Consider the following 56,284-nt stretch of genomic DNA (forward strand, 5'->3'; position numbering starts at 1 on the left):
AGCTCCACACAACACCCGGAGGTCCTCTTTATCGCGTTACTCCCAGCCCCGTGTCATCAACCTGCCGGGACAATACATCTAGACTTCCCACACAGCCACCGATCCCACCAAGCCACTTCTCTCGACAGCTACCCCTCGACAAAGGAGCACCAATGCCAGAACGTACAGCCACCATCGCAAGCCGCGTCGGCCTCCATGCCCGCCCGGCCGCCATCTTCGCCGAAGCCGCCGGCGACCTTGATCTCGACATCACCATTGCCCGCCAGGGCGAGCCGGCCGACGACGCCATGGACGCTGCCAGCATCCTTTCCCTCATGAGCCTGGGTGCCGCACACGGTGACGTTGTGGTGCTGCGCGCCGAAGGCGAAGGCGCGGATGCAGCCCTGGACAGCCTGGTGAAGATCCTCGAAACGGACCACGACGCCTAGCAGGGACACGCAAACTCCTTAGGGACGCAGAAAGAGCCTGGTGCCACCCGAATATGGGTGGCGCCAGGCTCTTTACGTGTCCTTACGGACCGGCCAGCTCGTCGAGGTGGCGTGCGAGCATGCTGAGCATCGGACTCGCATCCGGCAGTTCCCCGCTCCACAGGCCATGCATCGCGATTCCGTCCAAGAGTGCGCGCAGCCGCTGTGCTTCATACTGGGGGTCGCGTCCCCTGGAGAACTGACCCGCTTCGGTCAGGATCTGAATGGCAGCGCCACATGCGCGATCGACTGCGTCGCTAAGCCTGATGGCAGCAGGGCGAAGCTCGCTGTCGGTCAGCGAAAGGACCCCGAGCTGGACTTGCGCCACCAATTCCATGCGCCGTTCCTTGTCGAGAGGGAGCAACTGCAGCAGCAGCTCATCAACCAGTGCCCGGCCGGTCAGCTCGAGGGCGGCCACCCTGGCAGTGACTCGGTCCTCAATGAGTTGCAGGCAGTACTCCCGAAGGGCATGCTGCGTGGCAAACGCACGGCGCAACGAAGCAGCGGCAATGCCGGCTTCCGCTGCAACCCCGCGCACGGACAGGCCCGCGAGCCCATCACGTTCCAGAACACGTAAAGACGCCTCCGCAATCGCTTCCGTGCGTGCCTCTGCGTCGATTCTCCGCGGCATGGATTCAGCGCGAAGGGGTTGTAGCCGGCATGGCGCGGGCGGGTTTCTTGGGCCAAATCGTGTAGCTCACGGCCCACAGGAAGTCGATTGCGAAGATGATGCCCAGGATGCGAAAGAATCCCGCGAGGGCCGAGGTTCGTTCCGCGTCGTTGACCAGGAGGATGATTGCCCCCAGGGTCGCAGCGGCGATGGCCACCGCCAGCGCTGTAAGAAGTACATCCCGCCAGCACTTGACCGTATAGCGGGTTCCCGTGAGTCGTTCCGGTGCAGGTCCGCCGGCGAATCGGTGCTGGAAGTGCGCATCGGCCCATGCCACCATACGTTTGCCGTAGGCGATGGAGACGCCAATGTAGATCGCCGCCAGCCCGTGCTGCCATGAGGCAGTTCCCCCACCGAGCAGGTCGACGGCCACCAAGGCAAGCAAGACAGCATCGATCACTGGGGCAAGGATCAGGAGAGCTCCACCCAAACGGGGGCGCCGCAACAAATACCGTGCCGCAAGCCCGGCAAGAATCGCCACCCAGAACGCAACTTCACACACCACGATTGCGAACAGAATCATTTACGGCCCCCAGAAGCTATGCCCCGCCAATCCTTATTAGTACGAGTGTACTCATAAAATTCCCGGGAGAGGCTCGAGGCACCTGGTCTACTTCGGCGCTTCGCCGTTCAAGTAGGCAGCAATCGACGCTTCCGTTGGCTTGACGTCCCTAAGCTCTTCCGACAGGTAGCCTTCAATGACCCTTGGATCCACATAGGACGAGCGCGCCACCGAGGGCGTATTGCCCAAGAGGTCCGAGGTCTCCTTGATGGCGCGCACAATGGCCTGCCGGGGAGTGCCCTTATGGCCTGACTTGATGAGGCTCATGGCCGCTGCCGCCGTCCCCTTCCACGTACGGAAATCCTTGGAGGTGTACGCCTCTCCTGCGATGCCGCGCAGGTATTCGTTGATCATGGACGCATCCACCGATACCCAGGTCCCATTGGCCTGGTAAGCCAACAGCCGCTCCTTGCCCGGCCGTTCCGCGAGGGGCTCGAGGAAGGCCGCCAACGCGGGGTCATGAATGGAGGTGTCCCACAGCTGGCCGCTTTTACCGGGGAACTTGAGGAAGACGTCCGGCCCCTCCACGCGCGCGTGGCGGCAGCGGAGGGTGGTGAGCCCATAGGAGCCGTTCTGCTTCATGTAGATCTCGGAACCCACGCGGAGCGCGCCGAGGTCCATGAAGCGCACTGCAGCGGCGAGGGTCTGCTGCCGCGGGTCTGCAGCGTCCTGGAGGTGGACCGTCACGTTGCGGCGAACCGTTGGCAGCACCAAGCCCAGTTTGGCCGCGCGAATGAACTTCTCAGTGTCCTTCCGCTCCCGCCATCCGGGGTGGTAGATGTATTGGCTCCGCCCTGCGGCATCGACGCCGGTGGCCAGGATGTGCCCATGCTCGAATGGGCTGATCCATACATCGGTCCATGCAGGCGGGATCGCCAGCGCATTGATGCGCTGGCGATCCTCCTTGCTGACCAGGCTTCCGTCCGGGTGGCGGTAGCTGAAGCCCTTCCCTGCCTTGCGGCGGACAATGCCGGGCTTATTTAGGTCGCTTCGCTTCAGCCGGGGCACAGTTTCTTCGCCCTTTTTCGATCCGCGGAGTCCCGGTGACCGGCTAAGCCTCGTCCGGATCGGTTACGGCTGCACCGGCGTTCATGATCTCTGCGTTGATCATCCAGACCAGCTGCTCAAGGCGGGCGATAAACGCGTGCAGCAGGTCCGCCGTCGTGGGATCTTCCTCATCCACCTCGTCATGGACGTCGCGCATGGTCTGGACAGCGCGTTCCACGCGGTCGGTGACCAGCTTGACGGCGTTCTTGGTGTTGACCAGGCCCGCGGGGAATTCCTCCAAACGGGTGCCCTTGGCGATGGTTGCGCTCCGGCCGTCAGGCAGGGCGTGGAGGGCACGCATGCGCTCGGCGGTGTCGTCAGCGAACTGTCGGGTGGCCAGGACAAGCTCGTCCAGCTGGAGGTGAAGGTCGCGGAAATTGGGCCCCACGATGTTCCAGTGGGCCTGCTTCCCCTGAAGCTGAAGCTCGATAAGGTCTGTCAGGACAATCTGAAGGTTGTCTGCAAGCTGCTGTGACGCTTTCATGTGTTCCTCTCTTGGACGTTCATTTGAGCAAATAACGTATCGCCGAATATCCCGGCAACTGCCCAATCATCAAGTGACGACTTCAACAAGCCTTTCATAAGGGTGCTTAGTAGTACAATGAGGAGTGTCCGTGTTCACGACTGGCGAACTTCGCAACAGAGCGAAGGCCGGAGCGTGATAACGGCAAAGGCACTTTGAGGCCTCGCCGGCCTCAAAGTACTGGCATAACTAAATCGAAGTAAATCGGAATGCATAGTTGGGAATCTGCGATTCACCCAAGATTCCCCCAGAAAGGAATGTGCTGACCATGAATACGCTTCTGATCATTGCTGGTGTAGTAGCAATTGTTCTCCTTCTTGTGGGCGGTTTCTCGCAGGCCCTGAACTGGTTGCTGTGGGTAGGCGTCATCCTCCTCGTTATCGCAGCCATCGGCTGGCTGCTGAGCTTCATGTCTGGTCGCAGGGGACACACGGTATAAAGCGAGATAGAGCCGGCGCCCCACCCCTCAGAGGTAATCCTCCGGTGTCGGAGATCAGCCGCCGTCCGCAGCGCTGCCTGTAGCTGAGGGCGGCGGCGCCGCATCAGGATCCTTGGGCGTGGGGAACTCGTCGTCAGGCGCTTCAGGGACTCCCTGCGCGGGCCGCTCAGCTGTTTCGCGCTCGTCACCCTGACCAGGCATTTCTTGCTCTGGTGTAGGCGTACCGTAGCCGCCGGGCTCGCTCTCCGGGTCCACGCGGTGCTCATCCTGGCTCATGTTGTTCCTCCTTGGAAATCCGTTGAAGCCCCGACCAAAAGTTCGAGGAATGCTGACAGTCCGACCGTAGTCCGGCGCACCGTCGGCGTCCACCAATCGCTAGCGGAGGTGCGTGAATGGTCGAGCCGGAGCAGGCTCCACGAATCGGCAGGAACGAATCCACTGAAGAGCGGATGGACCGCAATTGGATGGAACTGATCCAGGAGTTGCGGGTACTTCAGACGGGCGTCCAGATTCTGGGCGGATTCCTGTTGACGCTGCCGTTCCAGGAACGATTCGAAAACCTGGACGACTGGCAACGGAACTTGTATCTCTTCAACGTGATGGTGGCCGCCCTCACTACCGTGCTCATTGTGCTCCCGGTCAGCGTCCACCGGCGACTCTTCCGCCGCGGGCTCAAGACCACCCTCGTATCCAGCGCTGATGTTGTCACCAAGTGGGCACTCGGTGGCGTCGCGTTGCTGATCACAGGCTCAGCCACGCTGGTCTTCGACTTTACGGCCGGGAGGACGGCGGGCCTCGTGGCCGGCGGTTTCATTGTCCTGGTCCTGCTCTTGCTGGTGGTAGGCACGCCCCTGTGGCTGCAAAGGCGGGCAGTGCGGATCAACGGACAATCCAAGGAAGGGTAAGCCATGCTGCGCCCCATCAAGGACCACCAAGCCGCCGGGAAGAACAGCGAGCCGAAACGCCACTGGGTCAAGGACCACGGTCTCCTCCTGGTGAACGTTGGCCTGTTCCTTGTGTTCCTGGGCGGAATGATCATCTCCGGTGCGGCCAGCTACAGCGAGGAGCAGCAAACCCACGGCGGGCCACCACTGGGCATCCTGCAGTACCTGGCCACGGGCCACTTCGTGGAAGCCGTCTTTGAGAACTGGGAATCGGAATTCCTGCAGATGGCCATGTACGTGGTCCTGACGGTGTTCCTCTTCCAACGAGGCTCCTCGGAGTCCAAACCGGTTGACAAGGACGCTCCCCAGGACGAAGACCCGCGCGATGCCAAAAAGACAGCCAAAACTCCTTGGCCCGTGAGGCGTGGCGGATGGGTCCTGAAGGTCTACGAACATTCGCTGTCGGGACTCCTTGCCCTGCTGTTCCTCGCGTCCTTCACCATGCACGCCATCGGTGGCACAGCTGCCTTTAACGAAGAACAACTCAGCCACGGCCTGCCGGAGGTCTCGACCTGGGAGTACGTAGCCTCCAGCCAGTTCTGGTTCGAGTCGTTCCAGAACTGGCAGAGTGAATTCCTGGCCGTAGCCGTCCTGGTGGGAGCCTCCGTCTACCTCCGGGAACGGGGTTCGCCGGAGTCCAAACCCGTCGCTGAACCGCATTACGAGACAGGCGCATAGCCAGCGAAGAAAGGAAGATGAACCTTGCCGGAAAAGAAAAACCCCAGCATCAAGGACCCTGGACTGTATGAAGAACTGCGCGACGACGGCGCCTCCAAGGAAAAGGCCGCCCGCATCTCAAACGCCGCCGCTGCCCGTGGAAGAAAAGAAGTAGGCCGCAAAGGCGGAAAGTCCGGGGATTACGACGATTGGACCGTGGACAAACTGAAAGCCCGCGCCAAGGAACTTGGTTTGAAGGGCTATTCGGGCAAGAAGAAAACCGAACTCATCTCCATGCTGCGAAACCACTAGCAATCCACGACGCCGGGTCACGCCTTTTTCTTGGCCCGCGCCTTAGGCTTGCTGGCAGTTTTGCTGGCGGCAGCGTCGTCGTCGGACGCCTTTTCCTTGCCGCGCTTCTTGTCGAGGCTGCGCTTGAGCGCTTCCATAAGGTCGATGACGTCGCCGCCTTCGCCCTCGCCTTCGACCACGCCGAACGTGGCCTCCGTGTCCAAGGCCTCGCCCTTCTCCAGCTTGGCCTCGATGAGGGTTTTCAACTGCGCCTGGTAATCGTCGGTGTATTCGTCGGGATCAAAATCATGCGCCATCGATTCCACCAGGGCCGAGGACATTTCGAGTTCCTTGTCTGAAATCTTGATGTCCGTCTCCAAAGACGGGAACTTGGCCTCACGGACTTCGTCGCCCCACAGGAGCGCCTGCAGCAGCAGCACATCGCCGCGCACGCGCAATGCCCCCAGCCGGGTCTTCTGGCGCAGCGCGTACTGGACAATGGCAATCCTGTCCGTGTCCTCCAGCGTCTGGCGCAGCAGCATGTAGGCCTTGGGGGATTTGGAATCAGGCTCCAGGAAATAGCTGCGCTCGTACATGATGGGGTCCAACTGCTCGGCGGGGATAAACTCCACCACCTCGATTTCTCGGCTGTTCTCCTCCGGCAGGGACTTCAATTCAGCCGCAGTCAGGACCACAGTCCGGCCCTCTTCCTCGTAGGCCTTGTCGATATCCTCGTAAGCCACCACTTCACTGCAAATTTCGCACTTACGCTGATACCTGATGCGCCCGCCGTCCTTATTGTGGACTTGGTGCAGGCCAATATCGTGATCCTCCGTGGCACTGTAGAGCTTCACTGGTACGTTGACCAGACCGAACGCGATAGATCCCTTCCATATGGCCCTCATGCACCCAGTCAACAGCACAAGCCAGCAGAGGAGAAGAGGTGGCAGGCAAGCAACAGGAGCGGGTGAACGTGGAAGGCCACGAACTCACCCTCACCAATCTGGGCAAAATCATCTACCCGGAAACCGGCACCACCAAAGCCGAAGTGCTGGAGTACTACGCCGCAGTGGCACCGTTCCTCATTCCTGCTGCGGCCAACAGACCCGTCACCCGCAAGCGCTGGGTCAACGGCGTAGGCACGGCTGAGCACCCCGGCCAGGTGTTCTTCCAAAAGAACCTGGAAGACTCCGCACCCAAGTGGATACCGCGTGCCACCATCCACCACTCTGACCACACCAACGACTACCCCATGGTCAACAACCTGGCCACGCTCACGTGGATGGCCCAGATCGCGTCCCTGGAGATCCACGTTCCGCAGTGGCAGGTGGACGCGTCCGGGAAACCCCTCAGGCCCGACCGTTTTGTGCTGGACCTCGATCCCGGTCCCGGCGCGGGCCTCCCCGAATGCGTCGAAGTTGCCACCCTGGCCCGCTCCATCCTGCAGGACATGGGCATGGATCCGGTCCCCGTCACCAGCGGCAGCAAAGGCATCCACCTTTACACAGGGCTGGATGGGACCCTGAAATCCGAGCAGGTTTCCGCCTTTGCACACGAACTGGCCCGCGCCCTGGAGTCCGACCATCCGGAGCTGGTGGTCAGCGACATGAAGAAATCCCTCCGCAAAGGCAAGGTCCTGGTGGACTGGAGCCAGAACAGCGGGAACAAGACCACCATCGTGCCGTACTCCCTGCGAGGCCGAGCCTTCCCTACCGTTGCCGCGCCCCGAACCTGGCGGGAACTCGGTTCCCCATCACTGGACCACCTCGACTACACAGCGGTGATGAAACGTGTTGCCACCGGAAAGGACCACTTCGCGTCCATTTCCGACCGTCACCTTCCGCCACACGGCGAGGATGCGGATGACGACGGCGGCGGTTCGGGCAGCCTCGGCGGCGCCTCCCGGGAGCGGCTGGTGACGGTGGAGAACCGTCTCGCCAAGTACGTCGGGATGCGCGATCCGGACAAGACCCCGGAGCCGTTTCCGTCGTCGTCGGCTGCTTCCGGCACCACAACCGGCATAGCGCCGTCCGGAAAATCGTCCACGGACCAGCCGAAGCCGGGTGACCCTCCGCCACCCGGCGGCATCTTCGTGATCCAGGAGCACCACGCCCGCCGGTACCACTTGGACTTCCGGCTGGAGCACGAGGGCGTGCTGGTTTCCTGGGCACTGCCGCGAGGGGTCCCGGAAACGCCGGACCGGAACAATTTGGCCGTGCACACCGAGGACCACCCCATGGACTATGCGAACTTCGCGGGAGTCATTCCCAAGGGCGAGTACGGTGCGGGGACCATCAGCATCTGGGACCGCGGCGAGTTCACCTGCGAGAAGTGGCGCGACGGCAAGGAAGTGATCGCCACGCTCACGGGCGAGCCCGGTGGTGGACTGGGCGGCACCAAACGCTTTGCGCTGATCAACACCGGGGATCGCTGGCTCATTCACCTGATGAAGGAGCAACCGGGTGGGAAGCGGACTGCCAAGGCCGCCCCAGCCAAGCCCCCGCCCTTGGAGCCCTCACCCCAGCCCATGCGCGACTACGCTCCCATGCTTGCCACGTCTGGATCGATCTCCGACTTGCACGGCGACGACTGGCTGTACGAGCTGAAGTGGGACGGCATCCGGGCAATCATCACGGGCACGGAGGGCAAGATCCGGTTGATGAGCCGCAACGGCAACGACCTCACGGCTACCTATCCCGAGCTCACCGACCGCAGTTGTTGGCCGGAGGGCGACTTCGTGGCCGACGGCGAAATCGTGGCACTCGGCAAGGGCTCCCGGCCAGACTTTGGGCGGCTGCAACTCCGGATGAACTTGGTAAAAACCGCGGACATCGAGCGTGCGCGGGCATCCGTCCCGGTGCAGCTCATGTTGTTCGACCTCCTGCACCACGACGGCGCGGACCTGAGTGGCCTGCCGTTCAGCGAGCGCCGCGAGAGGCTGACGGGGTTCGCGGGGCGATTGCGCGCGGGATGCCCACTTCACCTTTCAGCAGTCTTGGACCACGATGTGGAGGACCTCATGGCCAGCGCTGCCGAGCTTGGGCTGGAAGGCGTGATGGCGAAGAAGGCCGACAGCCGTTATGTGGCGGGTCGGCGCAGCAGGTCCTGGATCAAGCTGAAGTTGGAGCGGAGCCAGGAAGTGGTGGTGGGTGGTTGGCGGCCGGGTGCGGGTGCCCGGAGCGGGACGTTTGGCGCGTTGCTGCTGGGCATCCCCGAGGGCGACAAGCTGCATTACGTGGGCAGGGTTGGCAGCGGATTCAAGGATTGGCAGCTGCGGGACATCATGGAAGAACTGGAGCCCCGGGTTGTGCCTGACTCTCCTTTCGCCGATATCCCCCGTGAGGACGCTGCGGGTGCCACGTGGGTGAGCCCTGATCTTGTGGCGGAGGTGACGTTCGGCGAATGGACCGGCCCTGGCCGGCTAAGGCATCCCGTCTGGCGTGGTTGGCGTCCGGACAAGTCCGCTGCGGACGTGAGCCAGCCCAACTGACTGGCATTAGTGGTTGTTCTGAGCGCTCAAAACAACCACAAGTGCTAGTCAGTTGGGCTGGCTGCGTTAGCCGAGGCGACTACGAGGAATGCGGCATTTGTGGACGGCTGGTCCTGTGGATCGCCGTCACAGCTGCTCCTTGGCCCATGCGGCCGTGGGCTTGGTCGCGTTCCTTCAGGTGGCGGCGTTTGCCGCTACCGTCCGGCCACTGCCTGCCCTGGTCCGCTCCCAGTGCAACAGCAATGGTGGCCGGTTCGGGCATGGGAGCCATACCCATGGACTCCACCAAGTGGCTTGCTACCTCGGGGTTGATGTTCTCTGCTGAGTTGTTGGCAGTCATGGTTCTTCCTTTCCGCAATGAAACGAAGGGATTTCAATACTAGGTGCGCCGGAGACCGTTGTCTGCAGGATTTACCTGGACCCAGGATTTACCAGCGGACCTTCTTCTCCGTCTTGGCTTGCTTGCCGCTGGCGGACGTGGGCTTATGGCCCTTGCCCGTGCTTTGCCAGCCGGCCGGAGCGCCGCCCCCGGATTTGCTGGCGAGCATCGCCCGCTGGGCGTCAGTCAGTTTGGACTTGATGCCACCGGAAGCCGGAGCTTTGGAGGTGCTCTCCGGCGCAGTGTTCTCCGGAGTGTTGTTGTTGGAAGGGTTGGCAGTCATACGTGGACTCCTAAAGGTGTGAGTCCTGAAGAGACACTTGTCCCATGACGTTTGCGGTGCGAAAAAAGGCGTCGACAACGGGAACGGCATGGAGGCATGGCCTCAACAGGCGTGGATTTTTGTCAGGTCAAACGGGCAGCATGCTCAATGGCACACGCCGGTCTACTCAAAAATCAGTGTTCCCATGAGTCATACCCTAACCAAGATCCAGCGGATTTGTGAACCCCTTGGCTAGCATGGCAACCGTGACCCGGAGAATGTCCATCGCCACCACCCTCCGAGCTGCCGGCTGTGTATTCGCCGACGACGAAGCCAGGATCCTGATGGACGCCGCCCGGACTCCAGAGGAGCTGGCCCGCATGGTGGACCGGCGAATCGATGGGCTACCCCTCGAACACATTGTGGGATGGGTGGACTTCTGCGGGAGTCGCATGGTGGTGGAACCGGGCGTTTTCGTTCCAAGGCGCCGCACGGAGTTCCTGGTGCGACTGGCAGCGACACTCGCCAAGCCAGGCGCCGTCGTCGTCGATCTCTGCTGTGGTTCGGGAGCGATCGGTGCGGCGCTTAGCGAACTGCTGGGAAGTGCCGAGTTGCATGCTGCGGACATCGATCCGGCCGCGGTCCAGTGCGCCCGCCGCAACGTTGAGCCCCGCGGGGGTCGTGTCCATCACGGTGATCTTTACGAGGCACTGCCGCTCCACCTCAGGGGGCGCGTGGACGTCCTCCTCGCCAACGCACCCTATGTACCCACAGGGTCCATCGGGTTGATGCCGCCGGAGGCGCGGCTGCATGAGCCGGTGATGGCGCTCGACGGCGGCGTTGACGGTTTGGACGTTCAGCGTCGGGTTGCGCTGGGGGCGGCTCAGTGGCTGGCGCCGGGTGGGTGGCTGTTGATTGAAACCTCGGAGTCGCAGGCACCGGAGACCGCCGACATCATGGCGGTGGCCGGGCTCCTGGCGAGGGTGGTCTCGGAGGAGGCGCTGGACGCCACGGTGGTGCTCGGATCGATCCGCGGCACCGGGTAATCCATCAGTTTTTGACCCCGTTTTGGCCCTGTTAAGTGGGCTTGGCTAAACAATTTGGTAACAACGTGCTTTAAGGGGGCAAAACAGGTCAGCATCCGCGTCATTGCGGGGCAAAAGCGGGCAATGAGATGCAACACAGCTAGGCAATTTGCACCCTCAAAGGACCCAAAAATACGATCTCAACTCGGGTTTTCGGTCCAAAACGCGTAAAATTGAAACCCTGCCCAGAGCGGGGCAGCAGAAGTCGCAAGCAAATGACCTCCCTAGGAGAAGCCCAAATGCCCACAGACCAAAGCAACACCGTCTCTCCGGATGGCGCAAGGAACGCCACCGGGAATCAGGTATTGGCAGGCCACACCCCGGCCGCCACGAACGCAGCAAACGCAGTTAAGAACGCCAAGAAAACGAAGCTTCGCCCGAAGCGCCGGCTCAAAGAGTCCGACGTCAACGTGGTGAACAAGCCGATGCTGCGCAAAGCACTCGGCGGCACCATCGTCGGCAACACCATGGAATGGTACGACGTCGGTGTTTTCGGCTACCTCATCACCACCATGGGCCCTGTCTTCCTGCCAGAAGCAGACAAGTCCGTTCAGACACTCTTCCTTCTGGGCACCTTTGCCGCAACCTTCATCGCGCGCCCCCTCGGCGGCGTCGTGTTCGGTTGGCTCGGCGACAAGGTAGGCCGCCAGAAGGTGCTCGCAGCAACCCTGATGCTGATGGCGGCAAGTACGTTCGCCGTCGGACTCCTTCCCGGCTACGCGCAGATCGGCATCTGGGCCGCCGCGTTGCTGGTGATTCTGAAGCTCATTCAGGGCTTCTCCACCGGTGGCGAGTACGCCGGTGCCACAACCTTCGTCAGCGAGTACGCCCCGGATAAGCGCCGCGGTTACTTCGCCAGCTTCCTTGATATGGGCAGCTACATCGGCTTCGCCCTCGGTGCAGCCCTGGTTTCCGTCCTGCAGCTCACGCTGGGACAGGCAGCCATGGAGGAATGGGGTTGGAGGATTCCGTTCCTGATCGCCGGCCCGTTGGGCCTCATCGCGGTGTACTTCCGTAGCAAGATCGAGGAATCTCCCCAGTTCCAGGCCACCCTGGACGCCCAGGAAGCTTCCGCCAAGGATGCCGCATCCCAGGATGCCGCCGTCGCCAAGGGACCCATCGGCATCATCAAGGCCTACTGGCGCCAGATTGTGCTGGCCATGATCCTGGCAGCCGCAGCCAACACCGTTGGTTACGCACTGACCTCGTACATGCCCACGTACCTCACGGACTCCAAGGGCTACGATCCCGTCCACGGCACCTTGCTGACCATCCCGGTCCTGGTGATCATGGCCGTATGCATCCCGCTGACGGGTAAGTTGTCCGACCGCATCGGGCGCCGTCCGGTTCTGTGGATCGGCGCAGGCAGCACCATCGTCTTCGCAGTCCCGGCCTTCCTGCTGATCGGCATCGGTGAAATCTGGTCCACACTGGCCGGTCTCGCACTGATCGCTTTCCCGGTGACGTTCTACATCGCCAACCTGGCTTCGGCCCTCCCGGCATTGTTCCCGACGTCCAGCCGTTACGGCGGAATGGGCATCGCTTACAACTTCTCGGTTGCGATCTTCGGCGGAACCACGCCGTTCATCGTGCAGGGTCTCATCGAAGGCACCGGCGATGACATGATGCCGGCGTACTACCTGATGGCCACGTCCATTGTGGGCGCCATTGCCATCTACTTCCTGCGTGAATCCGCCCAGCGCCCGCTGCCGGGCTCCATGCCCAGCGTGGACACCCAGGCTGAGGCACGCGAGCTTGTTGCCACGCAGGACACCAACCCGCTCATCAACCTGGACGAGATGCCGTTCGACGGCCAGCCCATTGATGACGCCGTGTTCGGCAAGAGCAACAAGGACTTGACCCCCGCTTAGGAACTCTTTGCCTGCAACTTCTGCGCAGTAACGACTACTGCAAGCGACACGGATAGTTCGCGGCACCTCGCCGCCAACCGCAGCCACCGCCCTCAAGGCGCTCTCCTTGATGGTGGTGGCTGCGGCCGTTAAGTCCCCATGAGGGATCGCACTGCCTCGCCAATGATCCGCGCACCTTCCGGGAAGGCGCCGGGGTTGGGGCCGGCATAGTTGAGCCTGATGTACGGGCCTTCGGGTTCCGCCGGGAACCACTCCGTTCCGGCAGCTATGAGCACCCCGGCCGATTCGCAATCCCTGGTGAGTTGCTCCACGTCGAACCCGTCCGGCATCCGCAGCCACAAGTTCAAGCCACCCTTGGGCAGGTGGCTGAGGTGCGCCTGCGGAACGTGTTCGCGCAGGCTGGTAACCAGGAGGTCGCGTCGCGACTGCAATTGGTGGCTGAGTCCGCGAAGGTGCGTTTGCCACCCTGGCTGTGTGACGACGTCGAGCGCTGCTGCCTGCAGCAGGCCGCTGACGTACATCGATTCTGCGGCCTGCGCACCCATGATCCGTTCCCGGGCCGGACCGCGTGCGATGATCGCCGCGACGCGGATGGATGGGGAGACGCTCTTGGTCAGCGAGCGGATGTACACCACATGGCCGGAGTCGTCCTTGGCGGCAATCGGGACCGATGGGGCGGTGATGCCGAAGTCGTGCGCCCAGTCGTCCTCCACAAGGAAGGCTCCGTGGCGCTGGACGATCCGGAGGACTTCCTCGCCGCGCTCGGCAGACCATTGGGCGCCCGTCGGATTCGCGAAGTTGGGTTGCGCATAGAAGAGACGCGCACCGGATTCTTCGAAGGCCCTGTCCAGTTCGTCCGGATCGGGGCCGTCCGGGCCGCTGGGCACAGGAATGACATTCACCCCCGCCTGGCCGGCGGCCAGCAGCGCGCCCCAGTAACTGGGCGACTCCACCAGCAGCGGCTGTCCGTGCCCCACCAACCCGCGGAAGATGGAGCTCAGTCCGCTTTGGCTCCCGGGAAGTACGACGACGTCGCTCGGCTGGGGTGGCGTGACGCCAACGGGCGTTGAGGTGCTGAGCTCCTGCGCGAACCAGGATTGCAGTTCCGGAAGGCCTTGCGCCGGCGGTCGTGACAGGGCGGCATCTCCCCTGGCTGCGCGTGTCAGTGCGGCGCGGACCAGCCTTTCCGGCAGAAGCTCACGGGCTGGATAGCCGGAATGGAACGCGATGAGGTCGTTGGAGGCGCTGCGCATGGCAGCCGAGTTAAGTGGTCGGGCAACTTGGGCTGCCCGCAAGGCTGCCGTCTGCCAGCCGTAGTCCGACGGCCTGGCCGTGCGATAAGCCCGGACGAAGGTACCAACACCGGGTCGACTCTCGATCAGGCCCTGTGCGGTAAGGGTCCTCAGCGCCTTTTGGACCGTGACCGGGCTTGCTTGGTATTCGGCCACGAGTTGGCGGGTAGATGGCAGTTTCGCCCCCGGAGCGGCTCCAGCGATCCATTCTTTTACTCGCGAGACGATCCGGGAACTGCTATCGTTATTCATGAGTCCTAATAGTAGCGCTACTATGCTTTCGCGGCCAGTGATATCCACCAAGACATCGACCGGTATCTGGTGGGGGCTCCTGGGCGTCTTCGCTTTCTCATTCACCGTGCCGCTCACCCGGGTGGCTGTAGAGGGCATGTCGCCATTGTTCATCGGCGCCGGCCGGGCAGTGGTTGCCGCTATCCTTGCAGCGCTTGCCCTCGGCTTGACCCGGCAACGGTTTCCCCGCGGCCGACAGTGGTTCCGCTTGGCAGTGGTAGCAGGTGGGATTGTTGCCGGATTCCCGCTGCTCACCACCTTCGCCCTCACCAGCACCTCCGCGAGCCACGGTGCCGTGGTGATCGCACTACTGCCCGCAGCCACGGCAACGGTAGCGGTAATCCGAGGCCGGGAAAGCCCCCGTCCCTTGTTCTGGGTCCTGACCGTTGTGGGCGTCGTGGCCGCCTTGGTGTTTGCGCTGGTCCAGTCCGGCGGCTTCGGTTCGCTCCACTGGGCAGACTTGCTGTTGCTCGGTGCTGTCCTGGCTGCCGCCCTTGGCTACGCGGAGGGTGGGCTGCTGGCCCGGGAACTGGGGGCGTGGCAGACCATCTCCTGGGCATTGATTGTCGCGGCTCCCGTGATGATCCTGTTGACCGCGGTTTCGCTTGGTTCGGGAATGCCTTCGGCAACACCCATCCAGTGGTTGTCCTTCGCCTACCTGGGCGTGGTGAGCATGTTCCTCGGCTTCTTCGCCTGGTACCGGGGTTTGGCCATCGGGCCCATGGCACAGGTCAGCCAGATCCAACTGGTCCAGCCCGTCATGACCATCGCATGGGCCGGCCTGCTGCTTGGCGAGTCGATGACATGGACCACCGTGGTGGGTGGCTTGGCGGTGATTCTCTGCGCAGGCGCCGCTGTCCGTGTGAGGCTCAACCCGCCGTCGAAATCCTGACGCACCAGCCCGTTCCGAACGCACCTGAGAGGAAGAAATCCCATGTACACACCCGCACACTTTGCCGCCTCCGATGAAGCCGTAGACGCGCTGCTCACTACGTCCGGCGCCGCCAACCTCGTCACCATGACTCCCCAGGGATTGCTCGCCACTCTGCTGCCCTTCGTTTACGAGCCCTCGATTGGTGAACACGGAGCCCTGCATGCCCACATGGCCCGCAACAATACGCAGTGGTCCTCGCCCGTCACCGGTGAAGCCCTGATGATTGTGCAGGGTTCGGATGCCTACATTTCGCCCTCCTGGTACGCCTCGAAAGCGGAGCACGGACGCGTCGTCCCCACCTGGAACTACTCCACGGCCCACGTATACGGCGAGCTGGTCATTCACGACGACGCCGAGTGGCTGGGCAACCATGTGCGGCGCCTGTCCAACCAGCATGAGGCCGACATGCCGCGGCCTTGGACCGTCGATGAAGCACCCGAGCGGTTCATCGCCGGGCAGCTGAGGGCAATTGTCGGCGTCGAACTCTTGATCTCCCGGGTGGAGGCGAAGACAAAACTCAGCCAGAACCGCGCTCCAGCGGATGTTGACGGCGTCATCACCGGGCTCCGTGCCGTGGGCGACTCGGCGAGCGCAGCCGATGTGGAACGGGCGCGGACCTCGTAGACTCGGCGCATGCGCGACGTTCCGGTAGGGTCCATCCGCCATCTTGAGATCTGGGTGCCGCACCTTGATCGGGCACGGGAGGAATGGGGATGGCTGCTGGGCGAGCTTGGCTATGAGCCGTTCCAGGACTGGCCCACGGGGTGCAGCTGGAAGCTCGGTGGTACCTACGTGGTGGTGGAAAGTTCAGACGCCATCACTGGAACTGCGCACCGCCGCACTGATCCGGGGGTCAACCACGTTGCCTTCCACGCCGGGACGCGGGAGAACGTGGACCGGATCCGAGCACTCGGCGCGGACGCAGGCTGGTACGAGATGTTCGAGTCCAAGTACCCCCACGCCGGTGGCCCGGACCACTACGCCGCGTACCTGGTCAACACGGACAGCTACGAGGTTGAGCTGGTGGCCGAGTAGTTACTTCGGCGGGACAACTGGACGCCACATGGCCACGCGCGGCCAGCGGGTCAGGCCCAACTCAGCCTCGTGCTCCATCAGGCGGGCCAGCTCAGGGCCCCAAGTGCCGGCGTCGAGCACTTCGAAGCCAAGGCGACGATAGTACGGAGCGTTCCACGGCACGTCCCTGAACGTGCTCAAGGTCTGCCGTTGCATCCCATGCCCACGCGCCCACACACGGGCGGCATGCAGCAGCTCGCGGCCCAGGCCTTGGTGTGCGTAGTCGGGATGGACGCTGACCTGCTCCACATGCCCGTTGCCGTCAACGACGTCCGCCAGCAAGTACGCCACCGGGTAATCGAGCCCGTCCACGTAGACCCACGCCCGGCCACCTGACACATAGGCGCTTAGTTCCCCGACTGAAAAGGGCTCGTCGTCGGCAACGGAGTCCATGCCCAACGACCTGAAGGCTTCGCCCGCGGCACGCTCGATGTCCTGCAGGATCAGCAGATCGTCCGCATGCGCGAGCCTGATCATTGCCGGGTGTCCAGGGCTGGAGGAGCCTGAGCCACCAGGAACTCGTTGCGCTTCTCGATCAGGTTTTGCAGGTACCGTGCCAGGATCAGCTTCTCAGCCAACCGCCCCAACGGGCCGAAGGGGGCAGCAAACTCCACAGTGTCCACCATGAGGGTCCCGCTGCCGTCCGACCGGAACTCGTGCGTGTGGCGGAGGTACTTGAAGGGGCCCTTCACCTGTTCATCAGTGAACGACGCCGGAGCGTCCATGCGCGTGATGCGGCTGGTCATGCGGAACCTGGCTCCGAGGTGCCACGCCTGCCACGTAACAGTCTCGCCTTCAGAGATGAGCCCGCTGGTGACACCGGCGATGGCCTTTTCCCGGCTCTTTGTCATGGAGCCCACGTGGGCATCGATGTTCCGCGAGAGATCGAACAGCTCCCGCGGCGGCATGGAGGAGCGGGTGCGGCAAACGAAGGCGACGGGCATACCTCGATCTTCCCAGACCTTTCCTGCTCCGTGTGCCCCAGCTCGCTACGGCTTGTGACCGGGCTAATGGCGGCCGTATCGCGGTCCTGATAATTTTCTAGGACAACCCTGAACGATTGGTGGTGTTCCCCCGTGCCCGCACTTATGGCGCATGCCCGCGAACTCCACCGCCTTGGTCCAGCCAACAACGATCGCCTTTCGGCCGTCCGGGTTGCCCTGAGCGTCGCGGCGCCTGGTCTGTTGCTCATTCTCATCGGCCGTCCGGACCTCATGATGTACGCCGTCTTCGGAGCCTTGACCGGAATGTACGGCCGCAACGAAACGCACCAACTCCGGCTCAAGCACCAAGCCCAAGCCGCGCTGATCCTGGTGGGTGGGCTGACCATTGGCGTGTTCCTGTCGGTTAACCACATCCATTCCTGGTGGCTGGTGCTGGTGGCCGCCCTGTTCGCCGGCGCGGGATCCCTGTACGCCGACGCCGTGCGCCTCAAGCCGATCGGCCCGTTCTTCGGCATCCTCGCGTTGGGCGCCTGCGCTTCCGTGCCCACCGATGTTCCCTTCGCGACGGCGGTACTCATCGGTGCGGCCTCGGCTGCCTTTTCCCTTGTGGTTGGCTTTGTGGGCTGGTTCCGCCACCGCACGTGGGTGGCCGGGGCAGTCCGCGACGTTCCGGTCCTCCGCGGTCCCCTCCGCCAGGCCGCTCTGGTCCATGCTGCGCGATACTCCCTGGCCGTGAGTGTGGCCGGAGCTGTTGGTGTGCTGAGCGGCAGCGGCCACCCGCACTGGGCCATGGCCGCAGCCGCGGTGCCCCTTGCCGGAGCCGACCTGCCAAGCCGCGTCCACCGCGGGATCCACCGCATCGTGGGGACGTTCCTCGGGTTGGCGGTGGTCGCCGTCGTACTTTTCCCCAGTCCGTTGTCACCGCTGCAGTACTTCCCGGGCCAAACCGCAGTGGTCCTTGCCGTACTGGTGGTCCTGTGCCAGTTCCCCACCGAGCTGTTCATGGCACGGCACTACGGGTGGGCCATGGTGTTTTTCACGCCGGTGATCCTGCTGATCGCGCAACTTGCGGCTCCCATGGATCCTGGCGTGCTGGTGATGGAGCGTGCTGTTGAGACGTTCATTGGTGCAGTGGTGGGCATCGCAGTCGCGGTGTTGGTGCGGGCACCGCGAGCGGCCGGGATGCAGTCCGCCCCGGTGCGCGCTCCCGGAGATCAGGGCGCCTAAGACATACTGGTTCAATGCAGGCGACGACTGTCTTGGTCGAAGGCGAGAGCGACCGGCTGGCGGTCGAGACGCTCGCCCTTCGTTGCGGCCATGACCTGCAAGCGGAGCATGTGTCGGTAGTGCCCATGGGAGGCGCCACCAGCATCGTCCGCTTCCTCGATATTTACGGTCCGGCCGGCGCAAACCACCGGCTCCTCGGACTGTGCGACGAGGGCGAGTCCCGTGGCGTTGCCCGCGCGCTGGGCCGGGCCGGACTGGGCTCCTTGGACGAACTCGGATTCCAGGTTTGCCGTGCTGATCTTGAGGACGAACTCATCCGCTGCCTCGGCATTGATGCCGTGCTTGGTGTCATCGACGCCCAAGGTGAGCTGGCGTCGTTCCGGCTGCTCCAGCGCCAGCCTTCGCAACGAGGACAGCCGGTTCCGGCGCAACTACGCCGGTTCTTTGGTGGACGCAGCGGGAACAAGATCCGCTACGCGCCCCTGTTGGTGGCAGCCCTGCCGCCGGGCCAAGCTCCGGAGCCACTCGCGCGGCTTGTCGAGGCATTGGCGACCGGGAGTTAGGGCTCCAGCGGCCGGCGCGGCGGGCCGGAGGTCAGTTTCGCCGGAAGAACGCGAGCGAAGAAGCTGACCACTTTGTACCGTTTGGTGGGGATGGAAACGCCCTTCCCCTTGGCGTTGTCCTCCAAGCCTTCCCGCACCACACGTTCGGCGGTGAGCCACAGGAAGCGGGGGGCCACCGATTTGTCCATGCCCATGCGGTCGTGGAATTCGGTGTGGGTGAAACCCGGGCAGACGGCGGTGACCAGCACCCCGGACTTGGCATAGGTGGTGTTGGCCCAACGGCTGAACGTCACCTGCCATGCCTTGGCGGCGGAATAGGTACCCCGGTTGGCGAAGGCGGCAACACTGGCTACATTGATGATCCGGCCCTTGCCACGGGGCAGCATCACTTCCAGCGCAGCATGGCACAGTTCCATGGGCGTTTGGACGTGCAGCCTCAAATGGCGGCGTTCCTCGGCCAATTCGTTGTCCTCGAACGACTTCAGTAGGCCCACTCCGGCGTTGTTGACCAGCACGTCCACCGGCCTGGCTGCGTCCCGGAGGCGGTCCGCCACAGCCGAAACGCCGACGTCGGTGGTCAGGTCCGCGGGGAGCACCTCTGCCGAGATGCTGAAGTCGCGTTCAAGCTCCGCGGCTTTTTCCTTCAACCGCTGCCCGTCCCTTGCCACCAGGACCAGGTGGTGTCCCGACTCGGCGAGCTGGCGGGCGAACTCGGCACCGAGCCCGGCAGTTGCTCCAGTAACAAGTGCGGTGAGTTCATTGGCTCGATTGGTCATGCGCCCAGACTAGTCTCCGCTTGAGCCCTCGCCGAGAGGGCACTTGATGACAATGCCCGCGAGTGGGATTGCCACTATCTGTCATCTCGGTGCGTAGGATGGGTTTTGAAACGATGCAACGCCGCAAAGGATTCCCATGGACAACCACGCCCCATCCCCGCAAGAGCCACTAGTCCTCAACAACAATGGGGCTTGGTGCTGGTTCCAGGATGAGCGGGCTCTGATCGATCCCACCAACAACACCCTGCTGCTCGGGTCAGTCGCTTCCCCGGAGGGACCGGGAGGGCTGGACCGCGGGGGGAACATCGAGATCACGGTCCTGGACCTGACAACGGGCGAGCGAAAAATCAACGTTCTCCATGAACGCCTGGAGCCGGATGACCACAACGCCCCGGCACTCCTGATCCGTCCGGACGGGCGATATGTGGCCATGTACGCCAAGCACAAAACGGACAATTACTCACGGTGGCGGATTTCCGTTCGCCCGCACGATGCTTCCGAGTGGGAGCCTGAGCAGCAGTTCGATTGGACAGAGCTGGCCAATGGCCGCGGCGCGACGTACTCCAACCTTCACGCTCTAACGGCGGAGAATCGGGTCTACAACTTTGTCCGCGCCATCAACGACGACCCCACCCTGATGGTCTCCGACGACGACGGCTGCACCTGGAACTACGGCGGTAAACTCTTCACGCGCCCCAAGATTGGCTACGTCAACGGGTACACGCGGTACGTCTCCAATGGCATTGATCGTATCGACCTCATCACCACGGACCACCACCCGCGCGACTTCAACAACAGCATTTACCACGGCTACATCCAAAGCGATGCGCTCCACGACACCGAAGGCAACGTGGTCAGCAAACCCGTGATCGGAGCGGCCGGCATCAACCAGACCTCCCTCACCACCGTTTTCGAGGCCGGGTCAACGCTCGACGGCGATACCCTCACCCACGGCTGGACTACTGACCTTCGCAGGCAGGGCACGGAACTCGCCGCGATCGTCACTTGCCGGGCCAACGACGTGAACGGTCCGCTGCAGCGGGAGCAAATGCTCGACGTCGACGATCACCGCCTGCTGTACGCGCGCTTTGATGGCGCGGGCTGGAAGCTGCATCCACTCGCCGTCGCCGGTCCCGGCTTGTTGCCGCACGAGCAGGACTACACAGGGCTGGGCGCCGTGGATCCCAACAACCTGGACAGCGTGTACATCTCCACACCCGTGGATCCGCGGACAGGCTCGGCCACACCGCATTACGAGATCTACCGGGGCACCACGACTGATTCAGGGGCCAGCTGGCGGTGGAAGGCAATCACCGAAGGGTCCATCGTGGACAACCTCAGGCCCATGGTGGTGCCCGGTGATCCGGCGGTGCATGCGGTGTGTTGGTTCCGAGGATCAATGAAGTCCTCGCAGGCGTACGAAACAGAGGTTGTTGTCCGCCGAGGTGACACTTAATACCAATGTCTGCGACCACGATTGGCATTAACTGTCACCTCGGCCGGACCTGACTACGCGAACTTGGCCAAGGGGTTGGCCAAGCGGCCAGCCATTTGCAGACCTCCGGAGGGGTCCGAAATGTCGAGCATCTGCTGGTTGTTCCGGAGCTGGAGACGGTTGAGGCAGGACAGCTCGAAGTCCGCCGCGAACAGGTCATGCATGGCGAACTGGTCTGCAAGCTCCGGATGGCGCTGCTGGTATTCGCGCAGCACAGCAGCGGCGGTCCCCCAGAACTCGTCCTCGCGCAGCGTCCCGTCCTCCACAAGGATTGCTCCGAGGAAACGGAAGATGCAGTCGAACACGTCGGTGAAGATGGCCAGAACCATTTCCTCGGCGGGGATCTCTGCCTTGACCCGGGAGACTTCCTCCGGCAGTTCCAGCCGGTCCCCCATGACAACGATTTCCTCGGCGATGTCCTTCATGATCGCCCGGACCGGCACGCCGTTTTCGAGGATCAGGATCACGTTCTCCCCGTGCGGCATGAAGGCGAGCTCGTACTCGTAGAGGCAGTGGACCAACGGCACCAAGTAGGCCTCAAAGTAGCGGCGGAGCCACTCGGTGGGCGCCAGGCCGGACCGGGAAATCAGGGCCGACACCACGGACTCGCCGGACGAATCCACATGCAGCAATGACGCCATGGTGGCCAGCTGCTGCCCGTCCTCAAGCAACGGCAGCGGACTTTCCCTCCACAGGGCCGAGAGCATCTTCCGGTAGGGCGAACCCTTGGCAGAAGCCGCCTCGTAGTAGTGGTTGTGATAACCGATGGCCGCAGTTTCCCGGATCATGGCCAGGCCCCGGCTCTGGAGCTCCTGGTCGTTGTCGATCAGTTCCTGCAGCCAGTCATTGATAGCTGGGGTCGCCTTCATGTACTGCGGAGACAGGCCACGCATGAAGCCCATGTTCAGCACGGACATGGCCGTCTTCACGTACGCCTTCTCCGGTGAGGTGGTGTTGAAGAACGTACGGATGGACTGTTGCGCCTGGTAGTTGTCCTCCCCCGTACCCAGGTTTACGATGTGCCGTTGGGCGATTTCCGCCGCGAACGTCACGGTGAGCTTGTTGTCCCACTGCCACGGGTGGACCGGCATAAGGAGATAGTCCTCTGGATCCAGGCCGGATGCCGACAACTCCGCATTGAACCAAGCCAAGGTGGCCGGCCCGAGTTCGGCGTCGAAGTGGGTACGGTAATCCAGCCCCACGCTCGAGGTGAAAACGGCCTTGCTGCGGTGCACTGCGATCCACTGCAGTTTCACCGTCGCACCGGTCTCCGGCGCGAAGGCGTGGTAGTCGGCAATACCGAAGCCCAAGCGCCCGTTGTTGGCCACGAAGCACGGGTGACCTTCGGTCATGCTGTGTTCAATGGCCTGGAAATCCGCGGCGCGATCAGTACCACCGGTCACGCCCGCAGCCAACTGGGCCGAGCTGAAGGGCTTGCCCTGCTTGTAGGCGTGGCTGGCCAGCGTGCTGCTGATTTCCTCAAGGTACACCGGCAACATTTCCATTCGGATGGCCAATGCCTCGTGGAACTCTGCGATGAAGTCCAAGGCGTCAATAGGCAATTCCTCGCCATCGCGCAGGCGCTCTATGGAGTCGGCGAAGACAGACCAATGTTCAAGCTGGAGCACCCGGGCACGGAAACGGTATTCGGTTGCGTCATCGTCGCTCAGAACCTTATAAAGCCCAATGCCGGCTCCCTCATCGCGGATCAGCTCCGGCACCAGGATGCGTTCGTGCGAGAACTCGGCGATCGCTTTGCGCACCAGATGGCGGTTGGCTGCTGCCCAGCGCTCGGGGGTCAGGTGCGACACGGAATCAACGGTGGTGGTAGTCGCGTTGTCGGCCGTGGTGGTCACAGGGATTCTCCTCTGGTCGCCGCGGCAGGCGCGGCCAGAATCGGGGTCAGGGTGGCGAGGAAGTCCTCGCGGGTGCAGAAGCTCAGAAGCCCCTGCTTATGGTCTTCGGCAGGATCGACGGCGGGAAGGGTCACCACGCCGTGCGGGCGGAAGCCCACTTTCTCGTTGAGGACATGGATCTTGTGGTTGCGGGCGTCAGGCTCGACGACGACACGCTCGGTTGCTGGGTCGTCGAAGAGTTCCGTCATGACGGACTGCATGACGGCGGTGGTGAAGCCCGGTTGCGGGGCACCGCTGGGTGGTGACACCAAGAGGTGCATGCCCACGTCACCAGGCTGGACCTCGTAGACGTCCGCCAGCGGCGAGGACTCCGGATGGTACCGCTCCATCAGGAAGGCGGGGACACCGTCGTCGAGTCCCAGGAACGCTTGGTGGTGTCCTGAGGCGGCGATCTTTGAGTATTCCTCCACAACGTCCTGCTCAGTGGCAGAAACCATGCCCCAGAACCGGGCATACTCCTGACTCACCCAACTGTGGAGGACAGGTGCGTCGGCCACGGGGTCTACTGCGCGGAAGGTGAAGCTCATACGGTCGCTCCAGCAGCTGCCGGAACAGGAACGGATACGGCAGCGGGGGCGCCAAACTGCTGGAAGGCGATGCTGCGCTCGATCGGATAGACCTCGCGGCCGGTGATTTCGCGCAGGATGCAGGAGTTGCGATAGGCGGCCATGCCGAGGTCCGGGGTGACGAAACCGTGTGTGTGGAGCTCCGCGTTCTGGACGAAGATTTCCCCGGGTTCCACGCCGGTTCCATAGTTGCGCTCCACGTCGAAGCGGCCCTTGGAGTCGCGGCGGATTCGGTCGTGGATGCCGGCCAGGAACGCGGGTTCCTTGTAGCTGTAGCCGGTTGCCAGGACCACGGCCTCGGACTCCAGGCTGTAGTCGCGGCCGTGTTCCTCGTGGTGCAACTGGAGCGTGTGGGTGCCCGCGGCGGGATCCCAGTCTGCTGCGGTGAGGGACGAGTGCGTGTGTAGCTGGGTGTCCACCATGCCGGAGAGGCTCTTGGTGTAGAGGAGGTCGTAGATGTCGTCGATCAGGTCCGAGTTGATGCCCTTGTACAGGTTCTTCTGGCTCTTGATCAGGGAATCTCGCTGCTCGCCCGGGAGCGAGTGGAAGTAGTCGACGTACTCCGGCGAGGTCATTTCGAGTGTGAGCTTGGTGTACTCCAGGGGGAAGAAGCGGCCGGAGCGGGTGACCCAGTTGAGCTGATAACCGTAGACATCAATTTCCTGAAGGAGTTCGTAGTAAAGCTCCGCGGCACTCTGGCCGCTGCCCACAATAGTGATGCTGCGCTTGGACTGCAGCTCGCTCTTCCTCGACAGGTAGTCGGCATTGTGGAGGACAAGTCCCCCCGCGTCGACTATTCCTGCACAGGAGTCGGGAACGTACGGGGACGTGCCGGTACCCAGGACCAGCTTGCGGGCGCGAAGTACCTCGGCACCGGCCGGGCCCTGTACCGAAAGGCGGTACACGCCGTCGTCGTAGGTCACATCCAGCACATCTGTGCTAAAACGCACTGACTCAAGCTGACCCGCAACCCACTGGCAGTACTGGTTATATTCGGCGCGCAGCGGGTAGAAATTCTCACGGATATAGAAGCGGTACAGTCGGCCCGTTTGCTTCAGGAAGTTCAGGAACGAGAAAGGCGACGTCGGGTCAGCCAGGGTGACGAGGTCCGCCATGAACGGGACCTGCAAGTGCGCCGGCTCCAGCATCATGCCGGGGTGCCAATCGAAGGACTCGCGGCGGTCCAGGAACACGCAGTCCAGGTTTTCCACCGGCTCGCTCAGTGCGGCCAAGCCAAGGTTGAAGGGCCCGACGCCGATGCCTGCGACGTCGTAAATCTTGCCGTTATCCGGGGTGCTCACGCGGCGGCCTCCGTGGTGTTTGCGAGGAGGCTGGCGCCGGTCCTGCGGATCAGTTCGATGATTTCCTGGATGTCCCGCAAGCTGGCTTCAGCGTTGAGGAGGGTGAATTTGAGGTAGTGGCGGCCAGCCACCTTGGTGCCGGCAACAACAGCCTCCCCGGAGGCGAAGATCGCCGCACGGATGGCGGGGTTGAGGACGTCTGCTGAATCTTCGTCGATGGCCACGCCGTCAACTGCCGGGCGGTATCGGAACACCAATGTGCTGAGCTGCGGGGTGGCAGCGAGCTCGAACTCGGCATCATCGGCCAGCAACGTGCCCACGCGGCCCGCAAGGTCGATCGCTTCGTCGAACAACGCACCAATGGCATCCGCGCCCATGATGCGAAGGGTCAGCCAGAGCTTCAGGGCGTCGAAGCGGCGGGTAGTCTGGATGCTCTTGTCCACCTGGTTGGGGATCTCAGCCTTCGCGGCGCTCTCCGGGTTGAGGTAGTCAGCATAGTAGGTGACGTGACCCATCATGGAGCCGTTGCGGACCAGGACGGCACTGGAGCTGACCGGCTGGAAGAAGGTCTTGTGGAAGTCCACGGTGACGGAATCGGCAAGATGGATCCCGTTCAGGAGGTGGCGGTAGCGCCCGGAGACGATCAAACCCCCGCCGTAGGCAGCGTCGACGTGCAGCCAGGAATCGTAGGCGCGGACCAGCGCGGCCAACTCGGAGAGCGGGTCAACCGAACCGAAGTCCGTGGTCCCGGCAGTGGCCACTACAGCCATGGGTACCAGGCCGGCGTCGTGCGCTTCTGCCAAAGCAGCCGCGAGTTCGGTGGGGTCCATGCGGTGGTCTCCCGCCGTGGGAATGGCGATGACGGCGTCGAAACCGAGGCCCAGCATGGAAGCCGACTTCTGGATGCTGAAGTGGCTGTCCGCGGAGGTGAAGATCCGGAGCCGGTCCAGCAGGTGCGGCAGGCGTGCGTCCCCAGTCGCCGCCCGCAGCTTGGCGACCGCGTGATTGCGGGCAATCAGCAGGGCCTGGAAGTTGGACTGGCTGCCACCCGATGTGAACACCCCATCAGCGTCGGCGTCGAAGCCGATGCGCTCCGCGGTCCAGTCGATGAGGCGGCGTTCGATCATGGTGGCACCGGCGCTCTGGTCCCAGGTGTCCATGGAGGAATTGACGGCCGAGAGTACGGCTTCGCCAACCAACGCCGGGATAACCACCGGGCAGTTCAGGTGTGCGGCGTAGCGGGCGTCGTGGAAGTAGATGGCGTCCTTGAGGTAGAGCTCGTCGAGTTCCTCCAGGGCAGCGGCGGTATCCGGAAGGGGACGCTCAAGGTCGACGGCACCAACTTTGGCCTTCAGCTCAGCATGCGCGACGCCGGTGAACGGCCGGGCGGTCCGCTGGACTTTAGTGGAGACGGCATTGACTCCTTGGAGGACCTGCGCGACGTAGCTGGGCGAATTTCGTGCGTTGAACAGCTGGTTTGTGGCAGCGAGGGCCAGTTCCACTTTGGAGCCAAAGTCCTGCTCCTGAGCGATCCGCTCTTCGACACTAGGTGACGTCACGTCAGCTTCCTTCCATTGCGTTGGGGCGCTTATTAGCAAGGTAAGCCTTACTTAGGTAAGCCTTTCCGTCAAACTTTTGTGACCTATTTCGCCTAGAAGGCGGTTTCTCGCGGTCCTACGCTCCGGTAGCACGTCATTGACTTTTCTTAGGACCGCTTAGGGTGCAAAATGTGGCACTCTTTTCGGCCATGGAATGTCTTCTTTGGGCCACTGCCCTCCTCTCGCAGGCATCCTCGATGGACGGAGTAGAGTGCAAGGACTATCGAGTGTCAGCGGTTGGGGGACCAATGAAGGACCACGTTCACGAACGGATCGGTTTCCGCGAAATCGACGAGCATGGCAACGCAGTGCAGGCGGTCAGTCCGCACGTGCCTGAGCCTGCGGACCAGGGGCGGAAGCGGACTGCGGTCAACCCCTTCATCGTGGCGTTGTGGGTGATGGACGTGGGCGTGGTGTGGTTCTGCATGTGGGCGTTTACGTCTGCGGAATCCCTCATGGGCCCCTCATCGATGGGCTCCACGGCCCAAGTCAATTTCATGATTCTTTCCACGCTCCCCTATGGCCTGCTGGCCGCCATCCTCCTTACTGCAGGCCTGCTGTTCTGGCACGCTGTGCAGTGGCAAAAAAAGCGGCCAACCAGATAGTGGATACCCGGTTGGCCGCTTTCCCAAGGAGCGACCGGTCCCCGCTGCTGGAGACCCGCCGCCGAAAGCCGAGCGCTACAGCACAGCGGCTCCGAGGACGCACTTGACGTCCACCCCTTGCTCGGGGACCTCCGCATTGACCGACCAGTCAAGGGCCTTGCCAGCTTTGGCATCCTTGAATGATTGCTCTCCGCGCGCCAAAACTGCGGAGGTCTTAGGATCTACCCAACTCACTGAAACCTTGACCGTTCCCTTGGTTCCTTCGGGCGGGGTAACAGTTCCCGTGGCGGTGACCTTGCCGGGCGCGGTGTCGCAGGAGCCCATAGTGGCGGCTTCAATGATGCCCGTGCCCGGGTTTGCGGGCTTGGCTTCACCCGTTGTGGGGGCTTGGGTTGTGGTGGACGACGGCGGATTGCCCGCCCCGCCATTTTCCGGCGAGGAGCAACCAGCGATTGCTGCTGCCGTGACCAGCACGCCCACAATGCACGCTACCGACTTCTTCATGTGTTGCATGGTTGGACTTTCTGGTGTGGAAGTGAATCGAAGAGCGGCGCGACAACCGGGGTTGGGGCCCCGGTTGCCGCGCCTTCATTCCCTATGCCTCTGAACGCTTACGGCGTCCTACGAGGAACAGGAAGAGCCCCGCACCAACTACCAATACGCTGATGGGCAACACAGTGAGGACAACTCCCGTGTTGGCCAGCGGACCGTCAGGTTGGTTCGGAACAGCCGGCGGGAAGGTCACAACAGCGCTTGCAGGCGGTGTGGTGATCGGGGGTCCCGTCGGAGGTGTGCCCCACCCTGTGGCCGTGTTCACGACCTTGCCGGCATTGATGTCGGCCTGGGTGATCGCGTACGTTGCCGTAGCAGTCACGGTCTGGCCGGGCAGCAACTCACCGGGTAGGCCCGGCCAGTTGTAGCTCAGCGCGGACAAGCCTGGCAGCGTGTCCTGAATGGCTACATCCGTCAGCGTGACGTTGCCGGTGTTCTTCGCCGAGAAGCTGTAGGTGACGAGGTCGCCCACCTTCGCGGGATCCCCGACGGCGGAAGCATCGGCCGTCTTCGAGAACTCCAGGGCGGCGTCCGGCGACAACGGGGTGTCCGTTCCGGCGGGCGGCGGGGTCACCGCAGGACCCGTGGGAGGCGTACCCGTGGTCGTCGCCAGGTTGGCGACGTGACCGGCGTCGATATCAGCCTGCGTGATCGCGTACGTCGCCGCAGCAGTCACGGTCTGGCCCGGAAGCAACTCACCGGGGGTGCCCGGCCAGGTGTAAACCAGGGCCGAGAGACCAGCCATAGGATCGTCGATGGACACATCGGTCAGCTTCACGTTGCCGGTGTTCTTGGCCGTGAACTGGTACTCAATCCGGTCTCCGACCTTGGACGGGCCTGTCTTTGCCTGCGCGGCAGCGGACTTGCTGAACTCCATGGCCGGGGCAGGGGTCAACGGGGTATCCGTCTTGCCCGGAGGCGGGGTCACCGCAGGACCGGTAGGCGGAGTGCCCGTCGTGGTGGCGCTGTTGGCCACGTGACCTGCGTCGATGTCAGCCTGCGAAATCGCATACGTTGCCGTAGCAGTCACGGTCTCACCGGGCAGCAGGGTTCCTGCGGCACCGGGCCAGGTGTAAACCAGGGCAGAGAGACCAGCGAGCGGGTCATTGATGGACACGTCGGTGAGCTTCACGTTTCCGGTGTTCTTCGCCGTGAACGTGTAAGTGATCAGATCGCCTACCTTCGCCGGATTCTGAATCGCCGTATCATCAGCCGACTTGGTGAACACCATCGCCGGAGCCGGGGTCAACGGGGTATCCGTCTTGCCCGGAGGCGGGGTCACCGCAGGACCCGACGGCGGAGTACCCGTCGTGGTGGCGCTGTTGGCGACGTGACCTGCGTCGATGTCAGCCTGCGTAATCGCATACGTTGCCGTAGCAGTCACGGTCTCACCGGGCAGCAGGGTTCCTGCGGCACCGGGCCAGGTGTAAACCAGGGCAGAGAGACCAGCGAGCGGGTCATTGATGGACACGTCGGTGAGCTTCACGTTTCCGGTGTTCTTCGCCGTGAACGTGTAAGTGATCAGATCGCCTACCTTCGCCGGATTCTGAATCGCCGTAGCATCAGCCGACTTGGTGAACACCATCGCTGGAGCCGGGGTCAACGGGGTATCCGTCTTGCCCGGGGGCGGGGTGACCGGAGGACCCGACGGCGGAGTACCCGTGGTCGTCGCCTCGTTCACCACGTGACCGGCGTCGATATCCGCCTGCGTAATCGCGTAGCTTGCCGTAGCCGTCACGGTCTGGCCCGGAAGCAACTCACCGGGAGTACCCGGCCAGTTGTAGGTCAGGGCAGAGAGCCCAGCCAGCGGGTCATTGATGACAACACCTGTGAGCTTCACATTGCCGATGTTCTTGGCGGTGAAGGTGTAGGTGATGAGATCCCCCACGACTGCCGGATCCTGGATCGCTGAGCCGTCTGAAGACTTGGTGAACTCCATGGCCGGGGCAGGGGTCAACGGCGTGTCCGTCGTTCCCGGAGGAGGCGTCACCGGAGGACCAACGGGCGGGACACCCGTGGTGGTTGCAGTGTTGGTTACGTGACCGGCGTCGATATCGGCCTGTGTGATCGCGTAGCTTGCCGTAGCAGTCACGGTCTCGCCCGGAAGGAGGACTCCCTCGGCGCCGGGCCATGAGTAGACCAGCGTTGACAGGCCGGCCAACGGATCGTTGATCACAACATCCGTGAGTGTCACGTTTCCGGTGTTCTTGGCCGTGAATGTGTAGGAGATGCGATCGCCCACAACGCTCGGGTTCTGGACGCCGGAGGCATCAGCGGACTTGGTGAACACCATCGCCGGAGCCGGGGTCAACGGGGTGTCCGTCGTTCCCGGCGGCGGGGTCACCGCAGGACCGGTAGGAGGAGTACCCGTGGTGGTTGCCGTGTTGGCGACGTGACCGGCATCAATGTCGGCCTGCGTGATCGCGTACGTTGCCGTAGCAGTCACGGTCTGACCCGGAAGCAACTCACCGGGAGTACCCGGCCAGTTGTAGGTCAGGGCAGAAAGGCCAGCCAGCGGGTCACTAATGGACACCTCGGTCAGCTTCACGTTTCCGGTGTTCTTCGCCGTGAACGTGTAAGTGATGGTGTCACCCACAACAGACGGGTTCTGAACGCCGGAGGCATCAGCGGACTTGGTGAACTCCATGGCCGGGCCAGGAGTCAACGGAGTGTCCGTCGTTCCCGGCGGCGGGGTCACCGCAGGACCGGTAGGAGGAGTACCCGTGGTGGTTGCCGTGTTGGCGACGTGACCTGCCTCGATATCGGCCTGCGTAATCGCGTACGTTGCCGTAGCAGTCACGGTCTGACCCGGAAGCAACTCACCGGGAGTACCCGGCCAGGTGTACGTCAGGGCAGACAGACCAGCCAAGGGATCGTTGATGGACACGTCGGTGAGCTTCACGTTGCCGGTGTTCTTCGCCGTGAACGTGTAAGTGATCAAGTCACCCACAACAGACGGGTTCTGAACGCCGGAGGCATCAGCGGACTTGGTGAACTCCATCGCCGGGCCTGGAGTCAACGGAGTATCAGTACCAGCCGGCGGCGGGGTCACCGCAGGACCCGACGGCGGAGTACCCGTCGTGGTTGCAGTGTTGACCACATGGCCTGCCTCGATATCGGCCTGCGTGATCGCATACGTTGCCGTAGCCGTCACGGTCTGGCCCGGAAGCAACTCACCGGGAGTACCCGGCCAGGTGTACGTCAGGGCAGAAAGGCCAGCCAAGGGATCGTTGATGGACACGTCGGTGAGCTTCACGTTTCCGGTGTTCTTCGCCGTGAACGTGTAAGTGATCAAATCACCCACAACAGACGGGTTCTGAACGCCGGAGGCGTCAGCGGACTTGGTGAACTCCATGGCAGGGCCTGGAGTCAACGGAGTATCAGTACCAGCCGGCGGCGGGGTCACCGCAGGACCCGACGGCGGAGTACCCGTCGTGGTTGCAGTGTTGACCACATGGCCTGCCTCGATATCGGCCTGCGTGATCGCGTACGTTGCCGTAGCAGTCACGGTTTCACCGGGCTGCAGGGTTCCTGCGGCGCCGGGCCAGGTGTACGTCAAAGCGGACAGACCAGCCAAGGGATCGTTGATGGTGACGTCCGTCAGCTTCACGTTTCCGGTGTTCTTCGCCGTGAACGTGTAAGTGATGGTGTCACCCACAACAGACGGGTTCTGAATCGCCGAAGCGTCAGCGGACTTGGTGAACTCCATGGCCGGGCCAGGAGTCAACGGAGTATCCGTACCAGCCGGCGGAGGCGTCACCGCAGGACCGGTAGGAGGAGTACCCGTCGTGGTTGCAGTGTTGACCACATGGCCTGCCTCGATATCGGCCTGCGTAATCGCGTACGTTGCCGTAGCAGTCACGGTCTGACCCGGAAGCAACTCACCGGGAGTACCCGGCCAGGTGTACGTCAAAGCGGACAGACCAGCCAAGGGATCGTTGATGGTGACGTCCGTCAGCTTCACGTTGCCGGTGTTCTTCGCCGTGAACGTGTAAGTGATCAAATCACCCACAACAGACGGGTTCTGAATCGCGGAGGCATCAGCGGACTTGCTGAACTCCATCGCCGGGCCAGGAGTCAACGGAGTGTCCGTGGTTCCGGGCGGAGGCGTCACCGGAGGACCGGTGGGAGGATTACCCGACGTGGTAGCCGAGTTGGCTACGTGACCGGCGTCGATATCCGCCTGTGTGATGGCATACGTTGCCATGGCTGTGACGGTCTCGCCGGGAAGCAGGGTGCCGGGAGTTCCAGGCCATGTGTAGGTCAGGTTGGACAGACCAGCCAAGGCGTCGTTGATGACGACGTCGGTCAGCTTCACGTTGCCGGTGTTCTTGGCGGTGAAGGTGTAGGTGACGATGTCACCAACCTGGGACGGGCTCTGGATGTGCGAAGCGTCGGCGGACTTGGTGAACTCCATATCCGGGGCTTCCTGCGCCGTGTTGGTGAGGACGCAGTCAATGTCCGCGCCGGCAACCGGCGTTACCTGCAAAGAACCGTCAAAAACCGCGCCGGAGGGCAGACCCGCTTGGAGACCGTTGGCATCAGTACACGTAATGCTCTGCCCATAACCGGCCAGGTTGGAGCCGGACTCCGTCAGGAAGTAGGTGCTGCCGGCATCGGCTACGTACTTACCGGTGACACCCGTATTAGCGTCGACGGTGGAGCCGGTGCCTGTAGTGGTGGAGTTCCCCGTGTTGTTGACTACGGGACCCGTGGCAGAACCGGAGCGGATTTCCATGGTGAACTGGTCCGAGTCGGACAGACGCTGAGCATCCAGCGCCTTGCTCAGGGCCAGGCGCGGAGCGCGGACCACCAGGACGGCATCCGAAGGCGGGTTCAGGTTGGTCTTGATGTTGGCTGGACCGTTGACGTACGTCCCCTCGGTGTCCGAAGTGACGTCCACGGTGATGGTGCAGGATTCCATGCCATCAGCGAGGTCGCCGCCTGTGACGGAAATGGAGTTGCCACCTGCAGCTGCGGACTTGACGAAGGGGTCGGTGCCCGCCGCCTGAACACAGGTGCCACCAATGTTCGGTGCATCGGCAATAACAAGGCCTGCAGGAAGGGAATCGGTGATGGACCAATCGCTCTTCGCCTTGATGTCGTCAGTGTTGGTGACTGTCAGCGTGAGCGTGGATGTTCCACCCGGCCCAATGAGGTCCGGAGCGAAGGACTTGTCCAGCTGCGGCGTGACGTCCACGATCTGCGGAAGGTCGAAAGTCACATCGTTGCCTGCGCCGGACGTTGCGTCGTTTCGAAGTTCCAGACCCAGCGAGGGTGACGTGCCTTCGGGGATCTTGTACGCGCCCGACTGCAGCTTAGTGACCTGGATTTCCGGCGACGTACTGCTGCCGCACGGATCGAGGTCGGTGCCCAACACGATCGGCGACCCGTTGACCAACAGGCTGAAAGTTTCGCTGGCGTGCGCCGCGTGACAGTTGACCTCGGCGAAGTAACCGGAGACTGCGTAGTAGTGACCGGCTATAGCGGGGATCGAGTTGTTTGACGTCCGGTACATCACACCGGGGGTGATCACTCCGGAGCTCGCGTTGGTGTATTCCGAGAGGGCCTGGTTGGTGGCGGCTTCGGCCGCCGATTGTCCTTGGGCCAGACCGAGCGCTTGGGCCATGGACCGGATCTGGTTCCAGCCGGCAGGCTGGTTCCTGTAGCAACCGAGGTCAGTGGGGGGCGTTGGTGTTGAAGGATTAAGGATCCACCCGTTGCACTGGGCGCCGGCAGGCGTATACGGCGTATCGGCCGTATACGTTTCGTTGGCGGCGGCGGCACCTCCGGTGTAGTTCAGCAGGCTAATTGCGTTACCCGTTGCGTTCTGGTTAGAAAAGTCCTCCGTGTAAACGGGGGTTCCAGGTTGGGTAACGCCCGGGGTACCGGGCACTGTGGCCAGAGCTGGCGGCGCTAACGCACCACCCACCCCTAAGGACATGATTGCTGTCGCGAGAACACCCGCTAACAGCTTTCGTGGACGTGAATGTTTCATGGACTCTCTTGTTCTTTCTGGATCGTGTAAGGGGCCCGGACTGAAAGACCGGCCTCAAACTCGGCTGTTCGCCACTCATCCAGTACGCGCAGCCGACGATTCGTGTCGCGGAAAACTCAACGTCTTTCAGCGAAGACGCGGAGACATAGCGACCCACCGCTTCAGTGCAGGCAGCTACCGAAACGTGACGCGAGAATTTGAGAGAGTTTGAAAAAGGTCTGAGACCTGATGAAACGGGACTCTAGTTAAAGGTGTTCACGAACGTCTTGGTGACGATGCCCGGCCCACTGAACTGGTAGTCCAGGGTTTCCCGATCAGTGTTCACCGGCACGGTAACTCCCAAGGTGAAACTGAGCTGCGTCGAATCCACCGGTCCGCTGGTACAGCGAATCTGGCGCGCACCCGATGCGCCGCAGTCCCAACCAGCAGGCGCGACGGTCTTCCCGGAGATGAACGTTGCGTCATCCGGAAGAGTGAAAACCGTCTCTGCAGTGGTAGAGGCGCTGTCGCCAACCAGCGAAAACTGTACGTTCAGATCCCGCTCCGTCAGATTGGACCCCTGAACGGAAGAAAACGTCGACTCCACCGTGCGGGCGCTCGGCGAGGTTGCCACCGTAGGCTGTGGCGCCGTCGTCGATGAGACACTGCCCGAATCCACCACCGCAGCGCGCCGCGGCTGCGGCAGCTTTTCCGGAACAACGACGGCGGGTGCTTGCGGCGCCGGTTCAGCCGGCACCTCGGTGACAGGTGCCGGGCGGGAATCGGATGGCGGAGTTGAGTTGGGCAGTGGCGACGCAAGGGGCGGCACGCTCGGCTCCGGGGTTTCCCTGATTGGCGGCGTTGGTACGTTGGCCGAAGCGTCGGCCTTCACAGCGGACTCGGTGCCGGGCTGAAGGAACCAAGCCAGGAGCCCGGTAAGCGTCACGGCGGCCAGCACCAAGCCGGCCACGACCTTCCATAGGGCGGCTCCCTGCCATCCAGTGCTGGTAGCGGTTCCCAAGGCTCCTCCCCCTGCCGCTGCCGAACCTGCGGACGTAGCTGCCGAGCCAAAGGCAGCAGCGAGAGCAGGCGAAAATGCAACGCCGGTAAGCAGCGGGAACAGGACAGCGCGCATGCCGCCCTGGATGTCGTTGAGTTCGATCAGCAGGGCCGTACATTTGGAACAGGACTCCAGATGCCCGGCAACCTTCTCCATGGATGTCCGCTTCAGTGCGTTCCGCGCGTATTTGCCGAGCTGGGCGGCGAATTCATCGCAGGACTCGTCAACAGCCCGACTGATGTGATGCTGAAGATAGGCCTGCCGTAAGCCTTCTCGCGCCCGAATGGCCAATGAGGAAACTGCGTTGGGCGTCAAGCCAACAAAGGGGGCAACTGCGGCCGGTTTCAGCCCTTCGATGTCCAGATGCCACAGCACGGCCTGCCACCGCTCAGGCAATGACTTGAAGGCACTCGCCATGATGCTCGACTCGAGGTCGCTCATTACGGGGTCGTCATCCAGGACCGGCGAGTCCAGCAGCGCTGCGTCGGAAGCTGCCTGTGTGCGACTGGCCTTGCGGTTGCGATCGTGGGCCATCCGCCGCACCACCGTCAACAAGTAGGAGCGAAAAAACTCCTTTGGTCCTTTGCCGTCCTTGAGCGCCTGGAAGATGGTCGCAAAGGCCTCGGCGACGACGTCATCGGCATCGCTTGGGTTATCGGACTGCATTCGGGCCACACTCTGGGCGACCTGGAAATGGCGCTGATAGAGAATGTCGAATGCGTCCGTGTCCCCTTGGCGGACCAGGTCCAGAATGTGGGGATCGCTTTCCGCAGCCATCGCCACGGCCGAAGAAACACCGGTATCCGCGGCAATTACTTGATTCATAAACAATAGTGTGACATTACTTGACGCAATGACTTGAATCTCAGGTTACTTACGACTATAAGGACAAAGATTTCCTCGCTATTGGCGACACGATTCCTCTTATTAGGTCACTACAAGGCATGAAGCCCGATGCGCCCACATCGCCCCGAAAAGTCAAGACAACCCGACAGCCGCCGCTGGCGAAAATTGCACGCTCCGCAGGCGTTCAAGGCTTGTCCCGGCCCTGTGGTTCCCTGATTTCGGATGCTCGCAGAAGACGCCTGCTGAGGCTCGGAACGGCCAAGCCCATAACCTTGATTTACGGCGCTGACAAAGCCACAGCAACGCCAGGGGACACCGTCATTTTCACGGCTTGGATCAGCAACGATTCCCGAAGTCACCTTCGTAACATTCGTCTTATTCCACGTTCATTTACCAATGAGGCCATGGAGCCACTGGTTTACACACACAGTCCGTCCCATGAAGAGCTGGCCGTTGCCGCACTTGCACCGGGCGAAACCTTGATGCGAAGTTTCTCCTACCGCGTCAGGACATCAGACTATGTCCACGGCGGCAGCCTCGTCAGTGCGATGCAGGTCAAGGCAATATGCCTGGGGCAACACATTACGGACGAACACGACGCAATTGTTTCCCTCTCGGGAGCGCAAAACGACTGGCCATCTCCCCCGGTCCGCCCTGGCCTGGGCTACTGGACCTCAACAGCAGTCACGTCTGTGTTGCCGCGGCGCCGCGCCCGTTCGCTGGCCAGGACGGACCAGTGAGATCAGTTCACGCTAATCGTTGTCCGGTTCGCCCACCGGCTTCTCGGCGGGCCAATCCACGTCCTGCTCATACCCCTCGTGCTTCTTCAGGTAGGCGGCGATGTAGGGGCAGTGCGGAATGATGCGCTTGCCGGAGGCCACCACGTCATCAAGGGCAAAGTGGGCCAGTACTTTAGCCAGGCCCTGTCCATTGAACTGGGGCTTGGTTTCCGTGTGGATGAAATCGATGTGACCGGGCCTGTCGAGGAACTGCGAAATCACCGCCAGCTCCCCGTCTACGTGAAGCTCATAGCGGTGAAATTTGTCATTGCGCACCGTAGTGACGCCAGCGCGGAACGACTCTGCCAGTGAATCCGTGTACTCGGTCATGTTTCGAGATTGGCACGTAAACCTGGCTCTGGCAACGTAGACGGCGGAGCCTCCCGCCGTTCCGCGCTTTTCTCATCCGAGGGAGGCAGCACCGGCGTCGGAACCCTGCCGAGAAGCAGGACCGACAGGGCGAAGCAGGCCGCTCCCCCACCCAACAGAGCCAGCGTCAATCCGTTGAAGGCGGCGTCCGCCACAGGGATTAAGACCACGACGGCGGCCGTCACCACAGCGGCACGCGACGGGCCGCGCGCGTGGCTGGCCGCCGTCGGACGGTTCTCCAGGCGAGCAAAAATCAATACCACCGGGACCAGCAGTGCGACCACAGCGATGAAAACCGGTATCCGCGCCCACCACCACTCCGCCGTTCCGGCCATGGGCTTGGGAAGGTCCGTCAGCAACAACAACCCCGTCATCCCCACCAGCAGGGGAAGATGCCACAAATAGACCGTCATGGAACGGTGCCCGGCGATGGCAATCACTGACTGGATCCAACGGAGGCCGGCCAGCCACCGGATTCCCGGGTGGAGCAACTGGAGTGTCGCCGTCTGGGAAAGGCCCAGGAGAAGCAGGCACAGATTGGGTGGATTGATGTTCACCACCATATTTCCCGGATACACAGCCACACCGGTGACGAGTCCCAACAGGAGGTTGCTGGAGACGATGACACCCACCAACCACGTGCGGCTTCGGTGCTCGAAGAAGCCGTCGGCCAAGAGGAATCCCAACTGCTGGACGGCACACCAGACAAAGATCATGTTGGTGAACGCGAGCACGGGAAAGGCGCCGCGGAGGGAATCGACAGTGATGATCAAGGCCACCAACGCGCTGAATGTCCACAAAGGTGCGCGTTCATGCATCCGGGCCATCACCGGGACGCTGAGCTGCGCCGTGAGGTAGGCGGCCAGGAACCACAGGGGCATCGCAGCACCCGCGGTCATCAACTGGATGACTTGCGGGTGGACACCAAGCAGCAACGCGACCCACAGCCCGCCCCACATGAACGCGAGCAGGGCCATGGCCGGGCGGACCAGCCTCAGGAGCCGGAGTTGCGCGAAGTCGAACCCGGTTCCGCCACGCGCCTTCAAACGTCGCCACGACTGCAGCCCGGTGACGCCACCCAGCACGAAGAACAGGGGGACGATCATGAGCACCCAGGCCACGGGGGTGAACCAGCCTTGCTCCATGAGCACGTTCTCCGTGGTGACCGTCCCGTCCTTGTGAAGGACCGGACTGACCATCATGCAGTGGGCGGCCACCACCACGAGGAGGCAGGTGAAGCGGACAAGGTCGATCGCCGGATCCCTCTGCGCAGCCGTCGGCCGGCTGACCGCAGGAAACGTGTCCCGCTCCATGGCTCTCCCTACAAGGCACGCGCCCGCGTGCTGACTCCATTGTCCGCCCGGGCGGTCAATGGAGCCAGCAGGCTGGCCCTTGCGGCGGCTACGTTCGGAGGAGACGCTCCCTTTGAGCCGGGTCCAGGGCAGCGGCGCATGCTGCCGCCGCCAATCCGAAGGATCCGTCAAGAACCGCTTTATCGGCTCCCGCCGATGCCCCGAAGGCAGCGAACTCTGCAGTGTGATGCGCGGCGCCACGGACGTCGTAGCCGACCATGGGGTGGATGCTCGGTACAACTCGGGAGACGTTGCCCATGTCGGTCGAAGCCACGGGCTCGGCGCTGAAAGCGACTTCCCTGCCCCTGGCCGTCATGGCATCCCGGTAGGCCTCCGAGAGGAACGCATCCTGGCGCAGTTCGGCATACGCGTTGCCGGAGGGCGTCACTTGGAGCGTGCATCCGCTGGCGTGGGCTCCACCTTCCAGGCAACGCCGCACTTTGTTTTGGATGATCTTCAGGTTTTCGAGACTGGGAGCGCGCATTTCGATGTTCGCGCGGGCGCGCTCCGGGATAACGTTCACCGCGCTCCCACCTTCGGTGACCACCAGCGAAACGATGGATCCCGCAGGAAGTTGCTGACGAGCCAGGGCGATGGCCGTCTGCGCGATCACAAGGGCATCGAGGGCATTGACGCCCTCCGACGGAGCCGCGGCGGCGTGCGCGGGGCGGCCCTCGAAAAGTACATCCCACATGCCCATGGCAAGCGACGAACCGCCCACAACATCGCTTGCCGCGGCGTGCGCCATCATGGCCATGGACACGTCGCCGAAGAACCCTTCGTCGATGAGGTCCACTTTGCCGCCGGTGGTCTCTTCCGCGGGTGTTCCCAACACTTTCACGGTGATGTCCAGTCGCTCGGCGACGGCTGCAAGTGCCAGCGCCGCTCCCACGGCGCTGGCCGCATTCACGTTGTGGCCACAGGCGTGGCCGATGGCAGGCAGGGCGTCGTATTCCACGCACAGCGCCACCACCAACTCACCAGATCCGAAGCGGGCGCTGAACGCGGTGGGCTGCGCAGGCTGTATCTCGTCGAAACTGAAGCCCGCCCCCTGCAGCACCCTCCGAACGCGTTTGACGGCCCGGAACTCCTGGCCGCCGAGCTCCGGGTCGGCATGGATGGCGTGGCTCAGGTCGAGGATGTTCGGCTTCCAGCGCTGGACCGCGCTTTCCAGCAGGCCCAGGATTTCGTCCGGGGAAGCGGGTACGACGGCGGTGCCGCGGCTAACGCTGTTGAGCCCGGTCATCGTCCCGTCACCTCGGCGGCCTGGCGCTTGGGGTAGCTGGCGCTGGCTGCCGCAGCCACCAGGGCCGCAACTGCCAAGGCTGCCCAGATGGAGAACAACCCGGTTTCGGTGATGTGTCCCGCTTCAGCTGACGCGGAGGAGATCAGCTTCACCACGGCGGCCCCCACCGCGATACCCACGGACAACGCCAACTCGTTCAGCCCGGCCGCCGTCGAGGTTTCAGCCAAGGGAACGCCCTCAACGGACAGTGCGCGCGTGCCCGCCTGATACATGCCCAGGCTCAGGTTGAACATCGCGAATCCGAGGCAGTACCCGGCAAGCGAACTGTGGGCGAGCAACATCACGAGGAATCCGGCGGCCAGCAGGACGCCTGCGAAGACCAGAGTGGCGCGCTCTCCGAACTGCCGGAGGGCCCTCGCTGTGAGGAGCGAGGAAACCAGTGACAAAACCGAAGCCAAGGCCAGGACGATCGCGATCATGAGCGGGCTCAAGCCGAACCCGTAGCCCGTCTTGTCCGGGTTGGAGTGCAGGAAGATGCCGTTGGTTCCGAAGTAGCTGATGGACGCAAAGCCGAAAAAGAACGTGGCCAGCGAAATTGCGCGGATGCGCGGAAGGGCCAACATGCGCAGGTCCATGAACCGCCTGCCCCGGGTGGAGCTGAAATCGCGCCTAGCCCAGTAGGCCAACAGGGCAAGCCCCAGTAAACCGGCTGTGAGCGTGCGGGCGTCCAGCCAGCCCCATTCGGGCGCCATGGAGAGTGCAATCACAAACCCAATCAGACCGAGAGAGCAAGCCAACAACGGCGCAAGGGCGATGCCCTCACGAGTCGGGACCCCGGCGTCGGGCAGTAAGAACGAACAGACAAAGGCGACCACCGCGAACGGCACGGCGACCCAGAAGCCGAGCGTCGGATCGGTGACGCCCACAATCCCCGCCAGAAGTCCGCCGGCTCCCACCATGATCATGAGCATGCCGATCATGACGCTGACGCCGGTCCGGGTCTGCGCAGGGCTGGTGACGCGAAGGATTCCCATCATCAACGGGATGAACCCCACCACGCACGTGAGCATGACGACGCCCAGAGTCACTGTCCACAGCGACGGCCACAGCGCCATTTGCAGCACACCGAGCGTCACCACCCCAGTGGACCAGCGCAGCACCAGCCTGTAGCCGTAGCTGTCACCAAGCCTCGAAATGATCGGGGTGAGCACCGCAAAACTGACGTTGGAGATAAGGAAGATGCCGTTGATGGTGGGATCGTCGATCTCGAAGACCGGCCCCAAGGCGGGGAGGATGGGGTTGAGATAGCCCTGCGTGACGCCGCTGAGCGACTCAATCAATGCCATTGCCAGGATCATCCCTGCAATGGTGCGGCGAGTCTTCGCTGACGTCGCTGGCGGTGCTGTGTTGCTTGCCATGTGCTTCCTTGGTGTCTTGAGCCTACGGGTTTTTGGCCTACGGGTCTTTGGCTTGCGCCTCTTCGGCCTGCGCGTGCGGCTGAGTGGTGATGCGAGTCACAACGTTATGACCGCCGTCTACACTGACTGTGGAATTGTTCAAAACCCACTTCAAGCAGGTAATGATGAACGAATCAGCCATGATTTCTGAGTTGGACCTCGAAATCGTGAACGCCCTGCAGATCAACCCGCGGGCCGAATGGAGCCGGATCGCGGACGCCTTGGGCCTGTCCGGACCGACGGTCGCACGGCGATGGAATGCCCTCGCAGCGCAGGGCCAGGCCTGGATCACGCCTGCTCCCGGCCAGCGCTACCTCAGTTCAGGCTGGTCGGCGTTCATCCACCTCTCCTCGGTGCCCAGCGACAGCGAGGCCCTCATCGAGCACCTCTGCGCCGAGCCGGCGTTTGGCACGGTCTCGCTGGTCACTGGTTCGCATGACCTCTTTGTGGACTGCTTTGCCTCCAGCCACGAAGAACTCATGGATATCGTCACTGGCTCCTTTCCGGGGCTGCCCGGCGTCACGCATCGCGAGGTGGTCTTTGTCACCAGGCTCTACCGCCAAGCTTCGGAATGGCGCAGCGGCACGCTGGAACCTGCGCGGGCACGACTGGTGCTGGCGGAGCCACTGCCTGAGCAGGCGGCTTACTCCCCCGACAACTTGGATGCAGCTTTGCTGGAGGAGCTTGCCAAGGATGGCCGCGCCAGTTGGGCGGAACTGGGAGCTTCTTGCGGCGTCTCACCCCAAACGGCACGGCGCCGGGTGGAGCGGTTCCTCGCCACCGGCTACATCACGCTGCGCTGCGATACCTCCACGTCCGCCCAGCAAGGACTGCGCGAAGTGACCCTGGTTCTCAATGTCCCTGCCCAGTACGTTGACGACGTCGGCCGCTACTTCGCCGCGCTGGGGAACTGCCGGTTGAGTGCACAGGTCCTGGGGGCACAGAACTTGCTGGTCACCCTCTGGGTCCGTGACTACCTGGAAGTTCAGGGGTACGAACGCGAACTGGCCGAGCGGGCACCCGGCAGCTCGGTCATCTCACGGCAAGCAGTGGTCCGGACGTACAAGCGGCTCGGCCATGTCCTTGATGAATCCGGACGCAGCCTGAGGGTGGTGCCGCTGCCGCTGTGGAGGGACGACACCCCCAAAATTGACTCTGGACGAGGCATCGAATCACCGGCAGGATCAGACGCATGACTACGTCCATTTTCGTAAACCTGCCCGTCAGCGACCTTGAAGCGTCCAAGGCCTTTTACACAGCGCTTGGTTACACCATCAACCCGAACTTCACCGACGAAACCGCCGCCTGCGTGGTGTTCAGCGACACCATCTACGCCATGCTCCTGACGCACGCCAAGTTCAGCGAGTTCACCAAGCAGCCCATTGCGGACACCCGGAACTCGACGGCGGCCATCGTTGCCCTTTCGGCCGACAGCCGTGAAGACGTGGATGCGCTGGCCACCAAGGCGCTTGAGGCCGGCGGCTCGGAGACTTACGACGCCCAGGACCTCGGCTTCATGTACAGCCGGGCGTTCCGTGACCTGGATGGCCACCACTGGGAAGTCCTGTGGATGGACGAGGCCGCAGCCCAGGCTGGTCCGCCGGAACACTAGCCAAATTCACGTCGTTGGCCCGCTATTCCGTCGCTGGTTGGCAACGGAATAGCGGGCCTTCAACGTTGCTAATTATTCAGCGTCACGGCCAGCACGCCGAGCACGACGGCGAGCAGGGGCGTTGCGCCTTGGATGGTGGCCGCACGGAGGTACTTCTTGCCGCTGGCAGCAAGAACCAGGGCGGCCAGGAGCATGGAACCGCAGCTGCTGAACACCAGGGTCCAACCAACCTGGGGCGACCCAGCCCAGACGGCGATGATACCGACCAGCGCACCGATGGCCAGGAACAAGTTGTAGAAGCCCTGGTTGTACGCGAGTGATTTGGTGGTTTCCGCGTCGGCCTGCGAGGTGATGCTAAAGGTTTTCCAGGTTTTGGGCTTGGTCCACGTAATGGACTCCATGGTGAAGATATAGACGTGCAGCAATGCCGCAATCAGGGCAAAAATCAGGGAGGCCAGGATCATGGTTTGATCCTAGCCTCCCTGTGTTCCCGGGCTTGGGTGCCGCGCAGGACCTAGGCGGTGAGCAGCGCCAGGGTTGCGCCTGCGAAGGTACCCGCCGAACTGTTCCACAGGGCCAACAGGCCTTGGAGATTCTCCCCGTCGGCCCGGTGTGCCGCGGTTTCGGCCTCCAAGGTGGACAGAATTCCCGTGCGCAGCTCAGTGTTGAAGTTCACCTTGCCAACCTGCAGGGAGGGAGCCTTCGCCAACTCGTCGGCAGGGATGCCGGAAGCGCCGTGGAGTACCAGAGGAACCCCGGTCCGTGCAGCGACATCCTGCAGCACGTCCCAGCGAATGTTGGGCTCGCCCTTGTACTTGCCGTGCACGTTGCCCACGGCCACGGCCAGCAACTGCGCACCCGTTCGCTCCACGAATTCGGCCACCTGCGCGGGGTTGGTGAGCCCCGCAACCGAACCGCCGGCGTCGTGCGCTGCATCTTCGGCACCGAACGCCTTGTCCTCATCGCCCGCAAGGCCGCCCAGCTCCGCTTCAAGCACGACGTCGGCTGCACCTTGGGCGTCCAGCGCGGCACGGACTTCGCGGACCAAAGCGATGTTGTCCTCGTAGGGCAGCGACGACCCGTCAGCCAAGACCGCATCTGCGCCAGCCGCCACGGAGTCACGGATGACGTTCAGATCCGAAGCGTGGTCCAGCTGGACGGAGACCGGGACGCTGGCGGAGTCCGCCAGACCACGGAGGGCTGCAATGAGGCGCAGTCCATTGGGTGTGGACGCGGTCTTCGGAGCCACCAACAGGATCACGCCGAGCCGGGCTTCCTCCGCCGCCGAAACAACAGCAAGCGCGGTGGTGAAGTCGTAGCAGGTAAAGGCCGGAACAGCGGAGCGGGAGGATAGGGCTGAGTTGACTAGCTGATCGAGTTTGGCGCGCATTAGTGGGCCAGCCCTCCTACCAGGATCCACGCCACGTAGGTCAGGGCGAAGCCAGCCAGGCCCAGGATGGTGGTGAGGACGGTCCAGGTCCTGAGGCCGTCGGAAACCGTGAGGCCGTAGTAACGGATCACGGTCCAGAAGCCGGCATCAGTCACGTGGGACAGGCCGAGGGAACCAAAGCCGATGGCGATGACGATCACGGCGATCTGGGCGGGCGTGTAGCCACCTTCCATCACGGCAGAGGTCAGCAGGCCGGTGGTTGTCACGATGGCGACGGTCGCCGAACCCTGTGCTGCGCGCAAGGCCAGCGAGATGATGAAGCCGAGCACGATCACCGGCAGGCCGAGGCTGTCCAAGGTGTGGGAGAGTGCGGCTCCGATGCCGGAGGTGCGGAGGACTTCACCGAACACGCCGCCGGCTGCCACCACCATGAGGATGGACGCGATGGGAGGCAGTGCGCCTTCGAAGATTTCCCCGGTTTCCTTCAGGGACCAGTTGCGGCGGACGGCCAGCAGGAAGAAGGAGAGTGCAACGGCCACGAGAAGGGCGAAGAACGGGTTGCCGATGAACGCGGCCACGCCGTACCAGTAGTTGTCCTTGGCGATGGTCAGAGTGCCGACAGTGCCGAGGAGGATCTGGACGATCGGAGCGGCGATCAGGAACATAATCAAGCCGGGACGCGGAGGGGCGATGGCACGGGCGCCGGGACCGTCGTGGCCCACGTGGACAAGGGAATCGGAACCAAACTCTTCAACCTGCTGCTTCACGCCGGGGAGAAGCTCGTAGTCCTTGCGGTTCATGATGCTGGCAACCCAGTAGGACAGGAAGCCAAGGGGGATGCAGATGATCAGCGAGATCATCGTGATGAGTCCGATGTCAGCGCCGAAGACGCCGGCGCCTGCCACGATGCCCGGGTGCGGCGGAACTGCAACGTGGATGGACAGCATGATGCCGGCCATGGGCAGGCCGAACTTGATCGGGTGGACGTTGGCGATCTTCGCGAAGGCATAGACGATCGGGACCAGGACGATCACGCCCACCTCGAAGAAGACGGGGATCGCCACGAGGAAGCCGACTGCGGTCAACGCGACGGCAACACGCTTGGCGCCAAGCTTCTCAGTGAAGTGGGTGGCCAGCGACTGCACACCGCCGGAAACTTCGATCATCCGTCCCAGGATGGCGCCGAGGGCAATCAGCAATGCGACCTTGCCCATGGTGCTGCCGACGCCGTTGGTTACCACGGTGAAGATGTCCTTGAGCGGAATCTGGGCCGCAACGCCTACCAGGATGCTGACTGCGAGCAGGGCAACGAATGCCTGGATCTTGAAACGGATGATCAGCACCAGCAACAGGGCGATGCCTGCGGCAGCGATGGTCAGCAGAAGGGGTGTTCCCAGCTCCACTGCGGGCTTGATGGCGGGGGCGTCGGCCGCCCGGACCATCAGCGAGTTCACGAGGGGATTCATTGGGGGGTGTCTCCTTTGACATACCAGTCTAGGGAAGACCGGCGGAGGTTACTTGTTGGGGGGTGTGGAGTTTTTGTACAGCTAATGCCCTTCAGAGGGGCTCATGAGGGCGTTAGGTGTACAAAAACTCCCGGGAGGTTAGGCGGTGCGCTTGGCGGGCGCGACAACCTTGATGACGGCGGAGTCGTCTGCAGCGGCGAGGCCCTGGGCCTGGCCGAGCAAGTACAGCTGTTCAGCGGCAGCGGCAACGGGTGCGGCGAGGCCGGCGGCGCGGGTTGCCTTGCCCACGATGCCCATGTCCTTGACGAAGATGTCCAGGCGGCTGAGGACCTCGGCGCCGTCTTCCGTGTAGGCCTCAAGGATGCGCGGGCCGCGGTTGGAGAGCATGAAGGATCCGGCGGCTCCGGCTTCGAGGGCGGCGAGGGTCTTCGCTTGGTCCAGGCCGAGGGCATCGGCGAGGGCCATGGCCTCCGCAGCGGCGGCGATGTGCACGCCGCATAGGAGCTGGTTGACGGTCTTGAGTGCCTGACCGTCGCCGGGCTTGTCGCCCACGATGCTCAAGGTGGAGGCCAGCAGTTCCAGTGCCGGACGTGCCTTTTCGAGGGCCTCGGGCTCGGCGCCCACCACGATCAGCAGGTCACCTTCACCGGCACGCTTGGGGCCGCCGGACAGCGGAGCGTCAACCAGAGAAACTCCGTACTCGGCCAGCTTGGCGACCGTTGCCGGGATGGCTTCGGTGCCCACTGTGCTGCCGAGAATTACGACGGCGCCCGGCTTCAGTACCGGGGCCACGCCGTTCTCGCCGAAGAGGACATCGTTGAGTTGCTCGCCGTTGCGGACCGCCAGGAGCAGGGCGTCGGCGTCCTGGGACGCTTCTCGGGCCGAGGCGAAGGTCTTGATGCCTGCTGCGGCGGCGAGTTCCAGACGGGGCTCTGCAATGTCGAAGCCGTGCACGGTCAGCTCGGACGCGAGCCGGGTTGCCATGGGCAGGCCCATGGCACCAAGGCCCAGGACGGTGACGGTGTAGTTGCTGCTGGTCATGGTGTTCTCCATTGAATTTTGGCTGTTAGAAGGTTGCGCTGAGCTTGCGGGTGACCTGGGTCAGGGATTGGTCGTCGCCCACGTTGCCGGCGAAGACGATGTACGGGATACCCTTTGCGGGACCGTCCACCGGCTCCCACAGTGAGACGATGCCCGGGAGCATGGGGCCGCGGACGATCGCGTGGCGGATTTCCAGGCCGTGGGCGGCCACGTCCGAGGATGTGATGCCGCCCTTGGCGATGACGAAGCGCGGCGGGAAGCTCTTCAGGGTGCGGTTTACAACGGCCACGACGGCGGCGGAGACGGTGCGGGCGATCTTCAGGCTCGCTGCGGCGTCGTCGGTCTTGATGAGCAGTCGGCTGGTGTGGACGATCACGTCACCGCTGCGGAGGGCGTCCACGACGTCGGACACAACGGTTCCGATGTACGCGTCGGCTTCTGCTTCGCCCTGGGTTTTGGTTCCGGCAATGAGCTTCTCGACGTCGATTTCGATGGTCCTCGCCGAGCTGTGCTGTGCCGTGAGGTCGTTGAGCTGCCGGGTGGTGACGCCCACGTGGGAACCCACCACGATCAAGCCGCCGGCTGCGGAGGGAGTGTTGCCTGCAAAGGCCTCTTCGGAGGTCAGCGCGGTGCGGATCTCCTGGCCGATGCGTCCACGCACGAACGGCGGACCTACGCGGTAGAGGAGCTTCTTGCCCCGGCGTTCCGCTTCTTCGAGGCCAAGGGCCAGTGCGCGGAAGTCGTTCTCGGTGACAATGTCGGCCACGATCGGCGTGGAGTCGGTGGCGGACTCGAGGGCGTCAGCGATGGCCTTCGCGGAGATGGCGGGGTCTTGGGCGGAGGCGCCCGCGCGGATGATGTTGAGGTCCAGGACGATCACGTCGCTGGCGGGGAATCGGCCCTGCGACTTTTCCTCCACGTACTTGGCCATCTCTGAATTGGCGAAACCGAAGCTCGCGTCCTTGGCGAATTCCGTTTCGGCCACGGGGGTGAGGGTGCCGGCGTCGCCCCGCATGTAGTGCACTCCGCCAATGGTGACGCGTCCGGCGTCGGGGAAGGCTGGAACGATCACCACGCCGTCGGTGGTTTCGCCGGTTTCAGCAGCCACGGTGGCGGCGATGACGTCCGGCTCCAGCGGGTAGTGTCCGCGGAGGGTGGAGTCGCTGCGGCTGACGAAACCCAGGCGCAGCCGAGGACCAGCACCGGTGCCGGCTGCTGCCTCAAGGGCGTTCCGCACGATTTCCTCGTTGCGGGCGGCGGCTTCTGCCGGATCCAAGCTGCGGGTGTTGGTGAGGACGTAGACAGCGGGCTTGGTCTGGTTCTCGCGGATATGGGTAAACGCCCACACAAAGTCCGCGACGTCCCAGCGGGTGAGGACAGCAAGATCCGCAACGGACTGCGTGCCGGTGGGGTCGTCGTCGAGGACTACCAGGACGCGGGGGGACGTTGCCGACGACGCCGCAACGGCGTCCGCAACCAACTGAGCAGGAATCTGGACTTCCGCCGGGAAAGCGGCCAGTACGTCGGCTTCAAGGGTCACTGTGCACTCCATCGTGGGAAATCTCTGTTGCGGTTAAGTGAATGTAAGATGTCAGACATCTAACATTTGAATGCTAGTGTGACACACGGCTCTTCACCGCGCAAGGTGCCCCGGATCACTAGGCTGGGGGCATGGCTGACAGCGCGGTTCCGCTTCCGTTTGTGGACGTTCGAACGCCCACGCTTGTTACGGACGCTGTACCAGCGGTGCTGATCCACGGCTGGGCATCGGGTTCCGCTTATTGGGAACCGTTAGTGGAGAAGCTGCTCGACGGCGGCCGGACAGTGTGGATAGTCGACCTTCCGGGCTATCACCCAAGGCAGGAGCTGCCGCTGGATTTCGAATGGACGCTGGACACCGCGGCCGCTTCGGTAGCTGCAGCCCTGGACGCCCGAGGTGGCGGTCCCGTGCATTTGGTGGGACATTCCATGGGCGGCAGCGTCTCGCTGACCCTGGCCGCAGCCCGCCCGGAGCTTGTGGCCACGGTGACGCTGGTGGGAATGGTTCCGGCTCCTCAAAATGAGGGCTTCAAGAACCTCCTCGTGTCGCAGCTGGAACAAGGGTTCTTCGACGCCGGCACCAAGGCCAAACTCATGGGCGCCTGGTACGGGACCTTGCCGGACGAAGATATGGAGTTGCTCAGCAAGGGTTTCGACGCGCCCTTCCCGGTGCTGTCCGCCAGCGCATTGGCGGCCATGACCGGCGTCGAACCTTCAGTGCCCGGGCGCGTTCACGCGCCGCTGCTGGTCATCGCCGGAACCGGCGACCGCGTGCGACCCATCGAGCAAATGGCCGCGTTCGTGGAAGCCAGCCCGAATCGGCAGCTCAAGGCCATTCCCGGGGCGGGCCACAGCGTCCACTGGGAGCAGCCGCAGGAATGCGCCGAGGCGTTGCATAAGTTTTGGAGAACGAGCTGGCCACCGCCAGCGTAAGATGTCTGACAACCATCCGGTCCCGGGGGAAAATCCAAGGGCCGCCGGGCGGTCTGAAGTACAGGGAATGGGGATATATGGCACGCAAGTCGCTGGTCGGCGTCGTAGCTGATGAGTTGCTGGACAGGATCGTGGCGGGCGAGTTTCCGCCCGGAACGGTGGTCCCGGGCGAGCTTGAGCTCAGCGCCAAGCATGAGGTGAGCCGCATGACCGTGCGTGAAGCCATGAAGACCCTGGAAGCTCAGCGGATCCTCAGCGTGGAGCGAGGCCGCGGAACATTCGTTAACCCCCTGAATCAGTGGGCTTCACTGGAAGCAGTCTTGCGCGCTGCCTCGGAGGGTACCAAAGACGCAGCCGCAGCCATACAGTTGATCGAGCTGCGGCGGATGCTCGAGACGGGAGCCTGCGAACTGGCCGCCGAACGCATCTCCGACGCTGAGCTCACGGCACTCAAAGAGCACGTGGAAAAGATGCAGTCCGCGCACGAAGTCAATGACCTTGCCGGGTTCGTGGAAGCCGACCTGGCCTTCCACGACGTGATCCTCCACGCTTCCGGCAATGTGTTTGTGGCCGTGCTGTTCGAGCCACTGCACCGCGTCCTGGAGGCCCGACGCACGGAGACCTCCGCTTTCCCGGAAATCCAGGAACATGCCATCGGCCATCACCGGAAGATCGCCGCGGCCCTGGAATCCCGCAATCCCAATGAAGCCCGGCTCGCGATGGACGCCCACATGCAGCAGACCCTGGACGACCTGAAGACGTACGTGTTGGAGGCGTAGTTAGCGCCGCAGACTTTCCGACGGCAACTCCCCGAAGGTCTTCAGATACAGCGCGGAGAAGCGCCCCTGATGGGTGAAGCCGCACAGCTCCGCGACGGTCGTGACCGTCTGCTCGCGCGGGCTTGCTTCCAGCAGCATCTCGCGGGCTCGATCCAGCCGGATAGTCCGCAGCAGGTCCGACGGCGTCGCCCCGGTTTCGGCCCGAAGCGCGGTCTGCAAGGTCCGGACCGAAACCCCCAGGCACTCAGCAATGTCCGGCACGGTGAGTTCCTCCGTGGCGTGGCGCTCCAGCAGTTCGCGGCATTCACGGACCAGACGGCCCTCCGCTTCCGCGTTCCGGAGCTCCCCAGAGGGCGGCTGCATCGCCATTAACAGGCGGGACACCATGCTGTCCGCCAGCAACCCCTGTACAAACGCGGGGGCCGTGGACTGTGGCTGGCCAATCAGGTCGTCATGAAGCTCGACGACGGACCTCAGGAACGCGCGGCCGGCAGCACCTGAAAGGTCCATGCCGTAGCCAAGGTCCACAGCGCTTTCGCCATACAGCTGCTCGGCAACCCGCTCCAGCGCTGTTCGCCTTACATAGACGATGAGATGAGGACTGCCACCGTCCCAGCTCATGGAGAACGGCCGGTCGATCGGCGGAACAGTCGCCATGCGCGGGCTGGATTCAACGGTGCTCGCACCAACTTGCATGGACGCGTGCCCGGCCAGCGGAATCTGCACTAAATGGAAATCCTGCAGGCCCTCAGGGTCGATGCGGACGTCCGCGCCATAGTCCAGGAACTCAATCCCCACGTCGCCCCGATGCAGGGAACGCAGCTTCATGTCCACCGATGACGTCCGGGTCCGTGGCGCGAGCTCATGGCTGCAGAACAGCTCGGCGATCTTGGCGTGCGCCTCGTCCACGTCGGTTGTGGCCATCGTTGGCCGTCCCCGCAGTACGTCACGGGGAAGAATCTTCACCATTTGGGCACCCACTCCACACTTCTGCGCTTATCGGATGATCCTCGCGCAACGTGGATATTCCGGATTTCAGCCGCCACCTAGAGTCGCTGTTAAGACAAGTATGACGCAGCTCACATCACGATAACAGCAGCGAAAGCGAGGTGAGGACCGGTGAAGAACATCAAGCTCGTACACGACCGGCGGGACGAATGGGACCGAACCCACTTCGAACTCTGGGCGGCGGAACTCCGAGCCAAAGAGGCTCAACTCACCTCCGCGGCTTGGGTCGGTTGGCACGAGGAAGAGGAAGACCCTGCGCAATTCGGATGACCCCTGCGCCTTGTGGATAGCCCGGCTTACAGCGGCTGCCTAGAGTCACTTATGGAATAACCATGACGCACGTCACATTTCTTCAACATCACAAGTACGGGAAAGGCTTGGACCATGTCAGGACTCGACGGCAGGACAGCGATTGTCACCGGTGGGGCAACCAAGGTGGGGCAGGGCGTGGTGACCGCCCTGCGGGACGCCGGGGCCAAGGTGGTGGTTGCGGATATAGCTCCCGACGGCGCCGCCCTCACCAAAGAGTTGGGGGAAGGAATCCACTACTCCCACACAGACATCACCGAAGATGCCGCCGTGAACGCGCTCCTCAGCCAGACTGTAGCCACGCATGGAGGCTTGGACATCCTGGTGAACCTCGCCTGCACGTACAAGGACGACGGCGCCGCGTCCGGCCGCGCCGACTGGCTCGAGGCGCTCAACGTCAACCTCGTGAGCGCAGTGGTGGCCAGCAACGAAGCCCGGCCCTACCTCAAGGCCTCCGGACATGGCGCGATCATCAACTTCACCTCCATCTCCAGCTCGGTGGCGCAGACCGGCCGCTGGCTCTACCCCGCCAGCAAGGCGGCCCTGGTCCAGATCACCCGCAGCATGGCCGTGGATTTCGCAGCGGACGGCATCCGGGTGAACTCCATCAGCCCCGGTTGGGTATGGAGCAACATCATGGACTCCCTCAGCAACGGGGATATCGACAAGACAGACTCCGTCGCAGCCCCGTTCCACGCCCTCAAGCGCGTCGGCCGCCCCCACGAGGTGGGTGACGTCGTCGCATTCCTCGCCAGCGACCAAGCAAGTTTCGTGACCGGTGCCGACTGGGCGGTGGACGGCGGCTATTCCGCCCTGGGTCCTGAGCGCGCCGAAGAAACCATTCCACTGCTGGCCGCCAACTGACACCAAGCTTCACCACACTCCAGAGAAGGGCAACACCATGACGCAACGCCACATCACCATCGTCGGCGCCGGCCAGTCCGGCCTGCAGCTGGGTATCGGACTGCTGGATGCAGGATTCCAGGTGACCACTGTTTCCAACCGCACGCCCGAGGAAATTCACGAAGGCAAGGTTGCCTCCAGCCAATGCATCTTCCACAACGCCTTGGAACACGAGCGGGCGCTTGGCCTTGATTTCTGGCCAGATGCCCCCACGGTGGACGGCATCTCGTTCACCATCCCCCACCCCGAAGTGCCTGGCGAGAAGGTCATTAGCTGGGCCTCCCGCCTGGATAACCACGCCAAGTCCATCGACCAGCGCGTGAAGTTCCCGCGATTCATGGAGGAGTTCACCGCACGCGGCGGCGAACTGGTCTTCGAAGACGCCGGCGTAGCCGAATTGGAGAAGTACACGCAGAACTCCGAGCTGGTGATTGTGGCCGCTGGCAAGGGCGAAATCGCGCAGCTGTTTACCCGCGACGCCGAGCGCAGCACTTACGACGCCCCACAGCGCGCCTTGGCATTGACCTACGTGAAGGGCCTCAAGCCCCGCGAAGAGTACTCGGCTGTCTCGTTCAATGTCATCCCCGGCGTTGGTGAGTACTTCGTGTTCCCCGCGCTCACCACCACCGGCCCCTGCGAGATCATGGTCTTCGAAGGCGTTCCCGGCGGGCCCATGGACACGTGGAAGGGGCTCACTCCCGAGGAACATCTGGAGAACTCCAAGAACATCCTGAAGACCTTCCTGCCCTGGGAGGCGGAACGCGCCACGGATGTGGAACTCACCGATCCCAACGGCGTCCTCCAAGGCAGGTTTGCGCCGACCGTCCGCCACCCGATTGCCACGCTGCCGAGTGGCCGGCAGGTACTTGGACTGGCCGACGTCGTGGTGTTGAACGATCCCATCACCGGGCAGGGCTCCAACAATGCAAGCAAATGCGCGGCGTCCTACCTGGACAGCATCATCGGGCACGGCGGTGGCGCTTTCGATGCACGCTTCATGCAGGCCACTTTCGAGCGCTATTGGGATTACGCACAGCACGTTGCACACTGGACCAATGCCCTCCTGGCCCCTCCCCCGCCGCACGTCCTTGAGCTCCTGGGCGCGGCCAACCAGGAGCCGGCCATTGCCCACCGCTTCGCCAACGGGTTCAACCACCCGCCGGAATTCCAGGACTGGTTCATGTACCCGGACAAAGCCGCGGACTACTTGGCAAGCCTCTCTGCCACCAAAGTTTCATAGCACACTCCTGCTAAGAAGGACTCAACCATGCGAAAGATAGCAATTGTCGGTGCCGGCGAATCCGGCGCCCAGTTGGCTTTGGGCCTGCAGCGGGATGGTTACGCAGTGACGCTTCTGTCCGACCGTTCCGCAGCCCAGATCCGCTCGGGCAAAGTCATGTCCAGCCAGTGCATGTTCTCCACAGCCCTGGACGCCGAGGCCCAACTGGGAACGGCGCTCACGGAATTTTATGAGTCCGGATCGGTGCCGGACATCAATTCCATCCGTTTGCGCGTGGACGCTGACCAGCCCATCGAATGGGAAGCGCCCTTGGACGGACCCGCCCGATCCATCGACCAACGGATCAAGAGCGCACTGTGGATCGAGACGTTCGTGGCGGGCGGCGGGGACTTCCGGATCGAAAAAGTCACCACGCGCATGCTCGAAGAGCTCGCCCACGACTACGAGCTGGTCATCGTGAGCACGGGCAAGGGCGAGATCGGCCAGATCTTCCCGAGGGACAAGGCAAAGTCGCCTTTCGATCGTCCGCAGCGCGTCCTGGCACTGAACTACGTCACGTCCTCCAACGGCACCGAAGCCCCCGCCGTCGCCATCCGCATGTCCATGGCACCCGGCGTCGGCGAGTTCTTCACGTTCCCGGGCCTGACCGTCTCGGGTCCCTGCCGCATGATGGTGTTCGAAGGCGTGGTGGGCGGCCCCATGGACCATTGGACCGACGTCGGGAGCCCTGAAGAGCAACTCCAGCGGTCGCTGGAGATCCTGCGCGAGCATTTCCCGCACGAGCTTCAGAATTTCGCCGACGCGGAGCTGACGGACAGCGGCGCGACGCTTCTGGGCCGGATCACGCCGACGGTGAGGTCGGCCGTCGGGGAGCTTGGGAACGGGAAACTCGTATTCGGCCTGGGTGATGCCGTGGTCCTCAACGATCCCCTCACCGGACAAGGTTCAAACAATGCGACGCTTGCCGCCAAGTACTACCTCGATTCGATCGTTCGGCGCGGCCAGCAGCCTTTTGACCGTGCCTGGATGGAGCGCACCTTCGACGAGTTCTGGCGTGGTTGGGGCCAGTGGGCTGTGGAGTGGACCAACGATCTCCTCAAGCCACGGCGGGATCACCAGAAGACACTGCTGAGCGAGGCCGCTGAGCACCCGGCGCTGGCGGCGAGCATTGTGGCCGGCTTTGACGATCCTCGGACGTCGTACCCGTGGTGGTTCGATCCCACCGCGGCCGCCGACTTCATGCAGGCCCGCAAGGAAGACGACACGGCAGCCTTCGACCTCCGGGACTTCAGGGGCGCCTTGGGCCAGTTCGCCACAGGCGTTACCGTGGTGACCACCGTTGCCGCCGACGGCCGAAAGGTGGGCATGACCGCGAATTCCTTCACGTCAGTCTCCATGGAGCCACCGCTGGTGCTCTGGTGCCCCAGCAAGCGCGCGCCCAGCTTGGGTGATTTTGAGGACGCCACGCACTTTGCCATCAACATCCTGGCCAGCGACCAACACGTCCTCTCCCGCCAGTTCGCCACACCCGCCACGGACAAATTCGCTGGGGCGGAGACTACCGAAGGCATCGCCGGGGTCCCTCTGTTGGACGGCGCGGTGGCCACCTTCCAGTGCCGCACGGTCTCGCGGCATGATGCCGGCGATCACGTCATCTATGTGGGTGAAGTAGAGAAATACACCTACGACGGCGGCGCTCCCCTGGTGTTCCACGGCGGCAAGTACCACGCCACTGCCAGCCACCCTGATTTCTGAGCACTCTTGAAAGGAACGGTTATGGACGAATCCTGTGAGGTCGCGATCATTGGCTCGGGAATCAACTCCCTGGTGGCGGCAGCCGAGCTTGCCCTGGACGGAAAGCGCGTGTGCATCATCGAGCGCTCGGACCGGCTGGGTGGGTTCATCGACTCCTCCGAACGGACCTTGCCTGGTTTCATCCACGACACGTTCTCCTCCTGGCATCCGCTGTTTGTGTCCGGCGGCGCCTATGAAGTGCTAGGCAAGGAACTGCACGCCCGGGGCCTCGAGTATTGCAATACCACCGGGCCCGTGACGGCGAGCGTAGCGGCGGACCCGGCGACGGGGGCGCACCGCGTAGTCATTGCGCACCGGGATCCAGCCGAGACAAGCGCTGCATTCAAGGAGCCCCGGGACCAGGCCGCTTACCTGGCGATGCTCGATGACCTCGGCCGTAACGCGGGCACGGTTTTCGGCGCCTTCGGCGCCGAGCTGCGATCCTTTCCTGAGGTTGCAAAGATCGCCTTTGGCGCCCTGCGGCGTGGGCGCCTGGCCGCAAACGAGTCCTTCATCCGGGACTCTGTGATGAGCGGCCGCAACTACGTCCGCAGCCGCTTTGACGGCTGGGAAACGGACCAGTTGTGGTCGCCGTGGCTCCTGCACGCCGGGCTGGGACCGGACCAAGCCACGGGAGGGGTGATGCTGCCCGTCATGGCCATGAGCATGCACGGTTTTGGGCTGCCCGTCGTGAAGGGCGGGGCATCGCGGTTCGTTGCGGCGTTCGAGTCGCTCCTGAGGGACAACGGCGTCAGGATCATGCTCGGTGCCGAAGCCGAGGAGATCCTGGTTTCAGGCACAGCGGTCACGGGCGTCCGGACGTCACAGGGCAGTGTTTCGGCCGACACCGTGCTGGCCAACGTCTCCCCGCAGGCCCTTTACACGTCATTGCTTCACGAGCCCCCGGCCGCGGCTGCCCGGGCCGCCGAAAAGTACCAGAACGGCCGCGGAGCCATGCAGATCCACTTGGCCTTGGACAAGCCCGTTGAGTGGCTCGATCCCCGGCTCAACAAGGTGCCGCTGGTGCACATCAGCAACGGTTCAGACAGCACAGGGATCGCATGCGCCCAGGCCGAAGCCGGCTTTCTGCCCAGCGAACCAACGGTAGTGGTGGGCCAGCAGTGCGTGCTGGATCCATCCCGGGCACCGAAGGGCAAGGCCACCCTGTGGTTGCAATTGCAGGAAGTGCCGTTCACCCCGGTGGGCGACGCTTCCGGAGAGCTCGATGTCCGCGCCGGTTGGACCGAAGATCTGAAACAGGCCTACCTGGACCGGGTTCTTGCACGGTTGGAGCAGTTCGCCCCGGGCACACGGGCCGCTGTCCTGGCATCGGACGTGATCGCACCGACGGATCTGGCTGCTG

Annotated in this window: 54 protein-coding genes (1 of these 54 cut by a window edge); 25 read left to right on the forward strand and 29 right to left on the reverse strand. The window is 63.1% G+C overall.

Features of this window, described 5'->3' with window-relative positions:
- Nucleotides 1-152: 152 nt before the first annotated feature.
- The gene (locus FQP90_RS18725; protein ID WP_144652577.1) at nt 153-428 is read left to right on the forward strand and encodes an HPr family phosphocarrier protein; all 276 of its coding nucleotides are present in this window, start codon (nt 153-155) and stop codon (nt 426-428) included.
- An 82-nt stretch (nt 429-510) separates the two neighbouring features.
- On the opposite strand, the gene FQP90_RS18730 is transcribed toward FQP90_RS18725, so the two are convergent.
- From FQP90_RS18730 to FQP90_RS18745, 4 genes are all read right to left on the reverse strand, one after another.
- Complete coding sequence (locus FQP90_RS18730) at nt 511-1,098, reverse strand: TetR/AcrR family transcriptional regulator (protein ID WP_144652578.1); 588 nt, start codon at nt 1,096-1,098, stop codon at nt 511-513.
- Between the two features lie 4 nt (nt 1,099-1,102).
- On the reverse strand, nt 1,103-1,660 hold the full coding sequence (locus tag FQP90_RS18735) for a hypothetical protein (protein WP_144652579.1): 558 nt from the start codon (nt 1,658-1,660) through the stop codon (nt 1,103-1,105).
- 87 nt (nt 1,661-1,747) lie between these two features.
- Nucleotides 1,748-2,707 (reverse strand): DNA topoisomerase IB, encoded by a 960-nt coding sequence (locus FQP90_RS18740; protein ID WP_144652580.1) that lies wholly within the window; start codon nt 2,705-2,707, stop codon nt 1,748-1,750.
- Nucleotides 2,708-2,750: 43 nt separating this feature from the next.
- Nucleotides 2,751-3,230 (reverse strand): Dps family protein, encoded by a 480-nt coding sequence (locus tag FQP90_RS18745; RefSeq protein WP_014920468.1) that lies wholly within the window; start codon nt 3,228-3,230, stop codon nt 2,751-2,753.
- A 307-nt stretch (nt 3,231-3,537) separates the two neighbouring features.
- On the opposite strand from FQP90_RS18745, the gene FQP90_RS18750 reads away from it, so the two are divergent.
- A complete protein-coding gene (locus FQP90_RS18750; RefSeq protein WP_143711595.1) occupies nt 3,538-3,708 on the forward strand; it encodes a DUF4175 domain-containing protein in 171 nt (56 codons plus the stop codon).
- A 54-nt stretch (nt 3,709-3,762) separates the two neighbouring features.
- Here the strand turns inward: FQP90_RS18750 and FQP90_RS18755 are convergent, their stop codons facing one another.
- Entirely contained in the window at nt 3,763-3,984 is a 222-nt protein-coding gene (locus tag FQP90_RS18755) for a hypothetical protein (protein WP_144652581.1), read from the reverse strand.
- Nucleotides 3,985-4,100: 116 nt separating this feature from the next.
- Between FQP90_RS18755 and FQP90_RS18760 the strand changes: the two genes are divergently transcribed.
- The 3 genes from FQP90_RS18760 to FQP90_RS18770 are packed head-to-tail and all read left to right on the forward strand — an operon-like array spanning nt 4,101 to nt 5,621.
- Nucleotides 4,101-4,613, forward strand: a complete 513-nt coding sequence (locus FQP90_RS18760) for a DUF6328 family protein (RefSeq protein ID WP_144652582.1) — start codon at nt 4,101-4,103, stop codon at nt 4,611-4,613.
- A gap of 3 nt (nt 4,614-4,616) precedes the next feature.
- Nucleotides 4,617-5,330, forward strand: coding sequence for a DUF6766 family protein (locus FQP90_RS18765; RefSeq protein ID WP_144652583.1), 714 nt, complete (start codon nt 4,617-4,619; stop codon nt 5,328-5,330).
- Nucleotides 5,331-5,354: 24 nt separating this feature from the next.
- Entirely contained in the window at nt 5,355-5,621 is a 267-nt protein-coding gene (locus FQP90_RS18770; RefSeq protein WP_144652584.1) for a DUF7218 family protein, read from the forward strand.
- 17 nt (nt 5,622-5,638) lie between these two features.
- Here FQP90_RS18770 and FQP90_RS18775 read toward each other — a convergent pair whose 3' ends face one another.
- Nucleotides 5,639-6,505, reverse strand: a complete 867-nt coding sequence (locus FQP90_RS18775; RefSeq protein WP_144652585.1) for a non-homologous end joining protein Ku — start codon at nt 6,503-6,505, stop codon at nt 5,639-5,641.
- Nucleotides 6,506-6,543: 38 nt separating this feature from the next.
- Between FQP90_RS18775 and FQP90_RS18780 the strand changes: the two genes are divergently transcribed.
- Entirely contained in the window at nt 6,544-9,090 is a 2,547-nt protein-coding gene (locus tag FQP90_RS18780) for an ATP-dependent DNA ligase (protein WP_144652586.1), read from the forward strand.
- A gap of 79 nt (nt 9,091-9,169) precedes the next feature.
- Here FQP90_RS18780 and FQP90_RS18785 read toward each other — a convergent pair whose 3' ends face one another.
- Both FQP90_RS18785 and FQP90_RS18790 read right to left on the reverse strand, forming a co-directional pair.
- On the reverse strand, nt 9,170-9,430 hold the full coding sequence (locus tag FQP90_RS18785; protein WP_144652587.1) for a hypothetical protein: 261 nt from the start codon (nt 9,428-9,430) through the stop codon (nt 9,170-9,172).
- 88 nt (nt 9,431-9,518) lie between these two features.
- Nucleotides 9,519-9,752, reverse strand: a complete 234-nt coding sequence (locus FQP90_RS18790) for a hypothetical protein (protein ID WP_144652588.1) — start codon at nt 9,750-9,752, stop codon at nt 9,519-9,521.
- A gap of 236 nt (nt 9,753-9,988) precedes the next feature.
- Between FQP90_RS18790 and FQP90_RS18795 the strand changes: the two genes are divergently transcribed.
- Together FQP90_RS18795 and FQP90_RS18800 are read left to right on the forward strand one after the other, a co-directional pair.
- Nucleotides 9,989-10,777, forward strand: coding sequence for a putative protein N(5)-glutamine methyltransferase (locus FQP90_RS18795; protein WP_144652589.1), 789 nt, complete (start codon nt 9,989-9,991; stop codon nt 10,775-10,777).
- 278 nt (nt 10,778-11,055) lie between these two features.
- Nucleotides 11,056-12,687, forward strand: coding sequence for an MFS transporter (locus FQP90_RS18800; RefSeq protein ID WP_144652590.1), 1,632 nt, complete (start codon nt 11,056-11,058; stop codon nt 12,685-12,687).
- A gap of 128 nt (nt 12,688-12,815) precedes the next feature.
- Here the strand turns inward: FQP90_RS18800 and FQP90_RS18805 are convergent, their stop codons facing one another.
- On the reverse strand, nt 12,816-14,231 hold the full coding sequence (locus FQP90_RS18805; RefSeq protein ID WP_144652591.1) for an aminotransferase-like domain-containing protein: 1,416 nt from the start codon (nt 14,229-14,231) through the stop codon (nt 12,816-12,818).
- Here FQP90_RS18805 and FQP90_RS18810 point away from each other — a divergent pair.
- Genes FQP90_RS18810 through FQP90_RS18820 form a run of 3 tightly spaced genes read left to right on the forward strand, consistent with a single transcriptional unit; the run spans nt 14,230 to nt 16,239 of the window.
- Nucleotides 14,230-15,162 (forward strand): DMT family transporter, encoded by a 933-nt coding sequence (locus FQP90_RS18810; RefSeq protein ID WP_144652592.1) that lies wholly within the window; start codon nt 14,230-14,232, stop codon nt 15,160-15,162. The two genes, FQP90_RS18805 and FQP90_RS18810, sit on opposite strands and share 2 nt — an antisense overlap.
- 42 nt (nt 15,163-15,204) lie before the next feature.
- On the forward strand, nt 15,205-15,828 hold the full coding sequence (locus FQP90_RS18815) for an FMN-binding negative transcriptional regulator (protein ID WP_144652593.1): 624 nt from the start codon (nt 15,205-15,207) through the stop codon (nt 15,826-15,828).
- 9 nt (nt 15,829-15,837) lie between these two features.
- Nucleotides 15,838-16,239 carry a VOC family protein gene (locus FQP90_RS18820; protein ID WP_144652594.1) on the forward strand — a complete coding sequence of 134 codons (402 nt, stop codon included), beginning with the start codon at nt 15,838-15,840 and terminating at the stop codon, nt 16,237-16,239.
- Here the strand turns inward: FQP90_RS18820 and FQP90_RS18825 are convergent, their stop codons facing one another.
- Complete coding sequence (locus tag FQP90_RS18825) at nt 16,240-16,755, reverse strand: GNAT family N-acetyltransferase (RefSeq protein ID WP_144652595.1); 516 nt, start codon at nt 16,753-16,755, stop codon at nt 16,240-16,242.
- The gene (locus FQP90_RS18830) at nt 16,752-17,222 is read right to left on the reverse strand and encodes an SRPBCC family protein (RefSeq protein ID WP_144652596.1); all 471 of its coding nucleotides are present in this window, start codon (nt 17,220-17,222) and stop codon (nt 16,752-16,754) included. The genes FQP90_RS18825 and FQP90_RS18830 overlap by 4 nt, the downstream gene beginning before the upstream one ends.
- Nucleotides 17,223-17,366: 144 nt before the next feature.
- On the opposite strand from FQP90_RS18830, the gene FQP90_RS18835 reads away from it, so the two are divergent.
- Together FQP90_RS18835 and FQP90_RS18840 are read left to right on the forward strand one after the other, a co-directional pair.
- On the forward strand, nt 17,367-18,449 hold the full coding sequence (locus FQP90_RS18835; RefSeq protein WP_244296864.1) for an FUSC family protein: 1,083 nt from the start codon (nt 17,367-17,369) through the stop codon (nt 18,447-18,449).
- Between the two features lie 14 nt (nt 18,450-18,463).
- Nucleotides 18,464-19,012, forward strand: coding sequence for a TOPRIM nucleotidyl transferase/hydrolase domain-containing protein (locus tag FQP90_RS18840; RefSeq protein WP_144652598.1), 549 nt, complete (start codon nt 18,464-18,466; stop codon nt 19,010-19,012).
- Here the strand turns inward: FQP90_RS18840 and FQP90_RS18845 are convergent.
- Nucleotides 19,009-19,788, reverse strand: a complete 780-nt coding sequence (locus FQP90_RS18845; RefSeq protein ID WP_144652599.1) for an SDR family NAD(P)-dependent oxidoreductase — start codon at nt 19,786-19,788, stop codon at nt 19,009-19,011. The genes FQP90_RS18840 and FQP90_RS18845 overlap by 4 nt on opposite strands.
- A gap of 136 nt (nt 19,789-19,924) precedes the next feature.
- Here FQP90_RS18845 and FQP90_RS18850 point away from each other — a divergent pair, with 136 nt between their 5' ends.
- Nucleotides 19,925-21,244 carry a BNR-4 repeat-containing protein gene (locus FQP90_RS18850; protein WP_144652600.1) on the forward strand — a complete coding sequence of 440 codons (1,320 nt, stop codon included), beginning with the start codon at nt 19,925-19,927 and terminating at the stop codon, nt 21,242-21,244.
- Nucleotides 21,245-21,297: 53 nt separating this feature from the next.
- On the opposite strand, the gene FQP90_RS18855 is transcribed toward FQP90_RS18850, so the two are convergent.
- Genes FQP90_RS18855 through FQP90_RS18870 form a run of 4 tightly spaced genes read right to left on the reverse strand, consistent with a single transcriptional unit; the run spans nt 21,298 to nt 26,625 of the window.
- Nucleotides 21,298-23,139, reverse strand: a complete 1,842-nt coding sequence (locus FQP90_RS18855) for an IucA/IucC family protein (RefSeq protein ID WP_144652601.1) — start codon at nt 23,137-23,139, stop codon at nt 21,298-21,300.
- On the reverse strand, nt 23,136-23,726 hold the full coding sequence (locus FQP90_RS18860; RefSeq protein ID WP_144652602.1) for a GNAT family N-acetyltransferase: 591 nt from the start codon (nt 23,724-23,726) through the stop codon (nt 23,136-23,138). The genes FQP90_RS18855 and FQP90_RS18860 overlap by 4 nt, the downstream gene beginning before the upstream one ends.
- A complete protein-coding gene (locus FQP90_RS18865) occupies nt 23,723-25,066 on the reverse strand; it encodes a lysine N(6)-hydroxylase/L-ornithine N(5)-oxygenase family protein (protein ID WP_144652603.1) in 1,344 nt (447 codons plus the stop codon). The genes FQP90_RS18860 and FQP90_RS18865 overlap by 4 nt, the downstream gene beginning before the upstream one ends.
- Nucleotides 25,063-26,625, reverse strand: a complete 1,563-nt coding sequence (locus FQP90_RS18870) for a pyridoxal phosphate-dependent decarboxylase family protein (RefSeq protein WP_144652604.1) — start codon at nt 26,623-26,625, stop codon at nt 25,063-25,065. Before FQP90_RS18870 ends, FQP90_RS18865 begins: the two co-directional genes overlap by 4 nt.
- A 287-nt stretch (nt 26,626-26,912) precedes the next feature.
- Between FQP90_RS18870 and FQP90_RS18875 the strand changes: the two genes are divergently transcribed.
- The gene (locus FQP90_RS18875; RefSeq protein ID WP_144652605.1) at nt 26,913-27,269 is read left to right on the forward strand and encodes a hypothetical protein; all 357 of its coding nucleotides are present in this window, start codon (nt 26,913-26,915) and stop codon (nt 27,267-27,269) included.
- A 75-nt stretch (nt 27,270-27,344) separates the two neighbouring features.
- Here the strand turns inward: FQP90_RS18875 and FQP90_RS18880 are convergent, their stop codons facing one another.
- From FQP90_RS18880 to FQP90_RS18890, 3 genes are all read right to left on the reverse strand, one after another.
- Nucleotides 27,345-27,773 (reverse strand): hypothetical protein, encoded by a 429-nt coding sequence (locus FQP90_RS18880; RefSeq protein ID WP_144652606.1) that lies wholly within the window; start codon nt 27,771-27,773, stop codon nt 27,345-27,347.
- A gap of 91 nt (nt 27,774-27,864) precedes the next feature.
- On the reverse strand, nt 27,865-33,819 hold the full coding sequence (locus tag FQP90_RS18885) for a DUF7507 domain-containing protein (RefSeq protein WP_144652607.1): 5,955 nt from the start codon (nt 33,817-33,819) through the stop codon (nt 27,865-27,867).
- 241 nt (nt 33,820-34,060) lie between these two features.
- A complete protein-coding gene (locus tag FQP90_RS18890) occupies nt 34,061-35,683 on the reverse strand; it encodes a sigma-70 family RNA polymerase sigma factor (protein ID WP_144652608.1) in 1,623 nt (540 codons plus the stop codon).
- 425 nt (nt 35,684-36,108) lie between these two features.
- Between FQP90_RS18890 and FQP90_RS23680 the strand changes: the two genes are divergently transcribed.
- On the forward strand, nt 36,109-36,444 hold the full coding sequence (locus tag FQP90_RS23680; RefSeq protein ID WP_244296856.1) for a hypothetical protein: 336 nt from the start codon (nt 36,109-36,111) through the stop codon (nt 36,442-36,444).
- A gap of 12 nt (nt 36,445-36,456) precedes the next feature.
- Here FQP90_RS23680 and FQP90_RS18900 read toward each other — a convergent pair whose 3' ends face one another.
- The 4 genes from FQP90_RS18900 to FQP90_RS18915 form a co-directional block, all read right to left on the reverse strand.
- Entirely contained in the window at nt 36,457-36,813 is a 357-nt protein-coding gene (locus FQP90_RS18900; protein WP_144652610.1) for a GNAT family N-acetyltransferase, read from the reverse strand.
- The gene (locus FQP90_RS18905) at nt 36,810-38,165 is read right to left on the reverse strand and encodes an acyltransferase family protein (RefSeq protein ID WP_144652611.1); all 1,356 of its coding nucleotides are present in this window, start codon (nt 38,163-38,165) and stop codon (nt 36,810-36,812) included. Before FQP90_RS18905 ends, FQP90_RS18900 begins: the two co-directional genes overlap by 4 nt.
- An 88-nt stretch (nt 38,166-38,253) precedes the next feature.
- A complete protein-coding gene (locus tag FQP90_RS18910; protein WP_144652612.1) occupies nt 38,254-39,450 on the reverse strand; it encodes an amidohydrolase in 1,197 nt (398 codons plus the stop codon).
- The gene (locus tag FQP90_RS18915; RefSeq protein ID WP_144652613.1) at nt 39,447-40,868 is read right to left on the reverse strand and encodes an MFS transporter; all 1,422 of its coding nucleotides are present in this window, start codon (nt 40,866-40,868) and stop codon (nt 39,447-39,449) included. The genes FQP90_RS18910 and FQP90_RS18915 overlap by 4 nt, the downstream gene beginning before the upstream one ends.
- Nucleotides 40,869-41,047: 179 nt before the next feature.
- Between FQP90_RS18915 and FQP90_RS18920 the strand changes: the two genes are divergently transcribed.
- A complete protein-coding gene (locus FQP90_RS18920; protein WP_167510518.1) occupies nt 41,048-42,103 on the forward strand; it encodes an Lrp/AsnC family transcriptional regulator in 1,056 nt (351 codons plus the stop codon).
- A complete protein-coding gene (locus FQP90_RS18925; protein WP_144652615.1) occupies nt 42,100-42,519 on the forward strand; it encodes a VOC family protein in 420 nt (139 codons plus the stop codon). The genes FQP90_RS18920 and FQP90_RS18925 overlap by 4 nt, the downstream gene beginning before the upstream one ends.
- Before the next feature lie 68 nt (nt 42,520-42,587).
- Here FQP90_RS18925 and FQP90_RS18930 read toward each other — a convergent pair whose 3' ends face one another.
- The 5 genes from FQP90_RS18930 to FQP90_RS18950 form a co-directional block, all read right to left on the reverse strand.
- Entirely contained in the window at nt 42,588-42,983 is a 396-nt protein-coding gene (locus tag FQP90_RS18930) for a DUF1304 domain-containing protein (RefSeq protein WP_144652616.1), read from the reverse strand.
- A 50-nt stretch (nt 42,984-43,033) separates the two neighbouring features.
- Nucleotides 43,034-43,909, reverse strand: coding sequence for a class II fructose-bisphosphate aldolase (locus FQP90_RS18935; protein ID WP_144652617.1), 876 nt, complete (start codon nt 43,907-43,909; stop codon nt 43,034-43,036).
- Entirely contained in the window at nt 43,909-45,375 is a 1,467-nt protein-coding gene (locus tag FQP90_RS18940; RefSeq protein WP_144652618.1) for a GntP family transporter, read from the reverse strand. The genes FQP90_RS18935 and FQP90_RS18940 overlap by 1 nt, the downstream gene beginning before the upstream one ends.
- Before the next feature lie 138 nt (nt 45,376-45,513).
- A complete protein-coding gene (locus FQP90_RS18945; RefSeq protein ID WP_144652619.1) occupies nt 45,514-46,416 on the reverse strand; it encodes an NAD(P)-dependent oxidoreductase in 903 nt (300 codons plus the stop codon).
- Between the two features lie 25 nt (nt 46,417-46,441).
- Nucleotides 46,442-47,956: a four-carbon acid sugar kinase family protein gene (locus tag FQP90_RS18950; protein ID WP_144652620.1), complete on the reverse strand. Its 1,515-nt coding sequence runs from the start codon at nt 47,954-47,956 to the stop codon at nt 46,442-46,444.
- A 131-nt stretch (nt 47,957-48,087) separates the two neighbouring features.
- Here FQP90_RS18950 and FQP90_RS18955 point away from each other — a divergent pair, with 131 nt between their 5' ends.
- On the forward strand, nt 48,088-48,888 hold the full coding sequence (locus tag FQP90_RS18955; protein ID WP_144652621.1) for an alpha/beta fold hydrolase: 801 nt from the start codon (nt 48,088-48,090) through the stop codon (nt 48,886-48,888).
- 77 nt (nt 48,889-48,965) lie between these two features.
- The gene (locus tag FQP90_RS18960; RefSeq protein ID WP_144652622.1) at nt 48,966-49,667 is read left to right on the forward strand and encodes a FadR/GntR family transcriptional regulator; all 702 of its coding nucleotides are present in this window, start codon (nt 48,966-48,968) and stop codon (nt 49,665-49,667) included.
- Here FQP90_RS18960 and FQP90_RS18965 read toward each other — a convergent pair whose 3' ends face one another.
- A complete protein-coding gene (locus FQP90_RS18965) occupies nt 49,668-50,591 on the reverse strand; it encodes an AraC family transcriptional regulator (protein ID WP_244296858.1) in 924 nt (307 codons plus the stop codon).
- A gap of 195 nt (nt 50,592-50,786) precedes the next feature.
- Here FQP90_RS18965 and FQP90_RS23375 point away from each other — a divergent pair, with 195 nt between their 5' ends.
- The 5 genes from FQP90_RS23375 to FQP90_RS18985 all read left to right on the forward strand — a co-directional run.
- A complete protein-coding gene (locus tag FQP90_RS23375) occupies nt 50,787-50,945 on the forward strand; it encodes a hypothetical protein (protein ID WP_167510519.1) in 159 nt (52 codons plus the stop codon).
- A gap of 114 nt (nt 50,946-51,059) precedes the next feature.
- Nucleotides 51,060-51,848, forward strand: a complete 789-nt coding sequence (locus FQP90_RS18970; RefSeq protein WP_144652624.1) for an SDR family oxidoreductase — start codon at nt 51,060-51,062, stop codon at nt 51,846-51,848.
- A 37-nt stretch (nt 51,849-51,885) separates the two neighbouring features.
- A complete protein-coding gene (locus FQP90_RS18975) occupies nt 51,886-53,127 on the forward strand; it encodes a styrene monooxygenase/indole monooxygenase family protein (protein WP_144652625.1) in 1,242 nt (413 codons plus the stop codon).
- 27 nt (nt 53,128-53,154) lie between these two features.
- Nucleotides 53,155-54,882 carry a flavin reductase gene (locus tag FQP90_RS18980; RefSeq protein WP_144652626.1) on the forward strand — a complete coding sequence of 576 codons (1,728 nt, stop codon included), beginning with the start codon at nt 53,155-53,157 and terminating at the stop codon, nt 54,880-54,882.
- 21 nt (nt 54,883-54,903) lie between these two features.
- On the forward strand, nt 54,904-56,284 hold the 5' portion of the coding sequence (locus tag FQP90_RS18985; RefSeq protein WP_144652627.1) for a phytoene desaturase family protein. 251 nt of this gene lie beyond the right edge of the window; 1,381 of the gene's 1,632 nt are visible here — the first part of the coding sequence; the start codon lies at nt 54,904-54,906; the stop codon falls past the right edge of the window.

This window comes from Paenarthrobacter nitroguajacolicus (assembly GCF_007786235.1).
Taxonomy (GTDB): domain Bacteria; phylum Actinomycetota; class Actinomycetes; order Actinomycetales; family Micrococcaceae; genus Arthrobacter; species Arthrobacter nitroguajacolicus_A.

Bases quoted from the DNA above. Each gene is read 5' to 3' on its own strand.
- FQP90_RS18880 (WP_144652606.1), bottom strand. From the start codon at position 27,773: ATGAAGAAGTCGGTAGCGTGCATTGTGGGCGTGCTGGTCACGGCAGCA.
- FQP90_RS18830 (WP_144652596.1), bottom strand. From the start codon at position 17,222: ATGCCCGTCGCCTTCGTTTGCCGCACCCGCTCCTCCATGCCGCCGCGG.
- FQP90_RS18815 (WP_144652593.1), top strand. From the start codon at position 15,205: ATGTACACACCCGCACACTTTGCCGCCTCCGATGAAGCCGTAGACGCG.
- FQP90_RS18755 (WP_144652581.1), bottom strand. From the start codon at position 3,984: ATGAGCCAGGATGAGCACCGCGTGGACCCGGAGAGCGAGCCCGGCGGC.
- FQP90_RS18840 (WP_144652598.1), top strand. From the start codon at position 18,464: ATGCAGGCGACGACTGTCTTGGTCGAAGGCGAGAGCGACCGGCTGGCG.
- FQP90_RS18850 (WP_144652600.1), top strand. From the start codon at position 19,925: ATGGACAACCACGCCCCATCCCCGCAAGAGCCACTAGTCCTCAACAAC.
- FQP90_RS18930 (WP_144652616.1), bottom strand. From the start codon at position 42,983: ATGATCCTGGCCTCCCTGATTTTTGCCCTGATTGCGGCATTGCTGCAC.
- FQP90_RS18825 (WP_144652595.1), bottom strand. From the start codon at position 16,755: ATGATCAGGCTCGCGCATGCGGACGATCTGCTGATCCTGCAGGACATC.
- FQP90_RS18925 (WP_144652615.1), top strand. From the start codon at position 42,100: ATGACTACGTCCATTTTCGTAAACCTGCCCGTCAGCGACCTTGAAGCG.
- FQP90_RS18785 (WP_144652587.1), bottom strand. From the start codon at position 9,430: ATGACTGCCAACAACTCAGCAGAGAACATCAACCCCGAGGTAGCAAGC.
- FQP90_RS18735 (WP_144652579.1), bottom strand. From the start codon at position 1,660: ATGATTCTGTTCGCAATCGTGGTGTGTGAAGTTGCGTTCTGGGTGGCG.
- FQP90_RS18910 (WP_144652612.1), bottom strand. From the start codon at position 39,450: ATGACCGGGCTCAACAGCGTTAGCCGCGGCACCGCCGTCGTACCCGCT.
- FQP90_RS18960 (WP_144652622.1), top strand. From the start codon at position 48,966: ATGGCACGCAAGTCGCTGGTCGGCGTCGTAGCTGATGAGTTGCTGGAC.
- FQP90_RS18900 (WP_144652610.1), bottom strand. From the start codon at position 36,813: ATGACCGAGTACACGGATTCACTGGCAGAGTCGTTCCGCGCTGGCGTC.
- FQP90_RS18810 (WP_144652592.1), top strand. From the start codon at position 14,230: ATGAGTCCTAATAGTAGCGCTACTATGCTTTCGCGGCCAGTGATATCC.
- FQP90_RS18875 (WP_144652605.1), top strand. From the start codon at position 26,913: ATGAAGGACCACGTTCACGAACGGATCGGTTTCCGCGAAATCGACGAG.
- FQP90_RS18935 (WP_144652617.1), bottom strand. From the start codon at position 43,909: ATGCGCGCCAAACTCGATCAGCTAGTCAACTCAGCCCTATCCTCCCGC.
- FQP90_RS18975 (WP_144652625.1), top strand. From the start codon at position 51,886: ATGACGCAACGCCACATCACCATCGTCGGCGCCGGCCAGTCCGGCCTG.
- FQP90_RS18805 (WP_144652591.1), bottom strand. From the start codon at position 14,231: ATGAATAACGATAGCAGTTCCCGGATCGTCTCGCGAGTAAAAGAATGG.
- FQP90_RS18885 (WP_144652607.1), bottom strand. From the start codon at position 33,819: ATGAAACATTCACGTCCACGAAAGCTGTTAGCGGGTGTTCTCGCGACA.
- FQP90_RS18730 (WP_144652578.1), bottom strand. From the start codon at position 1,098: ATGCCGCGGAGAATCGACGCAGAGGCACGCACGGAAGCGATTGCGGAG.
- FQP90_RS18920 (WP_167510518.1), top strand. From the start codon at position 41,048: ATGATTTCTGAGTTGGACCTCGAAATCGTGAACGCCCTGCAGATCAAC.
- FQP90_RS18915 (WP_144652613.1), bottom strand. From the start codon at position 40,868: ATGGCAAGCAACACAGCACCGCCAGCGACGTCAGCGAAGACTCGCCGC.
- FQP90_RS23680 (WP_244296856.1), top strand. From the start codon at position 36,109: ATGGAGCCACTGGTTTACACACACAGTCCGTCCCATGAAGAGCTGGCC.
- FQP90_RS18905 (WP_144652611.1), bottom strand. From the start codon at position 38,165: ATGGAGCGGGACACGTTTCCTGCGGTCAGCCGGCCGACGGCTGCGCAG.
- FQP90_RS18820 (WP_144652594.1), top strand. From the start codon at position 15,838: ATGCGCGACGTTCCGGTAGGGTCCATCCGCCATCTTGAGATCTGGGTG.
- FQP90_RS18940 (WP_144652618.1), bottom strand. From the start codon at position 45,375: ATGAATCCCCTCGTGAACTCGCTGATGGTCCGGGCGGCCGACGCCCCC.
- FQP90_RS18750 (WP_143711595.1), top strand. From the start codon at position 3,538: ATGAATACGCTTCTGATCATTGCTGGTGTAGTAGCAATTGTTCTCCTT.
- FQP90_RS18945 (WP_144652619.1), bottom strand. From the start codon at position 46,416: ATGACCAGCAGCAACTACACCGTCACCGTCCTGGGCCTTGGTGCCATG.
- FQP90_RS18955 (WP_144652621.1), top strand. From the start codon at position 48,088: ATGGCTGACAGCGCGGTTCCGCTTCCGTTTGTGGACGTTCGAACGCCC.
- FQP90_RS18765 (WP_144652583.1), top strand. From the start codon at position 4,617: ATGCTGCGCCCCATCAAGGACCACCAAGCCGCCGGGAAGAACAGCGAG.
- FQP90_RS18890 (WP_144652608.1), bottom strand. From the start codon at position 35,683: ATGAATCAAGTAATTGCCGCGGATACCGGTGTTTCTTCGGCCGTGGCG.
- FQP90_RS18790 (WP_144652588.1), bottom strand. From the start codon at position 9,752: ATGACTGCCAACCCTTCCAACAACAACACTCCGGAGAACACTGCGCCG.
- FQP90_RS18845 (WP_144652599.1), bottom strand. From the start codon at position 19,788: ATGACCAATCGAGCCAATGAACTCACCGCACTTGTTACTGGAGCAACT.
- FQP90_RS18800 (WP_144652590.1), top strand. From the start codon at position 11,056: ATGCCCACAGACCAAAGCAACACCGTCTCTCCGGATGGCGCAAGGAAC.
- FQP90_RS18980 (WP_144652626.1), top strand. From the start codon at position 53,155: ATGCGAAAGATAGCAATTGTCGGTGCCGGCGAATCCGGCGCCCAGTTG.
- FQP90_RS18965 (WP_244296858.1), bottom strand. From the start codon at position 50,591: ATGGCCACAACCGACGTGGACGAGGCGCACGCCAAGATCGCCGAGCTG.
- FQP90_RS18760 (WP_144652582.1), top strand. From the start codon at position 4,101: ATGGTCGAGCCGGAGCAGGCTCCACGAATCGGCAGGAACGAATCCACT.
- FQP90_RS18835 (WP_244296864.1), top strand. From the start codon at position 17,367: ATGGCGCATGCCCGCGAACTCCACCGCCTTGGTCCAGCCAACAACGAT.
- FQP90_RS18745 (WP_014920468.1), bottom strand. From the start codon at position 3,230: ATGAAAGCGTCACAGCAGCTTGCAGACAACCTTCAGATTGTCCTGACA.
- FQP90_RS18725 (WP_144652577.1), top strand. From the start codon at position 153: ATGCCAGAACGTACAGCCACCATCGCAAGCCGCGTCGGCCTCCATGCC.
- FQP90_RS18775 (WP_144652585.1), bottom strand. From the start codon at position 6,505: ATGAGGGCCATATGGAAGGGATCTATCGCGTTCGGTCTGGTCAACGTA.
- FQP90_RS18795 (WP_144652589.1), top strand. From the start codon at position 9,989: ATGGCAACCGTGACCCGGAGAATGTCCATCGCCACCACCCTCCGAGCT.
- FQP90_RS18970 (WP_144652624.1), top strand. From the start codon at position 51,060: ATGTCAGGACTCGACGGCAGGACAGCGATTGTCACCGGTGGGGCAACC.
- FQP90_RS18860 (WP_144652602.1), bottom strand. From the start codon at position 23,726: ATGAGCTTCACCTTCCGCGCAGTAGACCCCGTGGCCGACGCACCTGTC.